Raw genomic sequence first — 57,671 nt, 5'->3', positions numbered from 1 at the left:
TACAAGCGAGCCAACTTCTTCCGTCATCTCCGCGAGCAACGTATTGCGTTGCTTGAGCGTCATTTCACCGTCGGTGACCACGAGACCCAGCAGAATCTTGATGTTGACCTCATGGTCCGAGCAATCGACACCTGCCGAGTTATCGATGGCGTCGGTGTTGATGCGACCGCCGTGCTGGGCGTACTCGATACGTCCGAGCTGCGTCAGTCCGAGGTTGCCCCCCTCGGCCACGACCTTGCAGCGCAGTTCCGCGCCGTTCACGCGCAGCCCGTCGTTCGCGCGGTCGCCCACCTGCGCATGCGTCTCGGTGCTCGCCTTCACATACGTGCCGATACCTCCGTTGTAGAGCAGATCCACGGGCGCGGTCAGCAACGCACGCAGCAAATCGTTCGGCGCCATCTCAGACGCTTCGGTGCCGAGCCACTCACGCATCTCTGGCGACAGTGCAATCGCTTTCGCCGTACGCGGGAAAATGCCGCCGCCCTTGGAGATCAGCTTCGCGTCGTAGTCGGCCCAACTGGAACGCGGCAACTGGAACAGGCGCTCGCGTTCGGCAAATGAGGTCGCGGCATCCGGCGTGGGATCGAGGAAGATGTGACGGTGATCGAACGCTGCCACGAGCCGGATGTGTTTCGAGAGCAACATGCCATTGCCGAACACGTCACCCGACATATCGCCGATGCCCACCACCGTGAAGTCCTGCATCTGCGTATCGACGCCCATCTCGCTGAAGTGCCGCTTGACGGATTCCCACGCGCCACGCGCCGTGATGGCCATCTTCTTGTGGTCGTAACCGACGGAGCCACCCGAGGCGAACGCGTCGCCCAGCCAGAAGCCGTACTCTGCGGAGATGGCGTTCGCATAGTCGGAGAACGTGGCCGTGCCCTTGTCGGCGGCCACCACGAGATACGGATCGTCGCCATCGATACGAACGGTTTGCGGCGGCGGCACGAGTTGCCCGTCGACGTAGTTATCCGTCAGATCCAGCAGCCCGCGCAGGAACGTCTGATAGCACGCCACGCCCTCGGCCAGATACGCATCTCGGTCACCCGGCGACAGCGGCTGCTTGACCACGAAGCCCCCCTTCGACCCCACGGGCACGATGACCGTGTTCTTGACCATTTGCGCCTTCACCAGCCCCAGCACCTCGGTGCGGAAGTCTTCGCGGCGGTCCGACCAGCGCAGGCCGCCGCGTGCGACGCGTCCACCGCGCAGGTGGACGCCCTCTACACGCGGCGAGTACACCCAGATCTCGAACATCGGCTTCGGCTCAGGCAGCCCCGGCACCTTCGACGGGTCGAACTTGAATGACAGGTACGCCTTCTGCGCGCCCCCACCACTTCTGTGACTCCCGTCTTGCGCTGTCTGGAAGTAGTTGGTCCGCAGCGTGGCTTCGAGAACCCCGAGGAATTGACGCAGGATGCGGTCTTCGTCGAGATTGGGGACGTCTTCCAGCGCCGTGTGGATCTGCGTACGCAATTGCTCGGCACGCGACTCGCGGACGTCCGTACTCAACGAAGGGTCGAAGCGCGCGAGGAACAGGCGGACGAGCATGCCCGCAATCGACGGGTTTCCCGTCAGCGCGTTCTCGATATAGGCATTACTGAAGGTCGAGCCGACCTGGCGAATGTACTTTGCGTACGCCCGCAGAATGCGCACCTCGCGCCACGTCAAACCGGCTTGCAGCACGAGACGGTTGAGGTCGTCGTTTTCGACGTCACCGGCCCAGATGCGTGCGAAGGCGTCTTCGAAGCGCACGCGGGCGTGCTCCAGATCGACGTCCGCCCCGTCGAGACTCGTCATGCCGAAGTCGTGCATCCACACGACGCCAGCGTCGGACGGCTCGATCCGGTAAGGCCGCTCGTCATTCACCCGCACGCCGAGGTGTTCGAGCATCGGCAAGCTGCGTGAGAGCGCGATGGGCTCGCCCGCCTGATAGATCTTGAAGCGCAGCGTGCCGGGCGCAGCCTCCAGCGGGCGATACAGTTGCATGGAGAGCGGCGTTGCGTCCGAGCTAGCGGAAGGCGTGGCTTGCGCAGGCGGCGGTGCCGTGTTCAGTAGCGGTTCGATGAGCTCCACGTCGCGCACGGCCACACGCGCAGCGTAATCCTCCCGATACCCTGCAGGGAACGCCAGTGCGTAGCGTCGCAAAGCCCGCGTACCGCGCTCTTCGCCCAGTTGCTCGCGCAGCGCGTCGGAGAGGTCGTCCTGCCAGCGACGCGTGGTCTCGACGATGCGGGCTTCCAGTTCATTGACGTCGACCTCCGGCACATGCCCCGGCTCAGTCCGCACGGTGATCTGAATGCGCGCGAGCATCGACTCGGAGAGTTGCGGCGTGAACTCGACGCCGGTCCCGTGATACGCCGCCAGCAGCAGGTTCTGCACCCGCACGCGCAAATCGGTGTTGAACTTCTCACGTGGCACGAACACGAGGCACGACACGTAACGGTCGAAGCGGTCGCGTCGCACGAAGAGCCGCGTGCGCTGACGTTCCTGCAAACGCAGAATCCCCAGCGCGATGTCGGCGAGTTGCTCGACGTCGATCTGGAACAGTTCGTCGCGCGGATATTGTTCGAGGATGGTCGCGAGCGTCTTGGCCAGATGGCCGTTAGGCAGGAACCCGGCACGACGGATCACTTCGGCGACTTTGCGGCGCACCAGAGGAATTTCGTCGGCGGGCACCATATAGACGGTCGAGGTGTACAGCCCAAGGAAACGCCTTTCGCCGCAGACCTTGCCCTGTGCGTCGAAGCGTTTCACGCCCACGTAATCGAGATAGCCGGGACGGTGAACGCTGGCGCGCGAATTGGCTTTCGTCAGGAAAATGGGGGCGCTGGCCTGCACGATGCCGATGGCGCCGGGCGACAGGCGCGTGACATCGGGCGTGCTGGCGTCGCGGCGCGATTCGCGCAGCACGCCGAGGCCGGTGCCCGGCACGCCTTGCAGGTAGTGCTCGCCGTCGCGCTCGACCAGTTCGTAGTCGCGATAGCCGAGGAAGGTGAAGTGACGCTGTAGCATCCAGTCCAGAAACGCCTGCGCTTCGTCGATCTCTGCGCGCTCCTGCGCCGCCACGCCTTGCTGCGCGGCGCGCTCGGTCAGGGATTCGATGGCCGCATGTGCGGCGGCCTGCATGGCGCGCCAGTCATCTACGGCGGCGCGGACGTCGCCGAGCACGCGTTGCAGCCCGTCGACCAGCGCCTGAATGCGCTCCGGCTCGGAGAACCGGTCGACTTCGATGTGGATATACGATTCGAAGCGGCTGCCGTCGCCCTCCCCCTCCTTGCCTGCCGGGCTGCTGCCGGGTGCGACGCTCAGACGCTTGCCCGCCGCGTCGCGCCGGATGCGATAGACCGGATGGAAGGCCGAATGCAGCGCCAGCCCCTGCCGATTGATCTCCATCGTCACCGAATCGACGAGGAACGGCATGTCGTCGTTGACGATTTCGACGACCGTGTGGCTGCAATGCCAGCCGTGCTGATCGAGCGTGGGGTTGTAGATACGGATGCGCGGTTCGCCGGAGACGAACTTCTGGCCGAGTTGCCAGTGCGCCATCGCCGCGCCATAAAGATCGGCGACACTGCGCGAGACGACATCCTCAGCGTCGGCCAGACCGTAATACTGCTGGACGAAAGGCTCGAAGAGCGCCGCCACTTCGGGCGCACGTTCACGGGCCATCGCGACGACTTCCGCCATGTGCTGGCGGACCTTCTCTTCCGGATTCGCGGGCATGGGCACCTCTGCGGGATTGGACGAGACTTCGACCGGCGAACGAGGGATAAGTCACCGGCCATTCACTGGCTTGTGGACAGGCAAGGCCATGCTACGCCCGGCGGCCCCGGGCTGGCAACGGCGTGATTCCCGAGTTCGGGTATGCTGAGCCGGTCTGCCCGAGCCATCCGATCACCCCGAAGCCAGCACTGCCACCGGTATAATCGCGCATGAACTCAAAAGCCACCGATTCGCGCACTGACAGCGCCCCCGCCACTCCTTTCTCGAGCCTGCCGCTCTCGCCTGCCATGCAGGAGAACCTCGCACGGCTCGGTTACGCCTCGATGACGCCCATCCAGCAGGCGTCGCTCCCCGACATGCTGGCCGGCCACGACATCATCGCGCAGGCCAAGACCGGCAGCGGCAAGACCGCCGCCTTCTCGCTGGGTCTGCTCCAGCGGGTGGACGCCCGAGATTTCGCCGTGCAGGCCGCGGTACTCTGCCCCACGCGCGAGCTCGCCGAGCAAGTCGCCCAGGAAGTACGCCGCATCGCGCGCGCCGAGGACAACATCAAGGTCCTGACGCTGTGCGGCGGCTCGCCGATCCGTCCGCAGGCGGAAAGCCTTGCGCACGGCGCCCACGTGATTGTTGGCACGCCGGGCCGCATCATGGATCACCTCGACCGCGGCACGCTCACGCTCACCGGCATCAAGACGCTGGTGCTCGATGAAGCCGACCGCATGCTCGACATGGGCTTTTTCGACGACATCGCCGCCGTGGCGAAACAAACGCCCGCCTCGCGCCAGACGTTGCTTTTCTCGGCCACGTACCCCGAAGGCATCGGCAAGCTCGCCCAACGCTTTTTGAAGACGCCGCGCGAGATCCGTCTGGAAGAAAAGCACGACGCCAGCAAGATTCGCCAGCGCTTTTATGAAGTGCGCGACGAAGAACGTCTGCACGCCGTGGGGCAGTTGCTCGATCACTTCCGCCCGGTCAGCACGATTGCGTTCTGCAACACCCGCGCACAGTGCAACGACCTGACCGATGTGCTGCGCGCCGAGGGATTCCACGCCCTGACGCTGCACGGCGATCTGGAACAACGCGAACGCGATATGGTTTTGATCCAGTTCGCCAACCGCAGTTGCTCCGTGCTGGTCGCGACCGACGTCGCCGCACGTGGTCTGGACATCGCACAGCTCGAAGCCGTCATCAACGTAGACGTGACGCCGGACCCCGAGGTCTACGTGCACCGAATCGGCCGCACCGGTCGTGCCGACGAGGACGGCTGGGCGTTCAGCCTGGCGACGATGGACGAGATGGGTCGCGTGGGTAACATCGAAGCGGCGATGGGCGGGGAAGTCCAATGGCACAAACTCGCGGAGCTTACGCCGACGGGTAGCGGACATCTGCTGCCGCCAATGGTGACGATCCAGATGCTGGGCGGCAAGAAGGACAAGATCCGTCCGGGCGACGTGCTTGGCGCGCTGACCGGTGAAGCAGGCTTTGCCGCCGCGCAGATCGGCAAGATCAACGTGCTCGAAAACTTCACGTATATTGCCGTAGACCGGGACATCGCCCCGGTGGCGCTGCGCAAGCTGGCCGACGGCCGTGTGAAGGGCCGCAAGGTCAAGGTAAGATTCTTGCAGGATTAATTTTCGGATCCATCCCCTGAGCGCGACGCGCCACGAGGAGATTGCAATGAGGTCGATGCGTACCCTGTTGTGCTTCCCGGCGGCGCGGCGTCTGGCGCTCATCCTGCTGGCGGCCGGTGGACTGACCTGGCTGGCCGCTTGCAGCACCAAGGGCGTTGCGCCCAACCCCACCCTCACCGAAGACACGCTCGACGAGTACGCCCTCGTCATCGTCGGCCTCGACACGCCGCTGCAAAGCACCTGGGGGCCGTGGACCTACTCGGACTTCAATCAGACGGTCAACGGCATCATCGGCGGCAAGATCACTCGCACGCTCAACAGCAATCCGCCCACGCGCGGATACATCGCCATGCGCGTCTCACCGCTCATGCGCAACGAGCGCTTCGGTCCGATGGAGTTCACCCCGGCGGACAACAGCTATCGCTTTCGCTATTGCAAGGGGCGCAAAGTGCCGACGGTGCGGGTCAACCGTGGCGACGTCGTCTACGCGGGCACGCTGATCCTCGACAATCACGACGGCAAGATATGGCTGCGCACCGAGTTCGACATGGCGGGCGCGCGACGCTTCGTGCAGGCCAACTATCCGTCGCTGGCCGACAAGCTCCAGCCCCAACCGTTTACCTATTACGAAGTGAAAAGCGAGCCGAGTTGCCGATGATTGTCAGCGTCAACTCGTCAGCCCTCTTGCGCCGCGTCTGCCGGTGTCAGCACGATCTCGCGCCCTTCGCATAACGCTTCGGCACGCTCGCTGAGTTCGTTGGCGACGTCCGCCAGATGACGCCGCAGCGTATCCGCGAGCACCGACTCCGGTTCATGTGCGGGGCGCAGCATCTCGACAGGAAACTCGATGGCCGGTGCGACGCGATACAAACGCTGCGCCTGCACATGCGCACTCGCTGCCGTGAACTGATCGAGCAGCGCATATCCCAGACCGTGCTCGACGAGCGCCGCCGCGAGCGAATACGTCTGCACCATCACTTCTGCGTCCTGAAGCAGTTCCGTCTGATCCAGACGCTCGTTGATCAGCGCGCCGAGCGGCGTGTCGTCATGCAGCTTGATGAGATCGCGCCCGGCGAGCGCGTCGGCGCTGGCTGGTCCGCGCCGTGAAAGCTTCGGCCACGCGGCGGGCACGGCGAGCACGATGTGCCCCTGCGCCACGGGACGGCTCACGATACCGGCCGCCATTGGCGGCGCAGAAACGATGCCGACATCCACCGACGACGTGAGGATCGCCGTGATGGTCTCGTTCGTGTGATGGGTGATGAGTTCGAAGACGACATCGGGGTGCGCACGCCGCATGCGCTCGATGGCAGCGGGCAACAGGCTCTGCGCGAGACTCGGCGTCACCGCGATGCGCAGGTGGCCCACGCCGTGCTGACGCAGATTGCGCGACGTGGTACGCAGGCGCTCCAGATCGCTGAAGATGCGCTCGACGTCGGGATACAGACGGCGCGCTTCGGCCGTGGGCACGAGGCGGCCTTTCACCCGGTCGAACAGCTTGAAGCCGAGTTGCTGCTCGGCGTGCTGCAACACGCGGGAGACGACCGGTTGCGATACGTTGAGCAATTGCGCCGCGCCGCTGGCCGATCCGGTCAGCACGACTGCGCGAAAGGTCTCGATATGCCGCAATTTCATGCCTGACGTCGTCTCCGTGTCTCGCCCGCCTGCGCAAAGGCGCGGCCGACCCTATAGCCAAAAGACATATGCTGCCTCAAAACCGCATAGGTTAGCGAATTTTCTCCCTCTACACTGCGTAGCAAAGGCTGTGCAGAAGACCTGCCACGAGGCGCTCGCCCCGTGTCGCAATTTTTTCCCGCCTTGCTTTCCATCAGCTTTTCGTCGTTATCTATCGTCATGCACATTGGAGTTATCGGAGCGGGCATCGTCGGCCTCGCCAGCGCGTATCAGCTGCTTCGCGCAGGCCACGAAGTCACAGTGATCGACGCGGCACGCGACGGCGGTCTGGGGACCAGCTTCGCCAACGGCGGTCAACTGAGCTATGGCTATGTGTCGCCCCTCGCCGCCCCCGGTGTGCTCTCGCAACTGCCCTCGTTGCTGTTCTCCAGCACCGGGCCGCTGCGGATCAAGCCGTCGCTCGATCCGGATTTCTGGCGCTGGTCGCTGGCCTTCGTCAAACATTGCAACGCGCAGGCAAACGCCAGCTCGACGCTGCGACTGCTCTCGCTCGGCCTGCATAGCCGCGAGGTGATGCTGGAGTTTCTGGCACAGGAAGCGGGAACGTTCGACTACCGCCTGAGCGGCAAGCTCGTGGTGTATCGCGACGCGAGCAAGCTCGCCGCCGCAGAGCGCTCGCTTGAAATGGCCAATGGCCTGGGCTACACGCAACGGCGCGTCGACGCGGCCACCTGCGTCACGCTGGAACCGGCGTTGAGCAAGATCGCCGGAGAGTTGGCGGGCGGCATCCACACGCCGGGCGAAGGCACCGGCGACTGCCAGATGCTGTGTAAGGAACTGATGCGTCTGATCGGCGCTCATGAACGTGGCGCGCTGCTGTTCGAGCGCGAAGTGACGGGATTCGATGTGCGCGGCAACACCGTTCGGGCCATTCGCACGCGCGCTGGCGACATTCCGGTCGATGCCTGTGTCGTCGCCAACGGTCTGGCCGCCGTGCCGCTGCTGCGCGCCGTGGGCGAGCCGGTGTCGATGTATCCGCTCAAGGGCTACAGCCTGACGTATCGTGGGGCACCGGCCGACGCCCGCCCGCAGGTCTCCGTCACAGACGCAGACAACAAAGTGGTCTACGCGAGCCTTGGCGAGCATCTGCGCGTGGCTGGCATCGCCGATCTGGTGGGCTACGACTACCGCATCGTCAAACATCGTATCGATGCGCTGCGAACGCTCTCGACCGTGTTGTTCCCGTCGTTGCGCGGCACACCCGCGCCGCTGGAATGGACCGGCATGCGCCCGTCCACGCCGCATGGCCGACCGGTGCTCGGACGCGCGGACAAGGTGGGCAATCTGTGGCTGAACGTCGGCCACGGCGCACTGGGTTTCACGTTGTCGATGGGGGCTGCACGCGCCATCGCCGACGCCATCGACGGCAAGCGTCCCGCCGTCGATCTTGCAGGGTTTGCCCGGCTGGCTGCGTGAGCGATGAGGCTGGACCATAGCGTGCCAGCCGGATAACACGTTCGTGCGCCAGTGCGCTGCGGCATCACTCCCACGGGGACCGATGGGGGTAGTTTCGGGTTGTATCTGTGTTTTCGGTGTTTGAGGCTTTTGACATTCCAACGGCGCGGACCACCGTGCCACCACTTCCGATAGGACAAGAGACCATGAAGAAGCTGTTTGCTCCCCTGCTGCTCGTCAGCGCTGCTGCCGCCCTGTTCGCGCACACCGCGAGCGCACAGGAACTCACTGGCACGCTCAAGAAGATCAAGGACACCGGCGTGTTCGCCCTCGGGGTGCGTGAATCGTCGATTCCGTTCTCCTATTCGGACAACGGCGGCAAGACGATCGGCTACTCGCAGGAAATCGCGCTCAAGATCGTTGATGCGGTCAAAAAAGAGCTGAACGCGCCGAACCTGAAGGTCACGGAAACGCCGATCACGTCGCAGAACCGAATCGTGCTGATGCAAAACGGCACGATTGACCTGGAATGCGGTTCGACCACGCACACGTTCGATCGCGCCAAGCAAGTCGGCTTCTCGCACAACATCTTCCTGTACTCGATCAAGATGATCGCCAAGACGGGCTCGGGCATCACCGACCTGAACAGCCTCAAGGGCAAGACCATCGCGACGACGGCCGGCACCACGGCTGACCGCATTCTGTCGGGCCAGAAAGAGAAGATCGGCTTCAACCTGATCCAGACGAAGGAACACTCGGACGGCTTCCTGACCGTCAAGCAAGGCCGTGCGGTGGCGTTCGTCATGGACGAGCCGCTGCTCTACGGTCAGCGTGCAGCGCTGTCGGCAGACGACGCCAAGGGCTACGAAGTGGTCGGCCCGAACCTCCAGTTCGAAAACTACGCCTGCATGATGCGTAAGGACGACCCGGCGTTCACCAAGGTCGTGAACACGGTCATCGCCGATATGGAGAAGTCCGGCGAGATGACGAAGCTGTACGACAAGTGGTTCACGCAGCCGGTGCCGCCGAAGGGTCAGAACATGAACTACCCGATGACGGCTGAAATGCGCGCCATGTTCAAGGATCCGATCACGAAGGCTTACGACTGATCTTGACGGCGTGTACGTTGTGCGGGGACCACGGTCCCCGCACTTCGCGATCCCGTTTTTTGCAGTTCCCGCAGATTCACCACCATCATGAACTCGCACGCCACGCTCGGCATTCTCGGCGGCATGGGCCCCGCCGCCGGTATCGACCTCTGCCGCAAGATCGTCGATCAACATCCGGCCAACCGCGATCAGGATCACATCCCGTTCATCCTGTATTCGGTGCCGCAGATCCCCGACCGGACCGAAGCTCTGTTGCGCGACGGCGCCTCCCCGCTCGACGGCATGCTCGACGGCGTACATGCGCTGGAGCAATCGGGCGTCGGCTGCATCGCCATCGCGTGCAATACCGCCCATGCCTGGCTCGACGCGCTGCGTCATCGCACCCGTTTGCCGGTCCTCGACGTGGTCGAAGCCGTTGCTAGCGAACTGTCCACTTGTGTCGCCCCCGGCTCGCCCATCGGCCTCATGGCGACCGAAGGCACCCATCACGCCAACGTCTACCGGCCTCGGCTCGAAGCGCTGGGTTACCGCTTCGTCTCGGCGAGCGACCCGCTTGCGCACCAGACGCTCGTGAACGAAGGCATCCGGCTCACCAAGGCCGGGGAAATTCGTCGCGGCGGTGAGGCGCTTGCAATGGCGATGGAGCAACTGCTGGCGGCCGGCGCGCAACGCGTGATTCTCGGCTGCACCGAAATCCCGGTGGCGCTTGCCACGTGTGAAACACCGCTCGGACGATTTGGGCTGGACGCGTCCGCAGCACTTGCCCGCGCGTGCATTGCCTGGTCGCTCGCGCATGAAGCGCAGGCGCACGTCTAACCCGTCATCGACGGCGCGCACGCCATCTCCCGATTCTCAAATTTCCGGCACGACTCTCACCCGCCGCGAATTCATGGCACAGCGAAGCACTGCGGGGCTTGTGCGGCTGTTGCGATGTTGCATCGCAATGATAAAAATCCACGATTGCGGTGCCCTCAAGTCGCTCGCGCTTGGGTAGACTGGCGCACGCACGATGATCGTGCCGGGGTTGCACCGGCGGCATGGAGGTGAACCGGGCGGACGATTCGGGTCGTACGTAGACCGAACGCCACCGGCCTTGCAAGAAAAAATCCCGATCATCTTGTAGGAAAAAATCCAACACGGGAATTCGGGCGGAAAGCGGCGTGAAACGGGGGTAAAACGGGGGTTGAAGCCATCAAAATCGCTGGCGTCTTTAGCTATAATGGCCCACAATCCATCGGACACCCGCCGGACCAAGGTCCGGCCATGAGCGCGTTTGCCTGAACGGGGAAGCACATGAGCGGCAGCGCGCTCGACGTGATGCATGTACAGACAACAACAATGAGTTCAGATCGACTCCCAGCCGGTGTGCCTTTGGTCGAACCTTCGACCCTGGCAACGGCAATCGCCGAGGCCAATGCCACGGCGCCGGCCCCGGCATTGTCCCGGGCGCTGGTCGAGCTGACCGGCGGACTATCGGCACACGTAGGTGCCGATGGCCGTTTCCTTTTCATTGCCGAAGCCTCCCTGCGCCTGCTCGAGTACTCGCGTGAGTACATCGACCACGCCACGCTCTTCGAACTGACCGGCATCGAAGACGTTCCCCTGCTTCAGGACGCCTTTTCCGCCGCCCAGACGCTCGGCCCTCAGCAGTGCACCGTGCGTTTGCTGCGCGGTCTGACCGACCGGGTCTGGATGCGTCTGCGCATCGCCCAGTACACGCCCCGTATCGCGGGTGCGAGCGCGTCGTTCCTGGTGCATGGCGAAGACATCACCGCCTTCAAGGAAAACGAAGCACGCCTGTCCGATCTGGCGGTGCGTGACGCGGTGACCGGGCTCGGGAATCGTCAATATATTCAGCAGTGCATCGTAGAGACGATCCAGCATGCGCGCGAAGGCGGTCCGAACTTCGCCGTCGCCCTGCTCGATCTGGATGGCTTCAAAAAGGTCAACGACTCGCTCGGCCACGACGTGGGCGACCAGTTGCTGCGCGACGCGGGCCAACGTCTGATCGCGCAGATTCGCGAGACGGACATGGCCGCGCGCATGGGCGGCGACGAGTTTGTGCTGGTGCTGCCCGGCTGCGACAACGAACAGGCGCTCAGCGGCATCATGAAGCGACTGCTCTCGGCAGTGCAGCAACCGTTCCAGGTCGGCGACCAGCTGCTGCACCTGACGACCAGTATCGGTGTTTCGTTCTACCCGCAACACGGCGATTCGGCCGGTCTGCTCATCAAGCATGCCGACGCCGCCATGTATTGCGCCAAGGATCGCGGTCGCAACGGCCTGTTCGTCTACACGGACGATCTGGGCGACTTGCATCGCAAGGCATTTTCGCTGGAATCGGCGATGTTCGAGGCCATTCACAATGGTGAATTCAGCCTGCATTACCAGCCGATCTGCGACCCGACTTCGCTGAACGTGAAGGGTGTCGAAGCGCTGATGCGCTGGCATCCGGCGCTCGGTCCGGTCTCGCCCGCCGAGTTCATTCCGCTGGCCGAGGCCAACGGTCTGATCAACTTGCTGGGTGGCTGGGCACTGCGCGCCGCGTGCATGCAGCTCGCGCGCTGGGATCGCACCCGGCTCGACGGGATCTACATGTCCGTCAACGTCTCGGCACAACAGTTTCACCATCCGTCTTTCCCGAGCCTCGTGTGGCAGGCCATTGCCGACTCCGGCGTGGAAGGTCATCGCCTCGTGCTCGAAATTACCGAAAGCGTGCTCATGCGCGACCCGGAGCAGGCCAATCTGGTGCTGCGCGAGTTGCAGACGCTGGGCGTGCGCTTCGCCGTCGACGACTTCGGCGCGGGCTATTCGAGTCTGGGCTACCTCAAGCGTTTCCCGCTCTCCGCGCTCAAGATCGACCGCAGCTTCGTCAAAGACATGCCCACGTCACCGAACGACCGTACGATTGTGACGGCAGTCCTGGGACTGGCACGCGAGCTGGGTCTGTCGGCGGTGGCCGAAGGGGTCGAGACGGAAGAACAACGGCAGATGCTGATCGATCGCGGCTGCCATTCCATCCAGGGCTGGCTGGTATCGAAGGCCCTGCCTGCGGGAGAACTGGAGGCGGCCTTTGCGAGCGGGCGTCTCAACGTGGATGCCGGCCACTGACCGGACAACCCCGCTACCATGAGCCTTACCAAAGAAAAAACGCTCGAATTGTTGTGGCAGCGCATGGCCGAGCGCGGCGACTTCCCGTCGCTGCAACGCTCGGTCACGGGCATCGTGTCTGCCATGCAAAGCGAGAACACCAGTACGGCCGACCTCGCGTCGTCCGTGCTCTCGGATTTCGCCCTTACCCAGAAAGTGATTCGTCTGGCCAACTCCGCCATGTATGCGCCGTTCGGCTGCAACGTGACGACGGTCTCGCGCGCGATCATGATTCTGGGCGTCGACACGATCGGCCACCTCGCCCTGAGCCTGAAGCTGCTCGAAGGTTTCGGCGAAGTCGCCGCACGCCGCGACGACATGGCGCGCGAACTGGCGCGCGCCACGCTGGCGGGCGCTTTCGCACGCGACATTACGGCCAAGAACGGGATTCGCGACGGTGAAGAGGCCGTCGTCTGCACGTTGCTGCATCACGTGGCGCGCCTGCTGGTGACGTATTGCTTCCCGAACGAATGGGTCGAGATTCAGGAAATTGCCGCCGAGCGGGGCATTAGCGACAGCGACGCCTGCGAGCAGGTGCTCGGCATCACGTTCCCCGAACTGGCCGAGGCCGCTGCCCGCAAGTGGGGCCTGCCGGAGTCGATTGCGACCAGCATGCGTCCGATCGATCTCGAAGGCGACGCCCCGCTCTCGCACGCCGACTGGCTGTGCGCCGTGGCGAACATGTCCAACGAGATGGTGACCGAGCTCACGCGCGGCGCAGATCCTGAGCGCCTGGCCGAACTCGCCGAGCGTTATGCCGACCGTCTGGCGCTGGACATCAGCGAAGTGGTATCGGTCGGTGAAGAGATGGCGCGCGACACGAGCCATCAGGAATTCATCGCCATCAGCACAGGCGCATCGAATACGCGTCAGCCGCCGGCGGGCAAGCCGCTGGATTCGGCGCGACGGTTGGCCGACGGGCTTTCCGAAGTGCGCGCCGCCACCGGCGAGACCGATGCCGTGGGTCTGCTCAACCTGACGCTCGAAGCGATTCTTCAGTCGCTCGGCTTCGTGAACTGTGCGGCCTTCGTGCGTTCGCCCGCGAGCAAGGTCTTCGAGATGCGCTTCGGCATTGGTCGCGAGGTACAGCCGTTGCTGGGCCTGACCTTCCCCGAAGCGTTCGAGCCGGACGTCTTCCATCTCGCGCTGACCAACGGTCGGGCGATCCTGATCGACAATGCCCGCGAGCCGCGCATCGTACCCCGCATTCCGCTGTGGCACCGTCAGCATTTCTCGAACGTGAAATCGTTCTTCCTGCTGCCGGTTCGCCAGCGTAACCAGACCGTGGCGCTGCTCTACGGCGACTGGGGCGGCGCATTGTGCGCGGGCGGCATCGGGGCGAAGGAAATGGAGTTCCTGCATTACATGGGGGAGGAGATTTCCAGCAAGCTCGAAAGCGTGGCACAGCAAAACACCGCGACCGGCACGAATGCCTCCGATTCGCTCGCTCGCAGACCGTCGGGCACCACCGGGCGCTGACACGCTTCACGACACCGGACAGCCTTACCTACGCCCGCCTGACAATTGTCGGCGGGCGTTTCACTTTCGCGCTCACCTTCGCTTTCCTCCCCCCTTTCCGACGCAGGCCACAGACACCATGACGTCGCCGGGATGATGTCGTCACCGTCTCCGGTGTCTCGGCATTTCATATGTCAGACGCAATCTTTGGTATTGCGAATCCGATATGTGGAGGGACATCGATCCGGTGGTGCCCCGGCGACACAGGACATTTTGCATATGGACGGTCGCCTTCGCGTCGGTTGCATCGTCACCTCTGAGCGCTCGCCGACCCTTGCCGTACAAGGCGTTCACGCGTTCGGACATCGCCGCAAGAACTCAGGCGTACTATGTCGCCAGACCGCAGTTTTTCTCCATGACTGCGCGTCGGTCACTGGTCGTCTGTCGCCCGTCGTGAGACCGGGTGTTTTTTGACACGACTCGCTGCGCCCCGGTAAAAAATTTACGCTCGGTTTCGCCAAGCAAATCAATTCGTACCGTCGGACCAGGAGAAGACATGACGCAATCTGCTGCTGCACCGGTACATCCGGTCGACGAGCGCCTGCCGCTCCCCAAGTTGTTCACGCTGGGATTGCAACACGTGCTGGTGATGTATGCGGGAGCCGTTGCAGTACCGCTGATCATCGGCGGTGCCCTCAAGATGTCGGTCGATCAGATTGCATTTCTCATCAATGCCGACCTGTTTGCGTGCGGTATCGCCACACTGATTCAGACGCTCGGCCTCTGGATCTTCGGTCTGCGCCTGCCGATCATGATGGGGGTGACGTTTACTGCCGTCACACCGATGATCGCCATCGGCACGAATCCCGACCTCGGCTTGCTCGACATTTACGGGGCGACGATTGCCGCCGGGATCATCGGCATACTGATCGCGCCCTACATCGGTAAGTTATTGCGGCTGTTCCCGCCAGTGGTGACAGGCACCGTGATTACGGTGATCGGCATTTCGCTCATGGGCGTGGGCATCAACTGGGCGGCTGGCGGCTTCGGCAATCCGGATTTCGGTAATCCGTTGTATCTGGGCGTGTCGTTTGCGGTGCTGCTCTGCATCCTGTTCATCACGAAATACGTGCGTGGCTTCTTCTCCAACATCGCGGTGCTGCTGGGGATTCTGTTCGGCACGATGGTAGCGATTGCGCTGGGCAAGGTGTCGTTTGCGGGGGTGTCGGAAGCCCCGTGGTTCGGTTTCGTCATGCCGTTCCATTTTGGCGTGCCGCGCTTCGATCCGATCGCCATCGCGACGATGACGCTGGTGATGCTCGTGACGTTCATCGAATCGACCGGCATGTTCCTCGCGGTGGGTGACATCGTGGGGCGTCCGGTCGATCAAAAAACGCTGGTGCGCGGATTGCGTGTGGATGGTCTCGGCACGGTAATCGGCGGCATCTTCAACACGTTCCCGTACACCTCGTTTTCACAGAACGTGGGACTGGTCGGCGTGACGGGTGTGAAGAGTCGCTGGGTATGCGCGATGGGCGGGTTGATTCTGATCGTGCTGGGATTGTTTCCGAAGGTGGCGCACGTGGTGGCGTCGGTGCCGCAATTCGTGCTGGGCGGCGCGGGAATCGTGATGTTCGGCATGGTGACGGCCACGGGCATCAAGATTCTGTCGACGGTGGATCTGTCGAAGAACCGCTACAACCTGTACATCATTGCGATCAGTATCGGTGTGGGGATGATTCCGGTGGCGTCGGACAAGTTCTTCATGAAGCTGCCGCACGCACTCGCCCCGTTCTTCCACAGCGGCATTTTGCTCGCGTCGATCAGCGCGGTCCTGCTTAATGCCCACTTCAACGGTCTGCGCAGCGAAGAGGAAGCGAACGCGCTTGCGCAGGAAGCAGGCAAACAGGCGGATGCTGCGCATTGATGGATGAAAGCGCGATGCAGCCGCACCTCATGCGGCTGCGAGCAACGCGCGGGCGCGGTGCTTGATCGTCTTCAGAACATCGACCATGTTCGCGCGCGCGATTTCAGCGTCGTACTGATTTTGCAGATTGAGCCAGCTCTGCGCATCCACGCCAAAGAACGCCCCTAGACGCAGTGCGGTATCGACGGTGATCGCCCGTTTGCCGAGCACGATCTCATTGATCCGGCGAGGGGGCACATCAATGGCCTTGGCCAGTGCGTATTGCGAGATGCCCATCGGGCCGAGCCACTCTTGCGCGAGAATCTCGCCCGGTGTTGCCAGCGGTACTTGTCGGGTCATGATTGTCCTCCATCGACCTTTCTCGAACTCAGCAGAAATATCGGAACACACCCACCTATGCGGTCGCGCTGCGATCAGTGGTAGTCGACAATTTCGACGTCGGAAGCGGTGCCCGCGTCAAAACGGAAACACAGCCGCCACTGGTCGTTGATCCGGATACTGTACTGTCCCAGACGATTTCCGCGCAGCGCTTCAAGTCTGTTACCCGGGGGCGCGCGTAAGAAACTCAGTGTTGCCGCCGCATGGAGTTGCTGAAGCTTGCGCATAGCGGCCGACTCGACCGCACGCCAGCGCATCACGCGACGCCCGTTGAACAGCAGTGCCGTATCCCTGCATTTGAAATTTTCAATCAAGAAACATAATAACGTATCGCGTTATTAACGCGTGACGTCAATAGTAAAGCGAGGCGCCGGTCACGTCAAATCGAGAAGGCGAGTCCACGCATGGCTGGGGGGCCGAAGACACACCATCCTATCGACATCCGCTTAGTGAAAGTTCCGACTCGAGATCGTGAGTTCGCCGAGCATCGACGAGAGATCGATCAGGCGATGCGCGACCAGATGGGTCACGCGCTCCTCGCGCTGCCATACCCCTTCCACGCCCAATAGGGACGACGCCAGCAACTCCTTGCGCTGCGCCTCCACCAGATCGGGCCAGACGATCACGTTGATGACGCCCGTCTCGTCTTCCAGTGACACGAAGACCGTGCCATTGGCCGTGCCCGGCCGCTGTCGTCCCGTCACGATGCCGACGGTGCGTACACGTCTGCCATGCACGCCCTCGGACTGCAACTCCTTTGCCGTGCGCACCCGCATCTTGTTCAACTTCTCGCGCAACAGCATCAGCGGGTGACGCCGAAGCGTCAGCCCCGTACTCGCGTAATCGGCCACGATGTCCTGCCCCTCGGGCATCGGCGGCAGCGCCACCTGCTCGTCCGTGCTGCCGGGCGCGGCGTCGCGCAAGACGGTTGCGCCCAATAGCGGCGTGGGCGGCTGCCACGCAGCGACCGTCCAGCGTGCCTGACGACGTCCGCCCAACAACGCCGACAGTGCATCTGCCGCAGCCAGCGCATCGAGGTCGCGACGCGATAATGCGGCTCGGGCGGTGAGGTCGTCGATATCGGTAAAGGGTCGTCGACGACGGGCATCTTCGATGGCTTTTGCCCCCTCGGCAGATAGGCCCTTGACCAGCGACAAGCCCAATCGCACCGCCGGACGACGTGCCTCCCCATATCGGGTGATCCTGACTTCAGGACGTGACTCGACATCGCTCACGCACACGTCCACCGCCCGAACTTCGACACGATGCCGACGCGCATCCTGCACCAACTGCGACGCCGAATAAAATCCCATCGGCAAACTATTGAGCAAGCCGCACAGGAACATCTCCGGCGCGTGACACTTGAGCCACGCGCTTGCGTAGGCGAGCAACGCGAAGCTCGCTGCATGACTCTCAGGAAATCCGTACTCGCCAAAGCCTTCGATCTGTCGGCAGATAGCCTCGGCAAACTCACGCGGGTAACCGTTCTTCAGCATGCCGTCGATGATGCGTGTCTGAAATTTTTCGAGGCCGCCCTTGCGCTTCCATGCGGCCATCGAGCGACGCAATTGATCGGCATCGCCCGCCGAAAAATTGGCAGCGATCATCGCGATCTGCATCACTTGCTCCTGAAAGATCGGCACGCCCAGTGTGCGTTCGAGCGCGACCTTGATCTCCTCACGCGGATAGACCACCTCCTCTTTCTTCTGCTTGCGGCGCAGATACGGATGCACCATCCCGCCCTGAATCGGCCCGGGACGCACAATCGCGACTTCGATCACCAAATCGTAGAACGTCTCCGGTTTCAGACGCGGCAGCATGCTCATCTGCGCGCGCGACTCGATCTGGAAAACGCCCACCGTGTCGGCACGACGAATCATGCCGTACGTCGCGGGATCGTCTCGCGGAATATCGGCAAGCCCGATCGGCGCGCCACGCCACTCCCCTAACAGATCGAGCGTACGACGCAATGCGCTCAGCATGCCGAGCGCAAGCACGTCGACCTTGAGCAGCTTGAGGGTCTCGATGTCGTCCTTGTCCCATTGAATGACGTAGCGGTTCTCCATCGCTGCCGGTGCAATCGGCACGAGCCGCGACAGTCGGTCGCGAGCGATCACGAAACCGCCCACGTGCTGCGACAGATGCCTGGGAAAACCGATGAGACGAGCCACCAGATCGGCCCACAACTGCGTCGTCGGCGCGTCAGGCGATAGACCCTGCGCCGCCATGCGCGCGAGTAGGTTCTCTTTTCCGTCCCACCACTGCTGACTCTGCGCCACCTGCTCGACGATCGACAGATCGATGCCCAACGCCCGCCCCGTGTCGCGCACCGCGCTGCGCATGCGGTAACTGATGACCGTCGCAGCCAACGCCGCCCGGTCGTTGCCATACTTTTTGTAGATGTACTGGATGACCTCTTCGCGCCGTTGATGCTCGAAATCCACATCGATGTCCGGCGGTTCGTTGCGCTCCTTCGAGAGAAACCGCCCGAACAGCAACTGCACCTCGTCGGGATTCACGGCCGTGATCTCAAGGCAATAACACACCGCCGAATTGGCTGCCGAACCTCGGCCCTGACAGAGAATGTTCTGACTGCGAGCAAAGCTCACGATGTCGTAGACCGTCAGGAAGTACGGCTCGTACTCGAGGTCGCGGATGAGTGCCAGTTCGTTCTCAATGAGCTTGCGCACCTTCAACGGCAAACCGCCCGGATAACGTCGCTTCGCGCCCGCTTCCACCTCCTGACGCAGGTACGACTCCGGCGTATGCCCCGCAGGCACCAGCTCTTCCGGGTACTCGTAACGCAGACTACGCAAGTCGAAATGACAGCGAGAGGCAATCGTCACCGTCTCGGCCAGTGCGTCTTTCGGATAAAGCCACGCGAGCCGCAGCCTTGTCCGCAGATGCTGCTCCGCATTGGCAGCGAGCGACAACCCACAAGCCTGCACCGGCTTGCCCAGCCCGATGGCCGTGAGCGTATCCTGCAACGGCTTGCGCGAACGCACATGCATGAGCACGTGTCCCGTCGCGACGAGCGGCACGCCACACTCGGCGGAAATGGCGCGCAAACGTGCCAGTTGCGCCTCGTCGTCGGCACGATGGCGGCGCTCCAGCGCCAGCCACACACGCCCCTCGCCAAAGGTCTGCGCCGCCCAGCGAGTCTGCGCCAGCGTACGTGTATCACTCGCGTCGGGATCCGGCACGAGGATGATCAGACAACCTCGCAAACCCAGCAGATGGGCGTGCGCCTTGTCCGGTGCGCTGAAATCCCTTGCGTGCAGGCGATAGCTGCGATTCGGACCTCGCATACGCCCGAGCGTAATCATCTCGGACAGATTGCCGTAGCCCTCGCGATGCTGCGCGAGGGCTACGAGATGCACGGTGCCGAGGGCGTCAAGTTCCGAGGCAGACGACATGTCCACTTCCGGCGTCAATCGAAACTCACTCCCCACGATCAGCGACACCAACGGTGGCTCATGCTTGGCCGACTCCGCCAGCGCCCGAACTACACCGGCCAGCGAACACTCGTCGGTAATCGCCAACGCGGTGTAACCCAGATGCACTGCGCGCGCAATCAACTCTTCCGGATGCGACGCCCCCCGTTGAAACGAGAAGTTCGACAGGCAGTGCAATTCGGCATATGCGGGCAGGCTGTCGTCTTCCTGTCCACGCAGGACAGAGGGTGCCGCATCGGGAGTATCGGCACCGTCGTCGTTGGCGGCCAGCCCTTCGGTCGGCCCTTGCCACGGGAGAAAATCGTCGACATTCATAAGACTGCGTCCCCGTCCGTCTTAACCGAACAGGCCATGCAAATACCAGGCAGCGTCTGCCCCTTTCACGGGACGCTCCCGAAACACCCACAGCAACGCCCCCGTCATGTCCGCCGCGATGAAGTAATCGCGCGTGACCGTGCCCGGCTCCCACCAGCCAGCCTCGATGCGCTCCGGGCCGCTCACCAGTTGCAACGGCCCCTGCCGCCACGGACGCTCCTGCTGCATGCTGAGCCGCTGGGGTGCGTCGAGCAGCCAGGCGGGACGCGGCGGCAGTGCATTCACGGTATCCGGCAGATGACGATTCGACGCAGACGTCGCCCCTGCCTCCGCGCCCATGCCCGCACTCATCCCCGCATTCACGCCATAAGGCACGCTCACGAACGCCGCCTCGGGACGATGATCGCCACGCACCTGCAAACGCCGCACGTGTTCATCTCCCAGACGCGCCGCAACGCGCTCCATCAATTGCACGAAATCCTGCCGCTCGCGCCCCGGCTCGGGCAGCAGCGAACCGCTTTGCGGGACATGCTGCGCCGTCTGCGTGACGTCGAGCCGCAATGTCAACACCGGCGCGACCAGTGGAGAACGCGCCAGCCGTTCCTTGCAGAGCGACAGCAAGTGCGCCGGTGCGGCGCTCGCTTCGGCCAGACGAATATCGAAACGCGTCGGCGCCACGGTCTCCCGGCCAAGTGGCTCGTGTTCGAGAATCAGCGTCAAGGCCTGCGTGGCCAGTTGTCCGGCGGCGAGCCATCCCGTCAGTTGCGCGAGCAGACGACGCAAGCCGAACAGCAAGACTTCGACGTCGTGCGTGAGCGACGGCAATGGCAGCACGGCTTCGAAATGCGGCGGCGCGCGATACCACGCCGGCGCTTCCGGCGCTTCGCCATAGGCGCGTGAAAGCGATGCGGGCAGCGCGGCACCGCAGCGACGTCTCACACCCGCCGACGGCAGCGCACGCAATTCGCCCAACGTCGCGCAACCGATCTGGGCGAGCCAGTCGAGCCACGGCTGCGCTTCGGGCAGCAACGCCACCGGAAGCGGATCGAGTTGCGCCGGTAGCGCCGCCAATGGCGGTGGCAGCAGTGGCTCGGGAGGCCACGATGACGAGGATGACAACGCCGACGACGACAGCGATAGCGCCGCCCCGGACGTCACCGCCGACTTCGTCACCGGCACGATCGAGCGACGCGATGCACGCGACTTCATCGCTGCTTGCATGTCCTGAGACGTCGGCGCATGAGGATCGACGTGCGTCGGCACAGTCTGCGCAGCCCGTGCGAGCAATGCCGCCGCGCTGGCCGTCGCGGCAATCCCCAGCGACGCCCGGTGCCCGAGCGCCCCGGCACTTTCCAGCACCTGTGCCACCAACGACGCCAATCCACCAAACAGACGCAAACTCGGCGCGACGTCGATCAGGACACACTGTGGTGCGGCAATCGCCACGTCGGGACCGAAACGCAACAACGCCAGCGCCAGCGCTTCAAGCGCGAGCGTCTCGGCGGCTTCGTCGCGATCGTGAAACCGCGCCTGTGGCAGTAACGCGAGAACACCGCCGCGACGCATGCCCGGTTGCACACCCGCCGCCTGCGCCGCCTCGCTCGCCTGCCAGACACGCGACTGCGCCAGCACGACCGTCGTGTCGGCTTGCGCGTCGCTCGCCTCCGCCGTCCCTGCCAGCCCGTCAGCCCGTATGCACGACGGGAGTGATGGGAATGACGTGAGCGGCGAGGCGATCTCGAGTGCCAGACAGGGCAGATGCAGGGCGATCCAGCAGGCCATGCGAGACTCCGGAAGCAGAAACAAAAGACACCGTAGACGGCACGGGCGACGGTGCCGGATCGGGCTGGGCATGCAGCGGCGTTTCGTCATCTGCGCCCCTGGTCAGCGATTGCGGCGCACGCGTATAAGGCGCAGGCAACGTCAGCCAGAGCGGTTCGGCACGAGGCGGTCCACGGCGCTTATGAAACTGCACGCCGAGGCGGCTCTCCTCTCCGACGACCAGTCCCAGCCGTAACGGCGCTGCGGACGCGCTCGACACAGCCGCTGGCGGACGCATCACCCAGGTCAGCGTTTCGCCACCACCAGCGGCCACCTGAAGCCGCCGAAGCTGCTCGGGTGTTGCGGCCGGTAGCCAGGTCAGCACCGCCCCGCAGCACGCACTCTTGAGCGCCTGCTCGGCGCACCACAGCATGTCGCGGTCCTCAGGCCTCATACCCTGTCCACCGCCCTGTCCCCCGGCCCCGCGTCGCACCCTGGAGGTGCGCGTCGACCGGGACGCCGGAGACGCTGTATAAGCCGGACGCATCACCACGCTCAGCCACCGCAGATCGATGCCCCACCCCGCCAGCGCCGGGGCATAGGGCAGCATCGGCGGTGCTATCACCATGACCGGCTTTCTTGCCTGCGTCAGATCGCGCAACGCCGGTGCCAGCAAACGCCATTCACCGATACCCGGACGATCGCTCAGCAGTTCCGTCACCGCGCCATGCGGCCACCCCGCGCCGGGCAGCTCGGCGTCGAGCGCGGCGAAACCGGTGGTGTGGCCCGCGCGATGGCAATGCGCCAGCTCACTGGCACGCCATAGCCCGGCAGGCAGAGGGGAGGAAAGCGGGAGGGTCATCATGCGCCCGAATACTGTATGAATGTACAGTATAACAGTTCATTTGCCGTCGACGGCATCTTCATGGCCGCCCTATCACGCCAATCGCGCTTGCGGGCAAACGTCGGCCCGGCTAACGTGAGCGTCATTGCACGCAACCCACTCCTCATGCCGCTCCCGACCACTGCCACCGCTCCCTTCTGCCCCGCCGAGGTCAAAGGCAGCATCGTCATCGACGCGCGTCAGTCGCGCTGGACCAAACTCAAACGCTTCGCCGGCCCCGGGCTGCTCGTCGCCATCGGCTACATGGATCCCGGCAACTGGGCGACGGACATTCAGGCAGGATCGCAATTCGGTTACTCGCTGCTTTGGGTCGTCGCGCTCTCGAGTCTCGCCGCCATCTTTTTGCAGATGCTGGCAGCGCGTCTGGGACTGGTCGCCGGACGCGATCTTGCGCAGGCCAGCTACGAACGCTACGGCCGCACGGGCCGCTTCGTCCAATGGATCACGGCCGAAATTTCCATCATTGCGTGCGATATCGCCGAAGTGCTCGGCTGTGCACTGGCCTTCAAGCTGCTGCTGGGCGTACCCATCGCGTGGGGGATCGTGCTCACCGCGCTCGACACGATGATCGTGCTGGGACTACAGGGCAAAGGCTTCCGTCAGATCGAAGCCATCGTTTTCGGACTGATCGGCACGATGGCCTTCTGCTTCATCGCGCAGGTCGCGATGGTGCCGCCCGACTGGCACGCGGTGGCTGCGGGTCTTGTCCCGGGCGCACCCAGTCACGACCGACGCGACGCCATCGTACTGGCGCTGGGCATCGTCGGCGCGACGATCATGCCGCACAACCTGTACCTGCACTCGTCCGTCGTGCAGACCCGACGGGTCGTCGGCGGCAAGCGCGGCGACGTACGCGACACACTCGCGTTAGTGCGCATCGATACCTGGGTCTCGCTGCTGATCGCCATGTGCGTGAATGCGGCCATTCTGATTCTTGCAGGCTCGGTCTTTCATGCGAGCGGTCAGACCAACGTCACCGATATCGAGCAGGCGTATCAGTTGATTACGCCGATTGCGGGGGGTGCTGCCGCCTTCATGTTCGGTATCGCCTTGCTGGCTTCGGGGCAAAGTTCGACACTAACGGGCACCATCGCCGGGCAAGTCATCATGGACGGCTTCCTGCACATGAAGATTCCGTGCTATCAGCGTCGGCTGATTACGCGCGGACTCGCACTCGTGCCCGCGCTGATCGGGGTACTGTGGCTCGGCGACGGCGCGGTGGGCAAACTGCTCGTGTGGAGTCAGGTGCTGCTCAGTCTGCAACTGCCGTTTGCCATGTGGCCGCTCATTCGCTCGGTCAGCGATGCGCGCGTGATGAACGGCAATACGATCGGACGTCCCACGCAGGTGTTCGCGTGGTGCCTTTTTGCCGTCATCAGTGCGACCAATCTGTTGCTGATCTTCGGGCTGGATTGAGATCGGCCAATTTCGACAGAAATGTCTCCATCCAATAGGAAAACTCACAAACTGCGGCGCAATACCCGATGCGCCGCCGTTTCGTTTTCAGCTTACAAACCGAGGTCGCTCAACCCCGGATGGTCGTCAGGGCGACGCCCTTGCGGCCAGCGAAACAGCCGTTCGCTCTCGGCAATGCGCGAATCGTTGATGCTGGCATGGCGTACGGCCATCAGCCCCTGCGCGTCGAACTCCCAGTTCTCGTTGCCATACGAGCGGAACCAGTTGCCCGAATCGTCCCGCCATTCGTAGGCGAACCGCACGGCGATGCGGTTCTCGGTGAACGCCCACAATTCCTTGATCAGTCGATAGTCGAGTTCGCGCTGCCATTTGCGTGTCAGGAATTCGACGATCTGCTCGCGGCCGCGAGGGAACTCGGCACGGTTTCGCCAGCGGCTGTCGACGGTGTAAGCCAACGCAACCCGCGCCGGATCACGCGAGTTCCAACCATCCTCGGCCATGCGAACTTTCTGAATTGCAGTCTCCCGCGTGAACGGCGGAAACGGCGGACGTGCTTCAATATCTGCCACGGCGATGCTCCTGTCAGAAATGTGAGGGGAACGACTTGCCGAGTGTATCGCCAAGCCACATTCGTCGCTTGGCGCGGGGTACGCAGGATGTAAGTGGGCGTCACAACGCGCCAAAAACGCGTGCTACCATCAGCACCCCTTACCAGCGCTTACTAAAAGCGACAAACAACTTTAAAGAGGTAAGGGCTTCAGATGTCCGCATCGGAACGATGCCACGACGCATCGTCCGGCGGGTGACAACACACTCAGGGGTATCACCGTGCAGAAAAGGAAGTCCAGCATTGCGCTGCTCAGCGCTGCCATGCTCTCTATGGCCGTGCTCGGCGGTTGCGCCACCGAAAGCTCGCGTACCGTGGAAGTCGCCAAGGTCGAGAGTGCCAGCCGTCCGTACGTCGGCGTGCGCACACCGATCGCTGTCGGCAAGTTCGACAACCGTTCCGCGTATATGCGCGGCGTTTTTTCCGATAACGTCGATCGCCTTGGCAGCCAGGCCAAGACAATTCTGATTACCCATCTGCAGCAGACCCAGCGCTTCAACGTGCTCGACCGCGACAACATGGCCGAGATCCGTCAGGAAGCCGACATCAAGAAGACGCAGCAAACGCTCAAGGGCGCCGACTACGTGATTACCGGCGATGTGGTCGAGTTCGGCCGCAAGGAAGTGGGCGACAAGCAACTGTTCGGCATTCTCGGCCGTGGCCGCGAGCAGATCGCTTACGCAAAGGTCAACCTGAACGTGGTCGATATCGCCACGTCGGAGGTCGTCTACTCGAGCGGCGGCGCGGGCGAATTCGCGCTCTCCAATCGCGAAATCATCGGCTTCGGCGGTACTGCGGGTTACGACTCCACGCTCAATGGCAAGGTGCTAGACCTCGCCATGCGCGAAGCCGTCGACAAGCTCGTCGCTGGCATCGAGAGCGGTGCCTGGAAGCCGGGCAAGTAAGCGCACCGACACCCTTTTTTGCAGCATGCCGTAGCGCGTGATTCGTCACGCGCTCGACCTTGCACGTCAGGACATCTATCGTCATGAATCGCACGTTCTCGTCCGGCCGGATCGCCGTTGCAGCCATCGCCGGCAGCGCCATCCTCGCACTCTCCGGCTGCGCCACACCGCCCAAGCCGCTGTACGACTGGGAAGGCTACCAGCCGCAAGTCTACGAATACTTCAAGGGCGAATCGAAGGAAGCCCAGATCATTGCACTGGAGCGCGATCTGGAGAAGATCAAGGCATCCAATCACGCGGCGCCCCCCGGGTATCACGCTCACCTCGGCCTGCTGTACGCGTCGGTCGGCAAGTCCGACAAGATGGTCGAAGAGTTCCAGACCGAAAAGCAACTGTTCCCCGAATCGGCCAGCTACATCGACTTCCTGCTTAAGAACAAGACCCCGGAGGCCAAGCAATGATCGCCCGACTCTGCAAGTGGATGACGGTCGCCGCACTGGCCGCTGTGATGACCGGCTGCGCCGTGCATCAAGCCAAACCGTATGACTACACCGCGTTCAAGGAAAGCAAGCCGAAGTCGATTCTAGTGCTGCCGCCGCTGAACGAGTCGCCGGATATCGACGCGACATACAGCGTGCTCTCGCAAGTGACGGTGCCGCTGGGCGAAGCTGGTTACTACGTGATGCCGGTGACGCTGGTCGACGAGTCGTTCCGTCAGAACGGTCTGACCGTCGCCGGTGACATCCATCAGGTCAGCCCGGCCAAGCTGCGTGAGATCTTCGGTGCGGACGCTGCGCTCTACATCAAGATCAATCAGTACGGCACGAAATACATGGTGCTCGACAGTGCCACCGTCGTAACGGTCTCGGCCGAACTCATCGATCTGCGCAACGGTGCGAAGCTCTGGAGCGGTGCAGCCAGCGCGTCGAACAATGAGGGCAACAACAACAGTGGCGGCGGGCTGATCGGCATGCTGATCACGGCGGCCGTCAAGCAGATCGTCAACAGCGTGTCGAACGCCGGTTACACGGTCGCGGGCACGGCCAATGCGCGACTGCTGTCCGCCGGACGTCCCAACGGCATGCTCTACGGTCCGCGCTCGCCGAAGTACGGCACTGACTGACCGGGAAACTGGGCAGACCTCGCACTGTCACCTATAGTGGTAACGCATGCGGCGGCCGGCATTCCCGGCCGCTCATCGCCCGGACCGATAGCGACACCTCGCCGCAGCGCGGGGACAAAAGTGTCAGACGATGCGCCCGTCAGGTGTGCGCCTCGTCGGCTTGCGTACGTGTCGGCAAGCCCCGTCCGGGAGTCATCATGGTTCACCGCTTCGTTTCTTCCTTCCCTCAGCCCCCTCGCATCACCACCCTTGCCGCGGTCGCAGCCCTTCTCTGGTTGCCCGGACTCGCCGCCGCCGATCCGATGCATCTCTCCGACATCAAAGACGCCAACGGCCAGCAACTCAGTGTCGACGACTTGCGTTCGCTAATGCCCGGCGCTCACATCACTAACGTCGTTCAGAACGGCAGCACACGCAAGTGGGTCAACGAGTCCGGTGGATCGCTCAATGCGACCAGCGACAACAAAGGCAACATCGGATCGGGTGGACGCAGTGTGCAGGTCGCGCATGCGACCGGCACCTGGTCGGTCAACGACAACGGCTCGTACTGCGTGAATCTGGAATGGCGCGCGCTCACCGAGAACTGGTGCCGCTTCATGTTCAAGGTGGGCGACAAATACTACGGCGTCACTTCTCTGGCCAACGGGGCGGCAATCGCAACCGAGTTCAGCATCGAGAAATGATCCGTCCAGCAAGCGGACGAAAAACGCCCCGGGCTGTGAACAGCACCGGGGCGCGACTTCAAGCTGCGTTTTCCGTCGTCAGCGAGGCAGTAAGGCAGTAAGGTCGCCAGGACCGCGACGACTTAGAAGTCTGTCGTCATGGACAGCAGGAACGTGCGCGGTGCTCCCAGCGTCAGGTAGTTGCTCGACGACACGCTCGACCAGTACGCCTTGTTCGTCACGTTGAGCACGCTCAGACGGAACGTCGTCGACTTGCCGTAAATCTGCGTGGCATAGCGAGCGCCCACGTCGAAGCGATCCCATGCCGGAATCGATGCCGTGTTCGCAATATTCGCGTATTCACGGCCCGTGTGAATCCAGCGCGCATTCAACGTCAGGCCCTGCACCCAGGGAATGTCGTATTCCGCACCGAGGTTGTACTGGAACGTCGGCACGCCGACCGGACGATTGCCGTTCGTCGCCGCGCTCGATTGATTGAGCAACGTGCCGTTGATGTACGACACCCCGGCGATCACGCGCACATTCTTGACCGGGCTGCCATACACCGACGCCTCGACGCCGCGATGGCGCTCAAGCCCGTCTGCCACATAGACGTTCGATGCATTCGTATAAGCCGACGGTTTTTCGATCTGGTAGAACGCAATCGATGCACCGAAACGCGCCGTGTCGTACTTCGCCCCGAATTCGATCTGCTTCGAACGATACGGCGGCAACGACTGACCGTAGTTCACGGTCCCCTGCGGCGCCGTCGTCCCTGCGGCGAGACCCTCGCTACGGTTCGCGAACAACGACACGTTCTGCCACGGCTTGACGACGATACCGAACAGCGGCGTGGTGATGGCGTCGTTGTAAGCCAACGATTGCACGCCGGTGTAACCGTAGTTGTTCACGCCGATCGACTGATGACGCACACCGACCGTGGCCAAAACGCGGTCGTTGAAGAAACCCAGCGTGTCCGACGCCGAGACGCTACGCAGCAACGTGAGCGCCGTCGTTTGCGGGTCGTTCAAATTGCCGCCCTGCGACGTCGTCGCCGGATACGCCACCTGCGGCGGATTGACGAAGCTTGTATTGAACGCGGAGGCGAACGTGAACGCAGACTGCGAGTCCAGACGCATTGCCGACGCCCCCGCAGTGAAGAAATGCGACACCGGACCGGTCGTAAAGCGACCGCGCACACCGACTTCACCGGAGAGCGCGTCTTCCTGGTGCGGTGCATTCAGACGCGTCGCCGTCACAGGGCTCGACGCGCCCTTCCACGTCGGATTCGAATACTCACCGTTCTCGTTCGTGTGACGGATACCGCCTGTGACATAGGCCGTCCAGTGCGGCAGGAAATCGTACTCGGCACGCAGAATACCGACACTGTCTTCCAGCGTGGTGTAACTCCACGACTGCGCGTAGTTCGACGTCGCCGCTGGCGGTTGCGGCAGCACGTTGCCCGAGAAGTTGTACAGCGCCCGGCCCGAACCGATGTGCTGCTTCTGATAGAGGAAGTCCGCCGACAGACGCAACTTGTCGCCGCGCCAGTCAAGTGCGACCGATGTCGTCCGCGAGTTCGAATGCTCCCGGTCAACGGCGGTCTCACCGTCACGAATCGCCTGATTCACACGAATGCCGAACTGGCCTTCGCTGCCGAAACGGCGGCCAACGTCGATGTGCGTCCCGAATTCGCCTGAACCGCTGCCGTCGATGGTCACACGGTTAAGCGGGGTGTCGTCTGCCCGCTTCAGTTGCAGATTCACACCGCCACCGATGGACGAACCGCCCGGCGACGCGCCGTTCAGAAATGCGTTCGCCCCCTTGAACAGCTCGACACGTTCGAGCGCTTCGGTCGAAACCAGCTGACGCGGCGTGATGCCATAGAGTCCGTTGAGCGAAATGTCGTCGCCCGCCAAGGTGAAGCCGCGAATCACGAACGTCTGCGCGAAGTTGCCGAAACCGCGCGACATACGGACCGACGGGTCGTTATCGAGCACGTCGGCAAGCGTGCGCGCTTGCTGATCTTCGATCATCTTCGACGTGTACGCGCTCATACTGAACGGCACATCGAGCGTGCTCTGATTGCCGAGCACCCCGAAGCTCATACCGCGTGCCACCTGTCCGCCCACATACGCTGGCTGCGGGTCGTTCGGCGACTTCTCCCGATCTCCCTGCACGGTCACCGTCGGCAATGCAACGGGACTCTGTGCGCCAGCCTGTACTGCTCCTGCTGCATCGCCCGCCTGCGCAGACTGCGCCATGACGTTGCCACCGAAAACGACCGAGCCGAAGGTCAGCGCCGTCGCGACGACAATCGGGCGCAGCGAGGGCCATTGACTTGCGCTGGGCGTGACGATACCGGCGCGAGAGACTCGGGCAAAACGGGAAGAACGGGAAGCGAGCGACATGAGGAACAACTTGTTGGAGTGCGCCCCGGCAACGGACCGATGCCTGGACTGAGAAGAGACTTGCCGGTCGGCGGCGAATCCCTTTCCACAAGAGAGGAAAACTGCGTACGCCAACGGCACCCTCGAGAGCCTCGCCGGGGCACGACGCGACATCTCAATTCGGCGAAAGTTTAATAATAATAGGAATGATTATCAATACTGTTACCAAAAACAACGGATCAGGGGCCCTGCGAATCGGGCGACGGCTTGAGGGCAAATCGGTTGCGAATCAAGCACTCATGCGGATGCGGCTGGCATTTGCGCACAGCGGTGCGAATCCCCTCACTGAACCGTTGAGGAAAACCTGTCAGTTTAGGGAGGGGAGGAAACGGAGGGGCTGGCTACCAACAGCAAGAGATATGCGACGACGCGATGGCGACGCCGTAAACGACAAAGCCCGCCAAAGTGGCGGGCTTGTGTGGCCAATCCCGGAACAGCGGGAATGGCATCCGGACTCACGGTTGGGCGCCGTCGCACGTCATCACACCGATGACGGGAATCGCCCGATAAGACGATCGACTTGCCTGGTTGCGCCAGCAGCGACCGCTCGTCCGGAAGGACTTCAGACTTGCTTAGTAACCGGCGGTTTCGAGCGCGCGGATACGTTGTTCCAGCTCAATGATGTCCTTCGACTCAGCCAGGAATGCTTCACGACGACGGCGCTCAGCAGTTTCAAACCAAGTGTTCACGACTTCAAACAGGGCGGCAAACATGACGTTTCTCCAATTCATTAGTGTGCTGCATCGCAGCAGTGCTTCGCATTATATAGGGTTTTCCCGTTAAGGGTTAGCCCCTATATGGGAAAAACCAACAAATTCTGCTAGAGCATCACCTCGAATGGAGTCAATTCCGAATAATTTATATAAAAATCAATAACATACATAAAAACAACAGTGCCAAAACGACCCGCTGCGGCATGCCGTCGCACTGCCCAATCAAAATTCGAAAGACAAAAAAAGCGCCGCTGCTGCGGCGCGTCATCCTGAAAAATGAGGCTTGCCATGTGACGGATCCGTACCGTCACATGATTGTCGCGACCTCGGCATCCTTACGGCACGTGGCGCGCGACCTGAGCATCACCGTCGCCAACCGCCCCGCCTGTGGGTGCCCCTGTGGTCGAAGTCGTCGGCACGGCGCCCGGCTGTGTCGCGGTGCCGCACGCGGCCGCTGCATTCGTCGCGCAATCGCTCTTTACGCCGAGATTGCCGGGCAGATCCGCCGATGCCAGCCCTTCCAGAATCGGACAGTCAGGGCGGTCGTCGCCATGGCAATGCATCGCGAGATGCGAGAGCGTGTCGCGCATGGCGACCAGTTCGCCGATGCGCTGGTTAAGTTCGTCCACATGGGACTGCGCGAGCGCCTTCACCTGCGCGCTGGAGCGGCCCCGATCCTGCCAGAGCGCCAGCAACTGGCGAATCTGGTCGATGCCGAAACCGAGCCGACGCGCCTGACGAATGAACCGGAGCAGATGCAGATCCTGCTCGCCATATCGTCGGTAACCTGCCTCGGAGCGAGGGCTCGGAGGCATCAGGCCGATACTCTCGTAGTACCGGATCATCTTGGCCGTCACGCCGCTGGCCTGTGCCGCTTGTCCGATGTTCATGGCTACCTCACTGGGGGGAACGAGGGTTGAACGACGGGAGAGATGAACCGTTCATGTCCTTCTCGGTATCCGACGGCACGAGTCGGGCACTGATCGGCGCATGATCGGAAATCCGTGACCAGGGGCGCCCGTGCAAGACTTGCGCCCCTTCGATATGAAAGCCGCGCGCGTAGATGCGGTCAAGTCGCAACAGCGGCAATCCACTCGGAAAACTGCGTGCCGGACGCCCGGCACTGTTCTGAAACACCTCCGTCAACGCCAGCTTCTCAGCCAGCAAACGGTCTGCCTGATTGCTCCAGTCGTTGAAATCGCCCGCGATGATCAGCGGCGCATCCGCAGGAATGGCATCGGCCACCCGCTCCGTCAACATTTCGAACTGACGCCGACGTCCCTGCCCCGCGAGCGACAAATGCACGCAGAGACAATGCAGCGGCTGAGGCAGCCCCGGCACGGCGATTTCGCAATGAAGCATGCCCCGCTTCTCGAAACTATAGGTCGTGATGTCGTGATTGTCCGATTTGACAATCGGATAACGACTCAAAATCGCATTGCCGTGGTGTCCGTGCTCATAGACCACGTTACGTCCGTAAGCATGATCGCGCCACATCGCGCCCGCTAGAAACTCGTGTTGCGGTTGTACCGGCCAGTTGGTGTGACGCACCGCGTGGCGCTGATGCATGCCCTGCACTTCCTGCAGGAAGACGAGATCCGGTGCAAGCCCCTCCAGCCCCGCGCGCAGTTCGTGGACGCGCAAGCGGTTGAACGCGGAAAAGCCCTTGTGGATGTTGTAACTCGCAATATGCAGACTATTCATAGGCGGCAGCATTGACTCCGTGCCGGAAGACAGACGATATCACCTAGATGATGTCGCTTTCGGCGAATTTCAAGTCAGGTGGAAATCCGGGCGACGCATCGGAAGGTAGCTTCCAGGACGTCGCCCCTGATCGTTTCATTATGCGCCGTTCACCTTATGCCCGTGGGAACCCTCTCAAACACCCGCCCGGCGGGCCTCCCCAACGGCATCCGACTTTCCGGCGCTACCTGCCGACGCGGAGGTCGTCTCCTGATCGGCAGGACGCCAGCGGCGCAACAACAGGGCATTACTCACGACGCTAACGCTACTGAGCGCCATCGCCGCCCCGGCAATCACCGGACTGAGCATGCCGAACGCCGCGAGCGGGATCCCCACAACGTTGTACGCAAACGCCCAGAACAGGTTCTGACGGATCTTCGACCATGTGCGACGGGACACATCGATGGCGTCGGCGACCCGCTGCGGATCGCCGCGCATCAGCGTAATACCCGCCGTCTGCATTGCGACGTCCGTGCCCGAGCCCATGGCAATGCCGACATCAGCAGCAGCCAGTGCCGGTGCATCGTTGATCCCGTCGCCGACCATGGCTACGACCGCGCCATCACGTTTGAGTTGCGCGATGACCTCCGCCTTGTGCTCCGGCAGAACATCGGCATGCACCTCGTCGAGCCCCAGCGCTGTGGCAACCGCCTTGGCGCTCCCCGCGTTATCGCCCGTCACCATCACGCAACGCACACCCAGTGCGTGCAGGCGGTCGATGGCCGGACGAGCGGTTGCCTTGAGCGTATCGCCGAACGCGAGCAACCCGAGCAGACGGCCACCGCGAGCGCGCTCGTGCGCAACATCACCCTCGACCTCCCCCATGTCAGCACCGCCGGTCTCGACCAGCCACGAGACAGTCCGTCCCTCGCCTGCCAGCCGCACGGCTTCCGACGCCAGCGCCCCCTGCGAGATACCGAGTTCGTCGAGCAGTCGCGCATTACCCAACTGGAGCGTGTGACGGCCACTTTTTTCCTGAATATCGGCCCGCATGCCGCGTCCCGGCAATGCGGCAATGTCGGAGGCGACCGGCACCGCGGAAGCCAGCCCGGCCTCCTCAGCGGCCGTCGTCACGGCCTTGGCCAGCGGGTGAGAACTTCCCGACTGCACCGCAGCAGACCAGCGCAGCAACGAGTCGGCGCTCGTCCCTTCCGCAGGCAAATGTGCGACGAGGCGGGGCTTACCTTCCGTCAACGTCCCTGTCTTGTCGAACGCCACGACGTTGATCCGGTGCGCCAGTTCCAGCGCCTCGGCGTCCTTGATCAGGATGCCTTGTCGCGCGGCCGCCCCGGTGCCGACCATGATCGCCGCGGGCGTCGCCAGTCCCAATGCACACGGACAAGCGATGACCAAGACCGCGACCGCGTTAAGCAGCGAGGCCTCGAGACCGAGCCCCAGCGCCCAACCGGCGACGACCGTCACAACGGCAATCAACACGACCACCGGAACGAAAACCGCCGCCACCCGATCCACGGCGCGCTGAATCGGCGCCTTGCCCGCCTGCGCGTCCTCGACCATACGAATGATGCGGGCCAACGCGGTGTCGGCCCCGACCGCCGTGGTTTCCACACGCAATGTGCCTGCACCGTTGATCGAACCGCCGACGACCTTGTCGCCATCGGCCTTGTCGATCGGCAGCGGCTCACCGGTCAGCAACGATTCGTCGAGCTGGCTCGCGCCGTCGCGAATCACACCGTCGACCGGCACACGCTCACCGGCGCGCACCACAACCCAGTCGCCCACCTTTACCTGTGCTAGCGGCACCGAGACTTCGCTCGCCGCGCCGTGCGGGTCACGCACGACACGTGCCGTCTCCGGACGCAGCGCCGCCAGCGCCCGAATCGCTTCCACGGTCCGCCGCTTTGCCCGCGCTTCGAGCCACTTGCCCAGCAGCACCAGCGTGATCACCGCCGCCGCCGCTTCGAAATACAGATGCGGCATGCTGCCCACCGGCGCGCGCCACCACTCATACAAGCTCAGGCCGTAAGCCGCAGATGTGCCCAACGCCACCAGCAAATCCATGTTGCCACTACCGGCACGCACCGCCTTGTAACCCGCCCGGTAGAAACGCGCGCCCAGCCAGAACTGCACGGGCGTGGCGAGCAGCCACTGCACCCACGGCGGCGGCATCAGATGCACACCGAACGGCTCGACAAGCATGGGCAGTAACAACGGCAGCGACAACACCGCGGCGACCGCCACCGGCCACCATGCCGGACCGTTCTCCGCCGATGCCGCTTGCGCAGGGTCGGTGACGACCGACGCCTCGTACCCCGCCTTCTCGACGGCAGCGCTCAGTACCGCAACATCGACCACCCCGCGCACGCCACGCACCGCCGCGCGCTCGGTCGCCAGATTCACGTTGGCTTCAACCACGCCCGGCACATTGCGCAACGCCTTCTCCACGCGCCCCGCACATGAGGCGCATGTCATGCCACCAATGGCCAGTTCGAACGATTGCTCCGCAACCTGATACCCGGCGTCGCTGACGGCGGCTTCAACCGCGCCCAGCAGCGCGGCTGGCGCGACGCCTGCCGCCGCCTCCACCGCTGCCGTTTCGGTCGCGAGGTTCACATTGGCGCTCGCCACACCGGGCGTGCGCCGCAAAGCCTTCTCCACCCGCGTCACGCACGATGCGCAGGTCATGCCTTCAATACCGACCGACCAGTTCTGAGTCATTTATAGGCCTCCACGAGGACTGTCATCATGCGTCACAGCTTAGACCTTGCCATGACAGGAAGGTCAAGCACTGTGCCGCAACTTGTCACGCATTCGGATGAAAACAGCAGAACCACACCCGTCACACTTCAACGATAGCGCTGGCGGAACCGGCCATGTTTGGGGGACGTCTGACCCGACACACGATTCGTCCGAAAAAAGCGCTTGAGCTTACCTCCATGGGAAGGTCTATGATCCATTCACCTGATCAGTGTCACCGTCAACCGAATCGTCTTTCAAGGAGAGCAACATGCAAGTCCAAGTCGAAGGTATGAGCTGCGGCCATTGCGTCAAAGCCGTCACCCGTGCGATCACCGAGCTGGATGCCGACGCGAAGGTCAACGTCGATCTGGGTGCTGGCCGCGTAGACGTTCAAAGCGACCTGTCGCCCGCAGAAGTCAGCACCGCCATCACCGATGCCGGTTATACCGTCAAGGGCACCAGCACCTGATTGAGTGACGGCTGAGCTGCGTCCAAGTTTGGCCTGAACTTCGTTCTACGGAAGTTCAACGAACTCAGCCGACGCACTAAGCCGTCTCCATCAGCCCGCATCAAACACGACCACAAGAGGCTCCCCGCGTCTTGTGGTCGATGCGCAATCCCACGCACCCCGCGCGGCCTTCCCTGCAGACCTCTCCCACCCTGTGCTACGCTCTGTCTCGCCGCATACGTAATGGCGCCGCGCAATGCGTAACTACCACGCGATGCAACGCAACGTTCGTACGGCATACACGTCTTCAGGGCGGGGTGAAAGTCCCCACCGGCGGTATGTGACATCGCGCAGTTCGCTGCGTCGTCACGAGCCCGCGAGCGCTTGTCACCGTCGCTTTCGCGACATCGGCAGGGTCAGCAGATCTGGTGCGAAGCCAGAGCCGACGGTCATAGTCCGGATGAGAGAAGATGCGTCGATACCCGCGTGCTATGGGATGCCGTCCCATGGCGACGTCCGTTCGCATGCCCCGAAAACGTTTTTCGCCCGATTGACTTACGCGAGGAGCGTTTCATGTCCACCAGTACCCGCAACACCCAAGCTGTTTCGCACGACACCGCCTCGACCGACGACCTGCATGCCTACCCCGCATTCGTCGACCTGCCGCCGGTGGAAGTCCGTCTGCCCGCTGCACTCGACGCCATGCGCGAAGGCCGCCCCGTCATTCTGATGGACGATCTGGACCGCGAGAACGAAGCCGATCTGATCGTCGCCGCAGAGAAAATCACGCCCGCCACGATGGCCATGCTGATCCGCGAATGCAGCGGCATCGTCTGCCTGTGCCTGCCGGACGAGACGCTGCGCCGCCTCGATCTGCCGCCGATGGTCGAGCAGAACCAGAGCCGTTACGGCACCGCCTTTACGGTGACGATCGAAGCGCGTCAGGGCGTGAGTACCGGCGTTTCCGCCGCCGACCGCGTCACCACGATCCGCGCTGCCATCGCCGACGACGCCCAGCCGTCCGACCTCTCCCGTCCCGGCCACGTGTTCCCGCTGCGCGCGCAGCCGGGTGGCGTGCTCACGCGTCGCGGCCACACGGAGGGCTCCGTCGACCTCGCGATCCTCGCAGGCCTGAAGCCCGCCGCCGTGCTGTGCGAACTGATGAATCCGGATGGCACGATGACGCGCGGCGCCGATATCGAGCGCTTCGCCAAGCAGCACGATCTGCCGATTCTCACCATCGACGAGTTAGCCACCTACCGCCTCAGCCACGCGCAAGCCGCCTGATCGGACGCCGCCCGCTAGTCACAGAAGGCGATAGCCCTGCGGCAACGACGCACCCCGTCGTTGCCGCGTCACTTCTATCGAGCCTTCGACGTCTTCGCCATCTATCGGTCGACGCTTCCCTCTAACGCGAAACGCACATCCGGACGCCGCGACTTCTATAATCGCTGACAAGCCGATTGCCTAGCATCATAAAAGTTACGAGGAAGACGCCATGAGCACCAAACCGGAAGCCGCCGCCGTTCTGGCCCAATGGGAAGCCGATGAAGCCGCCGTGCGTGAGCGCATCACGCGCAATGGTCCGGCGCGTTATGGCGTCGCGACGCCCTCCGACGTGATCGGCCTGACCGGCCAGGAAATCTTCGACGCGATGTTCGACGGCAAGCTGCCGTTGCCGCCGATCAGCGAGACGCTGGGTTTCATCGCCGTGGAAGTTTCCAATGGCCGCGCTGTGTTTCAGGGACGTCCGGCCCTGCCCTATTACAACCCGCTCGGTTCCATCCACGGGGGCTGGTTCGCCACGCTGCTCGACTCGGCCGTTGCGTGCGCGATCCATTCGACGCTCCCCGCCGGACGCAGCTACACCACGCTGGAACTCAAGACGAATATGGTCCGCGCCCTCACGCGCGACGTGCCTGTCGTGCGCGCCGAAGGCAAGGTCATTCAGGTGGGTCGTCAGATCGGCATCTCAGAAGGCCGCATCGTTGGGCCGGACGGCACGCTCTACGCCCACGCCACGACCACCTGCCTGATCTTCGACTTCCCGCCGAAGAAGGCGTAAGAAGCAGGCATAAGTCAGGCATCGCCCCAAAGAAAAAGCCCGCCGAGGCAATCCCCGGCGGGCTTTTTGACTTCATCGCGTGATCGACCGTCACGCCTGCGTCACTGCATCAGTGTGACGACGAACCCCCACCACCATGCTCGCCATCGGGCTGATGTTCGAGCGTCTCCTTGAGCGCGATCTGAAGCTTGGCATGCATGCGCACGAACCAGCTACGCATGATGACCGCGAGCACCAGCGTGCCCGCCACGATCAGCACGATCATCTCGGTGGACGGCAAGATGCTCGCAGAGAGCGCCGCCACCAGCAGAATGACGCCCACCATCGCGGCAATCGGCAGAATCTCGGCGACCACGCGACGCACCTCGAAGGTGTACCGGCCCGTGAGGCTCGGCGGGATCGACAACTCCACCAGTAACAACGACAGCGACTTGAGCTTGCGGTACACCGCGATCAGGAACGGCAGCGACAGCACCAGTGCCCCGCCCCAGACGACCGCACTTTGCAGGCTCGGGTCGGCGACCCACGGCTTCATCAGATCGGCAAGTCGGCGATAAAAGAACGCGCCACCGAGGAAGATCGTCACGACGAGCGCCAGATTGATCGCCACGCTCACGACGATACGACGCACGATGGTGACGAGCGCCGCGCTGTCGCCCGTCAGTTGAATGCTTTGCAGCCACTGTGTGTACTGTCCGAGCACGTAGGACAGACGCCCCGGCATCACGCGGCCCAGCCAGCCGGTGAACGGGTCGGCACCCTTGATCAGATACGGCGTGAGCAGCGTAGTGATGACCGAGACGGCCACCGCAATGGGATAAAGGAAGTCGCTGGTCACCTTCAGCGACAGGCCGAGCGACGCGATGATGAACGAAAACTCACCAATCTGCGACAGACCCATGCCCACGCGCATCGACGTGCGACCGTCCTGCCCGGAGAGGTACGAGCCCAGCCCGCACGACACGATCTTGCCGACCACCACCGCCACCGTGATCACCAGAATCGGCCAAATGTACGTGACCAGCACATGCGGGTCGAGCAACAGGCCGATGGTCACGAAGAAGACCGCACTGAACATATCGCGCAACGGCGCGACCAGCCGTTCGATGGTGTGCAACTCCCGCGCTTCGGCCATGATCGCGCCGATCAGGAACGCGCCGAGCGCCACGCTGTAACCCATCTGAATCACGAGCAGGCAGAAGCCGAAGCACAGGCCCAGCACCACGACCAGCAACATTTCGTCGCTCTTGAACTTCGCCACATAGCCGAGGATGCGCGGCACCAGCAGAATGCCCACGACCAGCGACACGACCATGAACAGCAGCAGCTTGCCCAGCGTGAAGGTGGCTTCACCCGCATCGACCTGACCGCTGATGGCGATGCCCGAGAGCAACGCGATCATGCCGATGGCGAGCACGTCTTCCACGATCAGCACGCCGAAGATCAACTGCGCGAAACGCTCGCGCTTCATGCCGAGTTCGTCGAGCGCCTTGACGATGATGGTGGTCGACGAGACGGCGAGCATTGCGCCGAGGAAGATCGAATCCATCGCCTTCCAGCCGAAAAAGCGGCCGATCTCGTAGCCGATCCAGAGCATCAGCACGATTTCGGTAATCGCCGCGACGAACGCCGTCACGCCCACCCGGGCGAGCTTGCGCAGGCTGAACTCCAGACCCAGCGAGAACATCAGGAACACGACACCGAGTTCGGCAAGGATTCCGATGGTCTTCTCGTCATGTATCAGCGCGAACGGCGGCGTGTACGGCCCGATGATCACGCCCGCCACGATGTAGCCGAGCACGACCGGCTGCCGGAACCGATTGAAGATGACCGTCACGATGCCTGCCAGCAGCATGATGACGGCCAGATCCTGAATGAAGTCGATGGCGTGATGCATCCGATACGTTCTCCCCGCAGCGCGTTGCGCCGATATTGATGTTCTTGACTCCACGTCGGTGACACGCCGCGTCTCCCCCGGGAGGCGCAGCGACAACACGAGACGTGATGCTTGATGAAGGTGGGAAGCCGGCCGTGGGCAGCGTATGAGCTGCTTGCCTGCCGGCTTGATAGACGTTGCGTTCGTTCGCCCGATTCCCTGCAAGTCCGGACGGACTGGCCGTCGAACCCGTTGCCGACGCCCTCGTATCAAAGGGCTCCGGTTCGGACACCGGAACGGAAAAGCCAACGAACATTCGGCCCAAAACGGGCGCCGAATCAATATACGCGATGGCCTGACACGCGCGCAACCCAAGATTGACGGGGGTTTTCATAAAAAATTCCCGTTTTTCGCACCCTCGCACGAAATTTTTTTTCTTGATTTTTGTCTCGCCTCCTTGTGAAATATCACACAAATATCAATTGAATTTCACTGTGTGATTCCCTGGAGTGGTCGACGTATGAGTTCCTGTTTGTCTTTCACGGTGCCCGGTGACGGCGCTGCCCTTCGTATCGATGTCAATGTCGACACCCTGATCATTGCCGGATGGGCCGGACGCGACCAGCACGCGGTCGAGCATCACATCGCCGAACTGGCGGCGCTGGGTGTGCGCCGTCCGTCGACCACGCCGTGCTTCTATCGCTTAGCTCCCGCCCTGCTCGCTCAGGACGACGCCATCGACGTCGTCGGCGAGACGAGCAGCGGCGAAGCCGAGTGCGTGCTGGTCCGTCACGGCGACGAACTGTTCGTGAGCGTCGGCTCGGACCATACCGACCGCGAGGTCGAAGCCTATGGCGTCACCGTCTCCAAGCAGGTCTGCGCCAAGCCCGTGGCCCGCGAGGCATGGCGTTTTGCCGACGTCGCAGCGCACTGGGATCAATTGGAGCTGCGTTCATGGGTAACGCGTGAGGGCGAGCGGCGTCTTTATCAGGAAGGCACGGTCGCGGGTCTGCTCTCGCCGCAGGAGCTGATGGCGAAACTCGGGCCGGACGGCTTGCCCGCAGGCGCGGCAATGTTCTGTGGCACACTCGCTGCCATTGGCGGCGTGGCTGGCGGCGAGCAGTTCGAGATCGAGCTGCACGCCCCAGTCCTCGGCCGCACGATCCGGCACCGCTACGCCACGCAGGCGCTGGCGATTGCCGACTGACTGCCCCCATCCGATGCCCAACGAGACACTTTTCGAGCCCCACCAGACGGAAGTCGCGGGCGACGCCCACCGCATGCCGCCTGAGCCGTCTATGCCTCATGACGGCCGCAGCCTGACCGAGCGCGCCTACGAAGCCATCAAGCACGACATCATCACGTTGCGTCTGCGCCCCGGCGAGACGCTCAACGAAGCGCAATTGATGCAGTCGACGGGACTGGGACGCACGCCCGTGCATCAGGCGATGCACCGTCTGGCACTCGAAGGGTTGTTGGTCATCCTGCCGCGCAAGGGAGCGATGGTCGCGCCCGTCTCGTTGAATGACGCGCTCGAAATCATCGATGTGCGCATGGTCAACGAGACGTACTGTGTCGAGCTGGCCGCCCGCGCGGCAACGCCGGAGGATCTCGCCGCCATCGAGGCCGTGCTGGCCCGCTCGCGTGAGGCCATCGCAGCGCGCGACGTCGCCGCCATGATGCGCATCGACCGCGAGTTCCATCTGGCGATTTCACGCGCATCGCGCAACCAGACGCTTGCCGAGTTGCTGCGCGGCTTGCACGAGCGCTCGCTGCGTTTCTGGTTTCTCGCCCTGTCGACGCCGAGTCATCTGGAAGGCGTCTATGAAGAACATCTCGAACTGTACGAGGCGCTGGCCGCCCATGACGGCGAACGCGCCCGGCGGGCCATTGCCCGTCATATCGAAGAATTCCGCACCCATATTCTGAAAGCGATCTGAACATGAGCCACGACGCCATCGATCTGCAACGCCCCCTGTCCGACCTCGCCGCCGCGCTCGACGCAGGCCGCACCACCAGCCGCGCCCTCACCGAGCAGGCGCTCGCCCGCATCGCCGATCCGGCCGGTCAGGGGAGTGTCGTCTTCACGCAGGTCGACGCTCAAGCCGCCCGCGACGCCGCCGACGGCCTCGATGCCCTGCGCCGCGCAGGCGCCCGCCTGTCGCCGCTGATGGGCATTCCCGTCTCGGTGAAGGATCTGTTCGACGTGGCGGGTCAGGTCACGCGCGCAGGCTCGACGGTGCTCGCCGACGCCGCCCCCGCCACGCACGACGCACTGGCCGTTGCGCGCCTGCGCCAGGCGGGTGCCGTGATCGTCGGTCGTACCAACATGACGGAATTCGCCTTCTCCGGTCTCGGCCTGAATCCGCACTACGGCACGCCGCGCTCGCCGTGGCAGCGTGAGGTCGGCCATATCGCTGGCGGTTCGTCCTCGGGCGCAGCCGCTTCGGTGGCCGATGGCATGGCCGCGGTCGGCCTTGGCACCGATACCGGCGGTTCGATCCGCATTCCGGCCGCGTTCTGTGGTCTGACGGGGTTCAAGCCGACGGCTTCGCGTACGCCGCGCGACGGCGCGCTGCCGCTCTCGACCACGCTCGACTCCGTCGGCCCCATCGGCCACTCGGTCGATTGCTGTGCATGGGTCGATGCCATTTTGTCGGGCAACGTCCCAAATGAAGCACCGGCCGCACCGCGCGACCTGCGTGGCATGCGCTTCGGCGTCTTGACGAATTTCGTGCTCGACGGGGCAGAACCCGCCGCGCTCGCCATCTACGAGCGCGCACTCGCCACGCTCGCCAAGGCAGGTGCAACGCTCGTCGAGTTCAAGTTCGCACCGTTCGACACCCTGCCCGCGATCAATCGCTTCGGTTTCTCGCCCATCGAGGCGTACGCGTGGCATCGCAAGTTGCTGGCAGAGCACGCGGACGGTTACGACCCGCGCGTGCTGGTCCGCATTCGCAAGGGTGAACCGGCAGGCGCGGCCGACTACGTCGATCTGATCAACGCCCGTGCGGCTCTCATCGCAGCGGCGAATCCCGTGTGGCAAAGCTTCGACGCCGTGCTGTGCCCGACCGTGCCGCTCACGCCGCCGTCCATCGCACCGCTTGAAGCCAGTGACGAGACCTTCACCGCCACCAACGCCCTTGTGCTGCGCAACCCGACGGCCATCAACATGATCGATGGCTGCGCCTTCTCGCTGCCGTGCCAGGGTCAGGGCGAGGCCCCCATCGGCCTGATGGTCAGCGGTGCCGCAGGCGACGACGCACGCCTGTTCCCGGTCGCTCGCGCCATCGAGCAGGCCCTGCGCCCGGCCCGCTGAACGCAATCCTCAACTTTCGGACGATTTCGCACAGAAATGCGCGCAAACGTCCGATTTTTCGATGGAAAGTTCCGAAAAATCCCGCAATCTTTCCTCTCACATGCGAATCGGGCTGGGGTTACAATCCCAGCCCAAGTGCCTGCCGCCCGGCGTCATGCGGGGATTAGCGGGATTCGTGGGATTCGTGATGGCCTACCGCCTGAAGTGAAATGAACGCTCAACTCGACCCGGCTTTTCGCCGCGAACGTCTGCTGTATCTCCTGCTCACCGTGGTTTGCCTCGCCTTGCTGGGCGGTGCGCTGTACTTCCAGTACGTGCTTCACGAAGACCCGTGTCCCCTGTGCATTCTGGCGCGCTATGCGCTCGTGCTGATTGCGATCTTCGGGCTGGTCGGCGCGGTCTCGCGCGGCTGGGCAAGCATCAAGGTGGCACGCGTGCTCGCGGCGCTCTCGGCGATTGGCGGGATGGCCGCGTCGGCGTATCTCATCTACGTGCAGGCCAATCCGATGGTGAGCTGCGGCTATGACGTCGTCGAAGGGTTTGTGGACGCGCTGCCGACCTCGCGCCTGTTGCCGCAGGTCTTCCAGGTACAGGGCATGTGCCAGACGATGTACCCGCCGATCCTCGGTCTGACGTTGCCGATGTGGTCGCTCGCCGCATTCGTCGTGATATTCCTTGCACTGGCGCTGCATCGTCCGCGCCGCGCCATCTCGCTGCGCTAACGCGCCCGGCGTCTCTCCCAAACGCGCAACGGCCGTCGGCCCTTCAGGGCGACGGCCGTTGGCTTTTGGGTGGACGGTCGAGCGGCTTGAACGGTCCAGACGGTCCAGACAGTCCTGACGTCAGGGCCGCACCAGCGCCGGTGCAGGCTCTCCTGCGCCGCTGGCCGCGTCGAGTTCGGTGGCCACTTCCGCGATCCGTCGCCGCAGCCACGTCACCTCGGGCGCAGCGTGCGTGCGCTCGTGCCACAGCTGGTAGAAGCGCATCGGCGGGAAGTTGACCGGCGACGGCACCACGCGGATCGGCAGATAGCGCGCGTAATGCTGCGCAAACTGACGCCCCGTCGTGAACACCAGATCGGTGCGCATCAGCACGTACGGGACAAGCCCGAAGTACGGCATCGTCATCTGAATATTGCGACGCAGGCCCTGCTCGGCCAGAAAGCCGTCGATGAAGCTCTGACGCTCGGCCACATACGGCATCGGCGCGAGGTGTGGCAATTCCAGGTAGTGCTTGAGCGAGATGCCCTTGTTGGCCAGCGGATGCTGCGCGCCGAGCATGCAGACCACCTCGTCGTCGAACAGACGCGACATATGCAACTGCGGCGGCGGTTCGAGCCAGTTGCCGATTACCACATCGAGCGAGCCGTTTTCCAGCGCGCCCGCATAGTCGAAACCGGCGTTGATGGGTTGCACGTGCAGACGGGCCGACGGCGCGTCCCGGCGCAGCACTTCGGCGATGTTAGGCAGGAAAACGGCGTCGAGATAGTCCGGCGCACCGAGCCGGAACGCCCGCGTGGTGGTCTGCGGCGCGAACTCCGTGGTCGGGTGCGTAATCCGTTCGATGGCGGCGAGCGCGTCGGTGGCGTAGCCCAGCAGCTCCCGGCCGCGCTCGGTGGCGACCATGCCGCTCTTGCCGCGCACCAGAATGGCGTCGCCCGTAATCTCGCGCAGGCGGCGCAGCGAGTTGCTGATGGCAGGCTGCGACTGGCCGAGCTTGAGCGCGGCGCGCGACACGCTTTGCTCTGTGAGCAGCGTATGGAGTACCCGCAGCAGGTAGGCGTCGATCTGTTCGCGAGGTCTTTGCATGTGCAGGGGCGCTCTGAAGGCGTGTTGAAGACCGGAAAACGGCGGGTTGAGCCGTAGTTTATGACAATGGCGGGTCATCGGGGCGTCCGAATAGCCATCATCATGGCGGCGAAATATTTCCTTGTGCCGCCGGTGCTATCTTCGGCTCATCCCCACGCCGGCCCGTAAAAGACCAATGAAGACCCATGTGGCAACGTCGGCGCGTCCACAATTGCACTGCACTACACTGAGAATCATGGAGACACAAGCCATCCGCTTCTATTACCGCGGCGAGGTGCACGAGGTCACTGGCGAAGCCACGACCCGCACCGTGCTTCAGTACACGCGCGAAGACCTGCACTGCACCGGCACCAAAGAAGGCTGTGCCGAGGGCGATTGCGGCGCTTGCACGGTCGTGATCGGCGAGTTGGCCGACGATGGCAATGTGGCGCTGCGCGCGGTCAACGCCTGCATCCAGTTCCTGCCCACGCTCGACGGCAAAGCGCTCTTCACCGTCGAAGACCTGCGCCACGCCGACGGCACCCTGCACCCGGTGCAGCAGGCGCTGGTGGATTGCCATGCCTCGCAGTGCGGTTTCTGCACGCCGGGCTTCGTGATGTCGCTGTGGGCCATGTATCTGAACCGTCCGGTCGAAGCGGGCTGCCCGAGCCGCCGCGAGATCGACGACGTCCTGTCGGGCAACCTGTGTCGCTGCACGGGCTACCGCCCCATCGTCGACGCCGCCCAGAAGATGTACGACCTGCCGCGTCACGAATTCGACCGCAAGGCGCTCGCCGAGCAGTTGCAGGCGCTGCAACGCGGCGACACGCTCTCGTACGAGCACGACGGTCACGTCTTCCACGCACCGCGCACCCTGGCCGAACTGGGCCGTCTGCGCGCCGCTTATCCGGACGCGCGCATTCTCGCCGGTAGCACCGACGTCGGCCTGTGGGTGACGAAGCAATTCCGAGATCTGAAGCATCTGATCTACATCGGTCAGGTGGCGGAACTGCGCGAGATCTCCGAAGGTCCGAACGGCATCTATATCGGTGCTGGAGCCTTGCTCAACGATGCGTTCGATGCGCTCGTCAACCACTATCCGGATCTGGCCGAACTGCGTCAGCGCTTCGCCTCGTTCCCGATCCGCAATGCCGGGACGCTGGGCGGCAACGTCGCGAACGGCTCGCCTATCGGTGACTCGATGCCCGCGCTGATCGTGCTCGGCACGCGTATCGTGCTGCACCGCGAAGGTGTGGTGCGTGAGATGCCGCTCGAAGATTTCTATATCGCTTATCAGAAGAACGCCCTCGAAACGGGCGAGTTCGTGCAGGGAATTCGAGTGCCGCTGCCCGCATCGGCGCAACGTTTTCGCACGTACAAACTCGCGAAACGCTTCGATCAGGACATCTCCGCCGTGTGCGCCGCGTTTGCGGTCGAACTCGATGGCGACACCGTGCGTTCGGCCCGTATCGCCTTCGGCGGCATGGCAGCGACGCCCAAGCGCGGCAGTGCCATCGAAGCCGCGCTGAATGGCCAGCCGTGGACGGAAGCGACCGTGCGGGCCGCCATGGCCGCCCTGCCGACCGACTATCAGCCGCTTTCGGACATGCGCGCGACGAGCGCTTACCGACTGGCCGGTGCGCAGAATCTGCTGTATCGTTTTTTCCTGGAAACGCGCAATGACGCGCCGCTTGCGGCGCACGAAGTCAACGCGTTCGCCAACGTCTAACCGGAGCCGCCCATGAACACGCAAGTCGAAGGCTTCATAACGCAGACCGCACAGACCGAACCATCAGCCAAACAAGTTGGCCGCTCGCGTCCGCATGAGTCGGCCGAGCTTCACGTGGCTGGCGAAGCTACCTACACCGACGACATTCCCGAGCTGCAAGGCACGCTGCACTGCGCGCTCGGCCCGTCGCCCAAGGCTCACGCCCGCATTCTCTCGCTCGACCTCGACGCCGTGCGTCGCGCACCGGGTGTCATCGCCGTGCTCACCGCCGCCGACATTCCCGGCGTGAACGACTGCGGCCCGGTCATCCACGACGATCCGATCCTCGCAGACGGTGTCGTCCAGTACATCGGCCAGCCGATGTTCGCTGTGGTCGCCAAGTCGCACGACGCCGCCCGTCGCGCCGCACGACTGGCCAAGGGCGAATACGAAGACCTGCCCGCCATCCTCACGCCGCAGGCCGCCAAAGCTGCTGGCGCGGGTGTGCTCCCCCCGATGCAACTGCGTCGCGGCGACGCCGATGCCGCCCTGCAAGCCTCGCCCAACCGCATCAGTGGCACGTTCGAATGCAACGGGCAGGAGCAGTTCTATCTCGAAGGGCAGATCTCTTACGCCATCCCCAAAGAAAACGACGGCATCCACATCTATTGCTCGACGCAGCACCCGAGCGAGATGCAGGCGCTCGTCTCCCACGCGCTGGGCTGGCATAGCCATCAGGTGCACGTCGAGTGCCGACGCATGGGCGGCGGCTTCGGTGGCAAGGAATCGCAATCGGGCCTGTTCGCCTGCGTGGCGGCGCTGTGCGCGTCGCGTCTGAAGCGGCCCGTCAAGCTGCGTCTGGATCGTGACGACGACTTCATGATGACGGGCAAGCGTCACGGCTTCTACTTCGAGTACGACGTCGGCTTCGACGACGACGGCCGCATCACCGGCGCGAAGGTCGACATGACGCTGCGCGCAGGCTTCTCGGCCGACCTGTCTGGTCCGGTCGCCACGCGCGCCATCTGCCACTTCGACAACGCCTACTTCGTGCCGGACGCCGATCTGCGCGCCCTGTGCGGCAAGACGAACACACAGTCGAACACCGCCTTCCGGGGCTTCGGCGGCCCGCAAGGCGCGCTCATCATGGAAGTGGTGCAGGACGCCATCGCGCGACGTCTGGGCAAAGATGCCCTCGACGTGCGCCGCGTGAACTTCTATGGCAAGACGGAGCGCAACACCACGCCGTACGGACAACTCGTCAAGGACAACATCATCCACGAGCTGGTCGCCGAGCTGGAACAGACGAGCGACTATCGTGCGCGTCGCGACGCCGTGCAGGCGTTCAACCGCACGAGTCCGGTACTGCGCAAGGGTCTGGCGCTCACCCCGCTCAAGTTCGGCATCTCGTTTAACGTGCAGGCCTTCAATCAGGCTGGTGCACTCGTGCACGTCTACCGCGACGGCTCGATGCTCGTGAACCACGGCGGCACAGAAATGGGTCAGGGCCTGAACACCAAGGTCGCGCAGGTCGTAGCGCACGAGTTGGGCGTCGACCTCTCGCACGTGCGTGTCACGGCAACCGACACGACCAAGGTCGCGAACACATCGGCCACTGCCGCATCGACCGGTGCGGACCTGAACGGCAAAGCCGCGCAGAACGCTGCGTGGCAAATCCGTCAGCGTCTGGCGGAATTCGCGGCACAGAAGTACGGCTGCGCAGTCGACGAAGTGACGTTCGCCAACGATGTCGTCAGCGCGAACGGGAATCACATCCCCTTCCCCGATCTCGTGGAAGCCGCCTACTGGGCGCGCGTGCAACTCTGGTCGGACGGCTTCTACGCCACGCCGGGTCTGTCGTGGGACGCCAAGACGATGAACGGCAACCCGTTCTTCTACTTCGCGTACGGCGCGGCGGTCTCGGAGGTCATTCTCGACACGCTCACCGGCGAGTGGCGTCTGCTGCGCGCCGACGTGCTGCACGACGCCGGTAAGTCGATCAACCCGGCGCTCGACATCGGACAAGTCGAAGGCGCGTTCATTCAGGGTATGGGCTGGCTGACGACGGAAGAACTGTGGTGGAACAAGGACGGCAAGCTCATGACGCACGCCCCCTCCACCTACAAGATCCCCGGCATCAGCGACTGCCCGACGGACTTCCGCGTGAACCTGTTCGAGAACGCCAACGTGATGGACTCGATCCACCGCTCCAAAGCGGTCGGCGAACCGCCGCTGCTGCTGCCGTTCTCGGTCTTCAATGCGTTGCGCGACGCCGTGGCCAGCGTGAACGACTATCGCGACGAACCGGTGCTGAACGCCCCGGCTACGTCCGAAGCGCTGCTCATGGCGATCACCGAGTTGCGCACGCGGAGCGCCGCCTGATGCATCGCTGGGTCGACGCCGCCCACAAACTGCTCGTACGCGGTGAAGCCGCGGTATTGGTCACGATCGCGCGCGTAGAAGGGTCTGCGCCGCGCGAGGCGGGTACCCATCTGCTCGTCACGCGCGAGCACGTATGGGAGACCATCGGCGGCGGCCATCTCGAATGGCGGGCGATGGACGTCGCCCGTCAGTTGCTGCGTCAGTACGGACAGCAAGGCGCGCGTCACGTCGAGCGCTTCGCCCTTGGCCCGAGCCTCGGGCAGTGCTGCGGCGGTGCCGTCACCCTCGCCTTCGAAGTGCTCACGCTGGGCGATCTGGCTTGGGTGAGCGCGTTGCACAAGCGTCTGGCGGCCGGTGAGGCGAGCCTGCGCAGCGTCGCCTTCGGTGCGCCCGGCGCGGACGCCGCCGCCAGCCAGCGTCAGGGCGGTCCGGTCATGCTGACTGAACTCGACGCTGATGAACCCCTCGCCCACCCGCACACCCTCACCCGCGACGCCGACGACGCCGCCTGCTCCTTCTGGCAAGGCAGCGACGGCTGGCTGTGGCTAAGCGAGCGCCTCGCGCCGAGCGACTTCCACATCGTGCTGTTCGGTGCGGGACACGTCGGGCAAGCCATCGTGCAGGTGCTCGCCACGCTGCCGTGCCGCGTCACGTGGGCCGACGAGCGCACCGAAACGTTCCCTGAGACGGTGCCGCCGAATACCGTCGTCGAATCCACGAACACCCCCGAGGCCGTCGTCACCGAAGCGCCGCCGGGTGCGTTCTTCCTCGTGATGACGCACAACCATGCGCTCGACCAGCGTCTGTGCGAAGAAATCTTCAAACGCGACGACTTCGCCTATTTCGGACTGATCGGGTCGATGACCAAGCGCCGCCAGTTCGAGCATCGTCTGCGCGACCGGGGCGTGCCGCCCGAGCGCTTCGAGCAGATGATCTGCCCCATCGGCGTGGCGGGCATCTCCGGCAAAGCGCCCGCGACGATTGCGATTGCCGTGACCGCACAACTGCTGCGCGTGCGTGAACAACAGATGCGTCAGAGTGCACCGGCTGGCGTGCAGGACAGCGGCATTCCTGCCTGAGGCGCGGCCCGTCTCCCCCGGACACCGGATCGAGCGCCCGACGAGCCAATGCACGACAAGCGCTTGCGACGGTAAAATCCCGCCCATCTCCCCCCAAAAAAGACACGCCATGCCCCTCACGCCCGAACTCGCCAAGACCCTTTGCGCCATGCCCAAGGCGGAGTTGCATCTGCACATCGAGGGCACGCTGGAGCCCGAACTGATCTTCCGGCTTGCAGAGCGAAATCAGGTGACGCTGCCGTATCCGAGCGTCGAAGCCCTGCGCGACGCCTACGCCTTCACCGATCTCCAGTCCTTTCTGGACATCTACTACGCGGGCGCGAGCGTGCTGCTCACCGAAGACGATTTCTACGACATGACGCGCGCCTACATGGAGCGCGCCGCCGCCGACAACATCCGTCACACGGAAATCTTCTTCGACCCGCAAACGCATACGTCGCGCGGTGTGTCGATGGCCACCGTCGTGAACGGCATCGAACGCGCGCTGGCTGAAGCCGAAGCACAGCAAGGCATCACGAGCCGTCTGATTCTGTGCTTCCTGCGCCACCTACCCGAGGAAGACGCGCTGCAAACGCTCGAAACGGCGCTGCCGTATTTCAACAGCCACGGCCATCGTCTCGTGGGTGTGGGGCTCGACTCGTCGGAACAGGGTCACCCGCCCAACAAGTTCGCGCGAGTCTTCGAGCGCTGCCGTGCGCTCGGCCTGCGGATCGTGGCGCACGCTGGTGAAGAAGGTCCGCCCGCGTACATTCACGAAGCGCTGGACATGCTGCGTGTGGAGCGCGTCGATCACGGCGTGCGCGCCATCGAAGACGAGGCGCTGCTCGATCGTCTGGCCCGCGAGAAGATCGCGCTGACGGTGTGCCCGCTCTCGAACGTGCGTCTCAAAGTGTTCGATCACATGGGACAGCACACGCTGCATCAACTGCTCAAACGCGGGCTGGCTGTGACGATCAACTCGGACGATCCCGCTTACTTCGGCGGCTATCTCAACGAGAACTTCCTCGCGACGTTCGACGCGCTCGACATGACCCTCGACGACGCTTACACGATGGCAAGGAACAGCTTCGAAGCATCGTTCATCGACGACAAAGAGAAGCAGCGTCTGGTCGGCGAACTGGAGCGATTCCGCGCTGCGCAGACGGTCTGATCGTCCGTTCATCGCTCGTTAGCTTCGCCTGACGTCAAACGCCCGAATCATTCGGGCGTTTTTTATGTCTGCGCGACGGAAATCGACGTGGGAATGCATCGTCACATTACCTCCCGATGATGTCGAACATTCCCCATAAGGAATATTTTCAACGGGACCCGATGCTATTTTTCGAGCGTGCCCTGATACACGTCGCAAGGTGCCCCCACACCGCGCAACGCCGGGCGCTCATCACATAGAAAATATCGGAGACAACACCCCATGGACTCATCGCTCAGCCCCCCGGCGAGTAATGCAGCAGCTGCAACGCTGGATGCAGCACCGGACGCAGCTCACGACAACACGCGCGTGGCGGGCGCGCAGCCGACGTCGACACTCGACCGCTATTTCGGTATCACCGCGCTCGGCTCCACGTTCCGCACCGAAGTGATAGCGGGTATCACGACTTTCCTCGCGGCGATGTACATCATCGTCGTGAACCCGGCCATTCTGTCGAAGACGGGCATGGCCTTCCCCGCAGCACTCACCGCAACCGTGCTCATCAGCTTCTTCGGCAGCTGTGCGATGGGTCTCTACGCGCGCAACCCGGTGCTGGTTGCGCCGGGCATGGGCCTGAACGCCCTGTTCGCCTTCACGATGGTGCACGGCGTGGGCATGCCCTGGCAGACGGCGCTGGGCTGCGTATTCTGGTCAGGCATTCTGTTCGCGCTGCTCGCCGCGCTGAACGTGCGACGCTTCGTCGTCGAAGCCATTCCCGCGAACCTGCGCTACGCGATCTCGTGCGGCATCGGTCTGTTCATCACGGTGATCGGGCTGGTCAACGCGAAGCTCGTGGTCAGCGACCCGGTCACGGTCGTGCGTCTGGCACACCTGTCACCGCCGACCGTCACGTTCCTCATCGGCCTCGCGCTCACGACCGTGCTCGTCGCACGCCGCGTGAACGGCGCGCTGATGATCGGTATCGTCGTCACCACCCTGATGGCCGTGCCCATCGGCCGCCTCTGGGGCGACGGCAGCGGCTATTTCCCCAAGGAAATCGCGACGGCCACGCTGGTGAACTTCCAGGGCTTCTTCGCCGCACCGGACTTCTCGGGCATCGGCCAGCTCGATTTGCTGGGCGCGCTGAAAGTGGCGTATATGCCCTTCATCTTCGTGATGCTCTTCACCGCGTTCTTTGATACCCTCTCGACCTTCATGAGCATTGCCGAAGCAGGCAACATGAAGGATCGCGACGGCAATCCGCGCAATATGCGTCAGGCGATGATCGTCGACTCGTTCTCGGTGCTGATCTCCGGCCCGCTCGGCACCAGCCCGGCAAACGCCTACATCGAATCGGCGGCGGGTATTGCACAGGGCGGCCGCACCGGCCTGACCGCTGTCGTCTGCGCGCTGCTGTTCCTGCCGTTCCTGTTCCTGTCGCCGATGCTCTCGCTCGTGCCCGCCATCGCCACGGCCCCGGCGCTGATTCTCGTCGGTGTGTTTATGATGGAATCTGTGGCGCGCATCGAATGGCATCGCATGGACGAAGCCATCCCGAGTTTCATCGCGCTCGTGATGATTCCGATTTCGTATTCGATTACCGACGGCATCGCCTACAGTTTCCTTGCCTTCGTCGTCCTCAAGCTGTTCACGGGACGCATCAAGGAAATCAAGCCTGCGATGTGGATCGTCGCCGCGCTCGCAGTGCTGCTGCTCACGCAAATGTAACGACACAAGGACCCCGCTAATGTCCACCACAAACACGACGCCGCAGGCCCTGCGCGCCGTCCGCGCGCAACTGGTCTACTTCACGCACGACCCGGCGCGCGCCTATCTCGACGGCACGCCGGGCACGATCCACCACACCGACGGGATCGTCGCGTTCGAGAACGGCCGCATCACGGCCGTCGGCGACTACGCCAAGGTCGCGCCGACGCTGCCCGCCGGTACGCCCATCGAGGATCTGCGCAACAAGGTCGTCACACCGGGCTTCATCGACACGCACATCCACTATCCGCAGACGGATATGATCGCGTCGCCCGCGCCGGGGCTGCTGCCCTGGCTCGAGAAGTACACGTTCCCGACCGAGCGCCGTTTCGAGAATCCGGAATATGCGGCAGATGTCGCGCAGTTCTTTCTCGACGAACTGCTGCGCGGCGGCACCACGAGCGCATTGGTGTACTGCACGGTACACCCCGGTTCGGCCGACGCGTTCTTCAAGGAAAGCGATTCGCGCAACCTGCGCATGATCGCGGGCAAGGTGATGATGGATCGCAATTGCCCCGAGTTCCTGCGCGACACGGCCGAGACCGGCGCACGCGACAGTGAAGCGCTGATTCAACGCTGGCACAACAAGGGGCGTCAGTTGTATGCGCTCACGCCACGCTTTGCACCGACCTCGACCGAGGCGCAGCTCGGCGTGTGCGGCGAACTCGCCGAACAGTATCAGGACGTGTTCATCCAGAGCCACGTTGCCGAGAACACCGACGAAGTCGAATGGGTGCGCTCGCTGTTCCCGGGACATCGCAGCTATCTCGACGTCTACGACCACTACAAGCTGCTGCGCAAGCGCGCCGTGTACGGTCACTGCATCTGGCTCGACGAGCACGATCGCCGCCGTATGTTCGAGACGGGGACGGTGGCCGCGCATTGCCCGACGTCCAACCAGTTCCTCGGCAGCGGCCTGTTCGATTTCGCCGCCGCAGAAGCCACGCGCATGCCGGTCACGCTCGCGACCGACGTGGGCGGCGGCTCCACGTTCTCGATGCTGCAGACGATGAACGAAGCGCACAAGGTCGCGCGCCTGTCGGGGTATCACCTCTCGGCCGAACGCATGTTCTACCTCGCGACCGAAGGCGCTGCGCACGCGCTGGATCTGCACGGCACCATCGGCACGCTCGCCGTGGGCGCCGAGGCCGACTTCGTGGTGCTCGATCCGAAGGCGACGCCGTTGCTCGCACGTCGTACGGCGCTGGCGGAGTCGCTCGAAGAGTTGCTGTTTGCGTTCGCGATGCTCGGCGACGATCGCGCGATTGCCACGACGTATGCCGCTGGCAAGCCGGTCCATCGCCGCGTGGCCGCCTGACGTACTGATCACAGTCGTTGCACCGATCCGGTCTGTTGGCGCATGCCGCAGACCTGATGTCTTACGCGAGGGCGTAGGCGTCGTCGCTCTGGCGGCGCACGCGCCCTCGCGGTCGCCGACCGTGCGCAAGGGGCAAACGGTCGGGGATCTCCTTGGGCAGCCTTCGGCTGCCCTTTTTTGCATTGCGTCGCCGGTTACCGCGATGTCACGGAAACGTCGCTTGCGCGATAGCCCTGCGCCGATGCTATAATCCGCCTCGATTCATTGGGGAGTAGCCGCCCTGTCATAGACACCAGTCTTCGGCGGGGGCGTACGTCAACAGACTTGGCCGGTTCCGGCTATGGCGTGCGCAGCCCTCGGGCCTGGCGAGACCGATGACGATGCTTCCGCCATCCGGGCCGGGACGCGTTGTCATTGGCTCGCATGTACACGGCCCGGCGGAGAAAAATAAGGTGTCCCCATTCCTCGTATCGACCGGTGTGGTCGCGCTTGCCGAAATCGGCGATAAAACCCAGTTGTTGTCTCTTGTGCTCGCTGCGCGCTTCAAAAAGCCCGTACCGATCATTCTCGGCATTTTCGTCGCCACGCTGATCAACCACGCGTTTGCCGGTGCTGTGGGCGAATGGCTGTCTACGGCCATCAGTCCCGCCATCATGAAATGGGCCGTCGTGGCCTCCTTCATCGGCATGGCGATCTGGATTCTCGTGCCCGACAAGCTCGACGACGAAGAGGCCAACACGCGTCGCAAGTTCGGCGTGTTCCTCTCGACTGTCGTCACGTTCTTCATCGCCGAAATGGGCGACAAGACGCAGATCGCAACGGTCATGCTCGCCGCGCGCTATCAGGACTTCTTCGGTGTGGTGGCGGGCACGACCCTCGGCATGATGCTCGCGAACGTCCCTGCCGTGCTCGTCGGCCATAAGTTCTCGGGACGCTTGCCGACCCGCGCCGTGCATGCCGTGGCGGCCGTGATCTTCCTCGTGCTGGGCGTGATCACGCTGATGCAGTAATCGCACGGGTACACGGGTAAACGAAAAAGACCGGCCTGGGATCGGCCGGTCTTCTTTGCATCCGTCACAACATCACTGTCCGACTTTCTGCTGGACGTTGACGGTCTGTCCGCTCGGGAACGGCAGTTGCTTGAGCGCCGCGTCGATCAGGAACGGCATGGCGGAGGCCATTGACGTTCCGGCATCGCTCGTCTCGGCCTGCACGCGATACACCTCCTTGCCCGTCGGACGGTCCGTGAAGCGCAGTTGCAAGCCCGCGAGGCCATACGGGTAATCGCGCTGGATGTACGCCGGTGGCGCGCCGTACGGATAACCGTACCAGCCCCACGGACGCCCCCACGGTCCCCACGGACCGGGTGCGAACATCGGGTCGTAGGCCGGTTCCGTCACGCGCATCACCTGCTGCGTAATGCCGTAGGACATGCCGATCAGATAATGCGCGCTCGACGGGCTTTGCTCACTGAAACCGTCACCTGCCAGGCGGTTACGCAGCCACTGCTCGTACGTCGCATGTTCCTGATTGTTCTGCTGCTCGGCGGTGCGCGTGAGCGCATACGTCCGCGGCCCCTCAAAGCCCGGCGAAGTGCCGAACGCCGTGACCTGGCTGGTCACTGTGCTGGCGCATCCGGCCAGCAACACGCTGGCGACGGCCAACGTCGCCATTCCCCATCGTTTCCACATGATTCAGTACTCCCGATTCCGAAACCTGCTGTGAACGCCTCAGTACCGCTGCGTCTCATCAGCCATATTGGTCATTATGTTGCGACGATTTAAGCATAGGACGGCATCTCGCGCACATCCGAATCGTTTGACGGTTGCGTTGAACGAAAATTCAGCAAATTAGCGGCTCGGACGCTAAGCGCGCGCCACTCCGTTACAATTTGTGAATCCTTGGCCGTCCGCACATTACCGTCCATGCTCAGAACCGACCTCGCAGGTGTCATCCAACGTTCCGAATATACGCCCCCGGCGTATCTGATCGACACCGTTCAACTTGACTTCGACCTCGCCCCCGACGTAACCACCGTCACCAGCCGATTGCGCATCCACCGCAATCCGGCCGGTCCTGGCGGCGACCTCGAACTGGTGGGCCAGGGTCTGCAACTGGTCAGCCTCGAAATCGACGGCAAGCCGTGGTCCGGCTACCGCACCGGCGAAGAAACGCTCACCGTCGTTGCACCGCCCGAAACGTTCGAACTCACGCTGGTCACCCGCTGTCGTCCGCAAGAGAACACGTCGCTCATGGGACTGTACGTCTCCGGCGGCAACTTCTTCACGCAATGCGAAGCCGAGGGCTTCCGCAAGATCACTTACTTCCTCGACCGTCCCGATGTGATGGCGACGTACACCGTGACGCTGCGCGCCGACCGCGAGGTGTATCCGGTGCTGCTTGCCAACGGCAATCTGATCGACAAGGGCGATCTGCCGGACGGACGCCATTTCGCCGTCTGGGACGACCCGTTCAAGAAGCCGAGCTATCTGTTCGCGCTGGTCGCCGGACGTCTGGTTTGCCGTGAGGAACGCATCGTCGCTGGCGACGGCCGCGAGAAGCTCCTTCAGGTCTGGGTGCAGCCGCAGGATCTGGACAAGACCGAACACGCCATGCATTCGCTCGTCAACTCGATCCGCTGGGACGAGGAGCGCTTCGGCCGTGTACTTGATCTCGATCGCTTCATGATCGTCGCCGTGAGCGACTTCAACATGGGCGCAATGGAGAACAAGGGCCTCAACATCTTCAACACGAAGTATGTGCTGGCGGATGCTGCAACGGCGACGGACGACGACTTCGGCAACATCGAAGCGGTCGTGGGCCATGAGTACTTCCACAACTGGACCGGCAACCGCGTGACCTGCCGCGACTGGTTCCAGTTGAGCCTCAAGGAAGGCCTGACGGTGTTCCGCGATCAGGAATTCTCCGCCGACATGATGGGCTCCGAGTCGGGCCGTGCCGTGAAGCGCATCGACGACGTACGCGTGCTGCGTCAGGCGCAGTTCCCGGAAGACGCCGGTCCGATGGCGCACCCGGTACGCCCTGAGAGCTACGTCGAAATCAACAACTTCTATACGGTCACCGTCTACGAGAAAGGCGCCGAAGTCGTGCGCATGTATCAGACGTTGCTCGGCCGTGACGGCTTCCGTCGCGGCATGGATCTGTACTTCGAGCGTCACGACGGTCAGGCCGTCACGTGCGACGACTTCCGCGCCGCGATGGCCGATGCCAACCAGCGCGACCTTACGCAATTCGGCCGCTGGTACAGCCAGGCTGGAACGCCGCGTGTGACGGTCGATGCCGTCTACGACGAAGCCGCTCGCACCTACACCCTCACGCTCACGCAACGCTGCCCGAAGGTCGGCGTCGAGTTGCAAGACGAAACGCTCGTCAAGCAGCCCTTCCACATTCCGTTCGCCGTGGGTCTGCTCGATCGAGACGGGCGCGACATGGTGCTGCGCCTCGATGGCGAAGCCGCCGACGCACCTGCGTCCACCACGCGCGTGCTCGACTTCACGCACGAGCGTCAGAGCTTCACGTTCGTCGACGTCGCCCACACGCCGATGC

The 57,671-nt window shown here is 63.3% G+C and carries 44 protein-coding genes, 1 pseudogene and 2 riboswitches (2 of these 47 cut by a window edge); of the genes and pseudogenes, 28 read left to right on the top strand and 17 right to left on the bottom strand.

Features of this window, described 5'->3' with window-relative positions; genetic code table 11:
* Positions 1–3,729, bottom strand: the 5' portion of a protein-coding gene (locus tag ACIQWO_RS13635; protein ID WP_402824573.1) for an NAD-glutamate dehydrogenase. Its footprint begins 1,239 nt before the window's first position; the window shows 3,729 of its 4,968 coding nt (coding positions 1–3,729); the start codon lies at positions 3,727–3,729; the stop codon falls past the left edge of the window.
* 209 nt (positions 3,730–3,938) lie between these two features.
* On the opposite strand from ACIQWO_RS13635, the gene dbpA reads away from it, so the two are divergent.
* Positions 3,939–5,360, top strand: a complete 1,422-nt coding sequence (dbpA, locus tag ACIQWO_RS13630) for an ATP-dependent RNA helicase DbpA (protein WP_402824570.1) — start codon at positions 3,939–3,941, stop codon at positions 5,358–5,360.
* A 46-nt stretch (positions 5,361–5,406) separates the two neighbouring features.
* Positions 5,407–6,018, top strand: a complete 612-nt coding sequence (locus ACIQWO_RS13625) for a hypothetical protein (RefSeq protein WP_150666490.1) — start codon at positions 5,407–5,409, stop codon at positions 6,016–6,018.
* A 17-nt stretch (positions 6,019–6,035) separates the two neighbouring features.
* Here ACIQWO_RS13625 and ACIQWO_RS13620 read toward each other — a convergent pair whose 3' ends face one another.
* Positions 6,036–6,995 carry a LysR family transcriptional regulator gene (locus ACIQWO_RS13620; protein ID WP_150577003.1) on the bottom strand — a complete coding sequence of 320 codons (960 nt, stop codon included), beginning with the start codon at positions 6,993–6,995 and terminating at the stop codon, positions 6,036–6,038.
* A 219-nt stretch (positions 6,996–7,214) separates the two neighbouring features.
* On the opposite strand from ACIQWO_RS13620, the gene ACIQWO_RS13615 reads away from it, so the two are divergent.
* The 6 genes from ACIQWO_RS13615 to ACIQWO_RS13590 all read left to right on the top strand — a co-directional run bounded on the left by ACIQWO_RS13615 (position 7,215) and on the right by ACIQWO_RS13590 (position 16,094).
* Complete coding sequence (locus ACIQWO_RS13615; RefSeq protein ID WP_402824565.1) at positions 7,215–8,471, top strand: D-amino acid dehydrogenase; 1,257 nt, start codon at positions 7,215–7,217, stop codon at positions 8,469–8,471.
* Between the two features lie 185 nt (positions 8,472–8,656).
* On the top strand, positions 8,657–9,559 hold the full coding sequence (locus ACIQWO_RS13610; protein ID WP_402824562.1) for a transporter substrate-binding domain-containing protein: 903 nt from the start codon (positions 8,657–8,659) through the stop codon (positions 9,557–9,559).
* An 87-nt stretch (positions 9,560–9,646) separates the two neighbouring features.
* Positions 9,647–10,375, top strand: coding sequence for an aspartate/glutamate racemase family protein (locus ACIQWO_RS13605; RefSeq protein WP_402824559.1), 729 nt, complete (start codon positions 9,647–9,649; stop codon positions 10,373–10,375).
* 555 nt (positions 10,376–10,930) lie between these two features.
* Entirely contained in the window at positions 10,931–12,670 is a 1,740-nt protein-coding gene (locus tag ACIQWO_RS13600) for a putative bifunctional diguanylate cyclase/phosphodiesterase (RefSeq protein WP_402824556.1), read from the top strand.
* 18 nt (positions 12,671–12,688) lie between these two features.
* Complete coding sequence (locus ACIQWO_RS13595) at positions 12,689–14,188, top strand: HDOD domain-containing protein (RefSeq protein WP_402824553.1); 1,500 nt, start codon at positions 12,689–12,691, stop codon at positions 14,186–14,188.
* Between the two features lie 535 nt (positions 14,189–14,723).
* The gene (locus tag ACIQWO_RS13590) at positions 14,724–16,094 is read left to right on the top strand and encodes a nucleobase:cation symporter-2 family protein (RefSeq protein ID WP_039397060.1); all 1,371 of its coding nucleotides are present in this window, start codon (positions 14,724–14,726) and stop codon (positions 16,092–16,094) included.
* A gap of 27 nt (positions 16,095–16,121) precedes the next feature.
* Here the strand turns inward: ACIQWO_RS13590 and ACIQWO_RS13585 are convergent, their stop codons facing one another.
* The 5 genes from ACIQWO_RS13585 to ACIQWO_RS13565 all read right to left on the bottom strand — a co-directional run bounded on the left by ACIQWO_RS13585 (position 16,122) and on the right by ACIQWO_RS13565 (position 22,868).
* On the bottom strand, positions 16,122–16,433 hold the full coding sequence (locus tag ACIQWO_RS13585; protein WP_039397058.1) for a HigA family addiction module antitoxin: 312 nt from the start codon (positions 16,431–16,433) through the stop codon (positions 16,122–16,124).
* A 74-nt stretch (positions 16,434–16,507) separates the two neighbouring features.
* Positions 16,508–16,786: a type II toxin-antitoxin system RelE/ParE family toxin gene (locus tag ACIQWO_RS13580; protein ID WP_402824548.1), complete on the bottom strand. Its 279-nt coding sequence runs from the start codon at positions 16,784–16,786 to the stop codon at positions 16,508–16,510.
* A gap of 132 nt (positions 16,787–16,918) precedes the next feature.
* Positions 16,919–20,242, bottom strand: coding sequence for an error-prone DNA polymerase (locus tag ACIQWO_RS13575; protein ID WP_402824545.1), 3,324 nt, complete (start codon positions 20,240–20,242; stop codon positions 16,919–16,921).
* Positions 20,243–20,263: 21 nt separating this feature from the next.
* A complete protein-coding gene (locus ACIQWO_RS13570) occupies positions 20,264–22,024 on the bottom strand; it encodes a Y-family DNA polymerase (RefSeq protein ID WP_402824542.1) in 1,761 nt (586 codons plus the stop codon).
* Positions 21,927–22,868 (bottom strand): damage-inducible protein, encoded by a 942-nt coding sequence (locus ACIQWO_RS13565; protein WP_402824539.1) that lies wholly within the window; start codon positions 22,866–22,868, stop codon positions 21,927–21,929. The genes ACIQWO_RS13570 and ACIQWO_RS13565 overlap by 98 nt, the downstream gene beginning before the upstream one ends.
* Positions 22,869–23,012: 144 nt before the next feature.
* Between ACIQWO_RS13565 and ACIQWO_RS13560 the strand changes: the two genes are divergently transcribed.
* The gene (locus ACIQWO_RS13560) at positions 23,013–24,323 is read left to right on the top strand and encodes an Nramp family divalent metal transporter (protein WP_402825363.1); all 1,311 of its coding nucleotides are present in this window, start codon (positions 23,013–23,015) and stop codon (positions 24,321–24,323) included.
* 92 nt (positions 24,324–24,415) lie between these two features.
* Here ACIQWO_RS13560 and ACIQWO_RS13555 read toward each other — a convergent pair whose 3' ends face one another.
* The gene (locus tag ACIQWO_RS13555; RefSeq protein WP_402824536.1) at positions 24,416–24,892 is read right to left on the bottom strand and encodes a DUF1348 family protein; all 477 of its coding nucleotides are present in this window, start codon (positions 24,890–24,892) and stop codon (positions 24,416–24,418) included.
* A 301-nt stretch (positions 24,893–25,193) separates the two neighbouring features.
* Here ACIQWO_RS13555 and ACIQWO_RS13550 point away from each other — a divergent pair, with 301 nt between their 5' ends.
* From ACIQWO_RS13550 to ACIQWO_RS13535, 4 genes are all read left to right on the top strand, one after another.
* Positions 25,194–25,835, top strand: a complete 642-nt coding sequence (locus ACIQWO_RS13550; protein ID WP_402825360.1) for a CsgG/HfaB family protein — start codon at positions 25,194–25,196, stop codon at positions 25,833–25,835.
* A gap of 83 nt (positions 25,836–25,918) precedes the next feature.
* The gene (locus ACIQWO_RS13545) at positions 25,919–26,296 is read left to right on the top strand and encodes a DUF4810 domain-containing protein (RefSeq protein WP_402824533.1); all 378 of its coding nucleotides are present in this window, start codon (positions 25,919–25,921) and stop codon (positions 26,294–26,296) included.
* Positions 26,293–26,958, top strand: a complete 666-nt coding sequence (locus ACIQWO_RS13540; RefSeq protein ID WP_402824530.1) for a DUF799 domain-containing protein — start codon at positions 26,293–26,295, stop codon at positions 26,956–26,958. Before ACIQWO_RS13545 ends, ACIQWO_RS13540 begins: the two co-directional genes overlap by 4 nt.
* A gap of 197 nt (positions 26,959–27,155) precedes the next feature.
* On the top strand, positions 27,156–27,641 hold the full coding sequence (locus ACIQWO_RS13535; protein ID WP_402824527.1) for a DUF995 domain-containing protein: 486 nt from the start codon (positions 27,156–27,158) through the stop codon (positions 27,639–27,641).
* 122 nt (positions 27,642–27,763) lie between these two features.
* On the opposite strand, the gene ACIQWO_RS13530 is transcribed toward ACIQWO_RS13535, so the two are convergent.
* The 6 genes and pseudogenes from ACIQWO_RS13530 to ACIQWO_RS13505 all read right to left on the bottom strand — a co-directional run bounded on the left by ACIQWO_RS13530 (position 27,764) and on the right by ACIQWO_RS13505 (position 35,205).
* A complete protein-coding gene (locus ACIQWO_RS13530) occupies positions 27,764–30,031 on the bottom strand; it encodes a TonB-dependent receptor (protein WP_402824524.1) in 2,268 nt (755 codons plus the stop codon).
* Between the two features lie 611 nt (positions 30,032–30,642).
* Positions 30,643–30,783, bottom strand: a complete 141-nt coding sequence (locus ACIQWO_RS13525; protein WP_072617503.1) for a DUF3563 family protein — start codon at positions 30,781–30,783, stop codon at positions 30,643–30,645.
* A 107-nt stretch (positions 30,784–30,890) separates the two neighbouring features.
* The gene (locus tag ACIQWO_RS13520; RefSeq protein WP_402824521.1) at positions 30,891–31,073 is read right to left on the bottom strand and encodes a hypothetical protein; all 183 of its coding nucleotides are present in this window, start codon (positions 31,071–31,073) and stop codon (positions 30,891–30,893) included.
* A 210-nt stretch (positions 31,074–31,283) separates the two neighbouring features.
* Positions 31,284–31,673: pseudogene (gene cueR / locus ACIQWO_RS13515) on the bottom strand (Cu(I)-responsive transcriptional regulator); the annotation flags it as partial.
* Between the two features lie 7 nt (positions 31,674–31,680).
* The gene (locus ACIQWO_RS13510) at positions 31,681–32,487 is read right to left on the bottom strand and encodes an endonuclease/exonuclease/phosphatase family protein (RefSeq protein ID WP_402824518.1); all 807 of its coding nucleotides are present in this window, start codon (positions 32,485–32,487) and stop codon (positions 31,681–31,683) included.
* Between the two features lie 174 nt (positions 32,488–32,661).
* Positions 32,662–35,205, bottom strand: coding sequence for a heavy metal translocating P-type ATPase (locus ACIQWO_RS13505; RefSeq protein ID WP_402824515.1), 2,544 nt, complete (start codon positions 35,203–35,205; stop codon positions 32,662–32,664).
* Positions 35,206–35,494: 289 nt separating this feature from the next.
* On the opposite strand from ACIQWO_RS13505, the gene ACIQWO_RS13500 reads away from it, so the two are divergent.
* The 3 genes from ACIQWO_RS13500 (at position 35,495) to ACIQWO_RS13490 (ending at position 37,739) form a co-directional block, all read left to right on the top strand.
* The gene (locus ACIQWO_RS13500; protein ID WP_402824511.1) at positions 35,495–35,695 is read left to right on the top strand and encodes a heavy-metal-associated domain-containing protein; all 201 of its coding nucleotides are present in this window, start codon (positions 35,495–35,497) and stop codon (positions 35,693–35,695) included.
* A 278-nt stretch (positions 35,696–35,973) separates the two neighbouring features.
* A riboswitch (FMN riboswitch) is annotated at positions 35,974–36,150 on the top strand.
* 97 nt (positions 36,151–36,247) lie between these two features.
* Positions 36,248–36,961, top strand: coding sequence for a 3,4-dihydroxy-2-butanone-4-phosphate synthase (ribB, locus tag ACIQWO_RS13495; RefSeq protein WP_402824508.1), 714 nt, complete (start codon positions 36,248–36,250; stop codon positions 36,959–36,961).
* A gap of 211 nt (positions 36,962–37,172) precedes the next feature.
* Positions 37,173–37,739 (top strand): hotdog fold thioesterase, encoded by a 567-nt coding sequence (locus tag ACIQWO_RS13490; protein WP_402824505.1) that lies wholly within the window; start codon positions 37,173–37,175, stop codon positions 37,737–37,739.
* Positions 37,740–37,848: 109 nt separating this feature from the next.
* Here ACIQWO_RS13490 and ACIQWO_RS13485 read toward each other — a convergent pair whose 3' ends face one another.
* Positions 37,849–39,636, bottom strand: coding sequence for a cation:proton antiporter (locus tag ACIQWO_RS13485; protein ID WP_402824502.1), 1,788 nt, complete (start codon positions 39,634–39,636; stop codon positions 37,849–37,851).
* A gap of 499 nt (positions 39,637–40,135) precedes the next feature.
* On the opposite strand from ACIQWO_RS13485, the gene ACIQWO_RS13480 reads away from it, so the two are divergent.
* The 4 genes from ACIQWO_RS13480 (at position 40,136) to ACIQWO_RS13465 (ending at position 43,656) form a co-directional block, all read left to right on the top strand.
* Positions 40,136–40,822, top strand: a complete 687-nt coding sequence (locus ACIQWO_RS13480; protein ID WP_402824499.1) for a DUF2848 domain-containing protein — start codon at positions 40,136–40,138, stop codon at positions 40,820–40,822.
* Between the two features lie 91 nt (positions 40,823–40,913).
* Positions 40,914–41,555: a GntR family transcriptional regulator gene (locus ACIQWO_RS13475; protein ID WP_402824496.1), complete on the top strand. Its 642-nt coding sequence runs from the start codon at positions 40,914–40,916 to the stop codon at positions 41,553–41,555.
* Positions 41,556–41,557: 2 nt separating this feature from the next.
* The gene (locus tag ACIQWO_RS13470) at positions 41,558–42,934 is read left to right on the top strand and encodes an amidase (RefSeq protein WP_402824493.1); all 1,377 of its coding nucleotides are present in this window, start codon (positions 41,558–41,560) and stop codon (positions 42,932–42,934) included.
* Between the two features lie 209 nt (positions 42,935–43,143).
* Complete coding sequence (locus ACIQWO_RS13465; RefSeq protein WP_402824489.1) at positions 43,144–43,656, top strand: disulfide bond formation protein B; 513 nt, start codon at positions 43,144–43,146, stop codon at positions 43,654–43,656.
* Between the two features lie 120 nt (positions 43,657–43,776).
* Here the strand turns inward: ACIQWO_RS13465 and ACIQWO_RS13460 are convergent, their stop codons facing one another.
* Positions 43,777–44,742: a LysR substrate-binding domain-containing protein gene (locus tag ACIQWO_RS13460; RefSeq protein ID WP_402824486.1), complete on the bottom strand. Its 966-nt coding sequence runs from the start codon at positions 44,740–44,742 to the stop codon at positions 43,777–43,779.
* A gap of 235 nt (positions 44,743–44,977) precedes the next feature.
* On the opposite strand from ACIQWO_RS13460, the gene xdhA reads away from it, so the two are divergent.
* From xdhA to ACIQWO_RS13425, 7 genes are all read left to right on the top strand, one after another.
* Positions 44,978–46,450, top strand: coding sequence for a xanthine dehydrogenase small subunit (gene xdhA / locus ACIQWO_RS13455; RefSeq protein ID WP_402824484.1), 1,473 nt, complete (start codon positions 44,978–44,980; stop codon positions 46,448–46,450).
* Between the two features lie 12 nt (positions 46,451–46,462).
* Positions 46,463–48,811, top strand: a complete 2,349-nt coding sequence (xdhB, locus tag ACIQWO_RS13450) for a xanthine dehydrogenase molybdopterin binding subunit (RefSeq protein ID WP_402824481.1) — start codon at positions 46,463–46,465, stop codon at positions 48,809–48,811.
* A complete protein-coding gene (gene xdhC, locus ACIQWO_RS13445; protein WP_402824478.1) occupies positions 48,811–49,890 on the top strand; it encodes a xanthine dehydrogenase accessory protein XdhC in 1,080 nt (359 codons plus the stop codon). The genes xdhB and xdhC overlap by 1 nt, the downstream gene beginning before the upstream one ends.
* Positions 49,891–49,999: 109 nt before the next feature.
* Complete coding sequence (locus tag ACIQWO_RS13440) at positions 50,000–51,040, top strand: adenosine deaminase (protein ID WP_402824475.1); 1,041 nt, start codon at positions 50,000–50,002, stop codon at positions 51,038–51,040.
* A 261-nt stretch (positions 51,041–51,301) separates the two neighbouring features.
* Complete coding sequence (locus ACIQWO_RS13435) at positions 51,302–52,747, top strand: NCS2 family permease (protein ID WP_402824473.1); 1,446 nt, start codon at positions 51,302–51,304, stop codon at positions 52,745–52,747.
* A 19-nt stretch (positions 52,748–52,766) separates the two neighbouring features.
* Positions 52,767–54,104 carry a guanine deaminase gene (gene guaD, locus ACIQWO_RS13430; RefSeq protein WP_402824471.1) on the top strand — a complete coding sequence of 446 codons (1,338 nt, stop codon included), beginning with the start codon at positions 52,767–52,769 and terminating at the stop codon, positions 54,102–54,104.
* A 254-nt stretch (positions 54,105–54,358) separates the two neighbouring features.
* Positions 54,359–54,542, top strand: a riboswitch (yybP-ykoY riboswitch).
* Between the two features lie 14 nt (positions 54,543–54,556).
* Positions 54,557–55,114, top strand: a complete 558-nt coding sequence (locus tag ACIQWO_RS13425; protein WP_246179639.1) for a TMEM165/GDT1 family protein — start codon at positions 54,557–54,559, stop codon at positions 55,112–55,114.
* A 72-nt stretch (positions 55,115–55,186) separates the two neighbouring features.
* On the opposite strand, the gene ACIQWO_RS13420 is transcribed toward ACIQWO_RS13425, so the two are convergent.
* On the bottom strand, positions 55,187–55,795 hold the full coding sequence (locus ACIQWO_RS13420) for a DUF4136 domain-containing protein (protein ID WP_150577032.1): 609 nt from the start codon (positions 55,793–55,795) through the stop codon (positions 55,187–55,189).
* A gap of 234 nt (positions 55,796–56,029) precedes the next feature.
* Between ACIQWO_RS13420 and pepN the strand changes: the two genes are divergently transcribed.
* A protein-coding gene (gene pepN, locus ACIQWO_RS13415) for an aminopeptidase N (protein ID WP_402824467.1) crosses the window boundary here: on the top strand, positions 56,030–57,671 show its 5' portion. Its footprint extends 1,070 nt past the window's final position; the window shows 1,642 of its 2,712 coding nt (coding positions 1–1,642); it begins with the start codon at positions 56,030–56,032; its stop codon lies beyond the right edge, outside the window.

Source organism: Pandoraea sp. NPDC090278 (assembly GCF_044772185.1).
In the GTDB taxonomy this organism is placed as follows: Bacteria; Pseudomonadota; Gammaproteobacteria; order Burkholderiales; family Burkholderiaceae; genus Pandoraea.
This window is presented reverse-complemented; position numbering and strand designations above follow the sequence as displayed.

Excerpts from the sequence above, each read along its gene's own strand:
- dbpA (WP_402824570.1), top strand. The coding sequence starts at position 3,939 with ATGAACTCAAAAGCCACCGATTCGCGCACTGACAGCGCCCCCGCCACT.
- ACIQWO_RS13625 (WP_150666490.1), top strand. The coding sequence starts at position 5,407 with ATGAGGTCGATGCGTACCCTGTTGTGCTTCCCGGCGGCGCGGCGTCTG.
- ACIQWO_RS13620 (WP_150577003.1), bottom strand. The coding sequence starts at position 6,995 with ATGAAATTGCGGCATATCGAGACCTTTCGCGCAGTCGTGCTGACCGGA.
- ACIQWO_RS13615 (WP_402824565.1), top strand. The coding sequence starts at position 7,215 with ATGCACATTGGAGTTATCGGAGCGGGCATCGTCGGCCTCGCCAGCGCG.
- ACIQWO_RS13610 (WP_402824562.1), top strand. The coding sequence starts at position 8,657 with ATGAAGAAGCTGTTTGCTCCCCTGCTGCTCGTCAGCGCTGCTGCCGCC.
- ACIQWO_RS13605 (WP_402824559.1), top strand. The coding sequence starts at position 9,647 with ATGAACTCGCACGCCACGCTCGGCATTCTCGGCGGCATGGGCCCCGCC.
- ACIQWO_RS13595 (WP_402824553.1), top strand. The coding sequence starts at position 12,689 with ATGAGCCTTACCAAAGAAAAAACGCTCGAATTGTTGTGGCAGCGCATG.
- ACIQWO_RS13590 (WP_039397060.1), top strand. The coding sequence starts at position 14,724 with ATGACGCAATCTGCTGCTGCACCGGTACATCCGGTCGACGAGCGCCTG.
- ACIQWO_RS13585 (WP_039397058.1), bottom strand. The coding sequence starts at position 16,433 with ATGACCCGACAAGTACCGCTGGCAACACCGGGCGAGATTCTCGCGCAA.
- ACIQWO_RS13575 (WP_402824545.1), bottom strand. The coding sequence starts at position 20,242 with ATGAATGTCGACGATTTTCTCCCGTGGCAAGGGCCGACCGAAGGGCTG.
- ACIQWO_RS13570 (WP_402824542.1), bottom strand. The coding sequence starts at position 22,024 with ATGGCCTGCTGGATCGCCCTGCATCTGCCCTGTCTGGCACTCGAGATC.
- ACIQWO_RS13565 (WP_402824539.1), bottom strand. The coding sequence starts at position 22,868 with ATGATGACCCTCCCGCTTTCCTCCCCTCTGCCTGCCGGGCTATGGCGT.
- ACIQWO_RS13560 (WP_402825363.1), top strand. The coding sequence starts at position 23,013 with ATGCCGCTCCCGACCACTGCCACCGCTCCCTTCTGCCCCGCCGAGGTC.
- ACIQWO_RS13550 (WP_402825360.1), top strand. The coding sequence starts at position 25,194 with ATGCTCTCTATGGCCGTGCTCGGCGGTTGCGCCACCGAAAGCTCGCGT.
- ACIQWO_RS13545 (WP_402824533.1), top strand. The coding sequence starts at position 25,919 with ATGAATCGCACGTTCTCGTCCGGCCGGATCGCCGTTGCAGCCATCGCC.
- ACIQWO_RS13540 (WP_402824530.1), top strand. The coding sequence starts at position 26,293 with ATGATCGCCCGACTCTGCAAGTGGATGACGGTCGCCGCACTGGCCGCT.
- ACIQWO_RS13535 (WP_402824527.1), top strand. The coding sequence starts at position 27,156 with ATGGTTCACCGCTTCGTTTCTTCCTTCCCTCAGCCCCCTCGCATCACC.
- ACIQWO_RS13530 (WP_402824524.1), bottom strand. The coding sequence starts at position 30,031 with ATGTCGCTCGCTTCCCGTTCTTCCCGTTTTGCCCGAGTCTCTCGCGCC.
- ACIQWO_RS13525 (WP_072617503.1), bottom strand. The coding sequence starts at position 30,783 with ATGTTTGCCGCCCTGTTTGAAGTCGTGAACACTTGGTTTGAAACTGCT.
- ACIQWO_RS13520 (WP_402824521.1), bottom strand. The coding sequence starts at position 31,073 with ATGGCAAGCCTCATTTTTCAGGATGACGCGCCGCAGCAGCGGCGCTTT.
- ACIQWO_RS13510 (WP_402824518.1), bottom strand. The coding sequence starts at position 32,487 with ATGAATAGTCTGCATATTGCGAGTTACAACATCCACAAGGGCTTTTCC.
- ACIQWO_RS13505 (WP_402824515.1), bottom strand. The coding sequence starts at position 35,205 with ATGACTCAGAACTGGTCGGTCGGTATTGAAGGCATGACCTGCGCATCG.
- ACIQWO_RS13500 (WP_402824511.1), top strand. The coding sequence starts at position 35,495 with ATGCAAGTCCAAGTCGAAGGTATGAGCTGCGGCCATTGCGTCAAAGCC.
- ribB (WP_402824508.1), top strand. The coding sequence starts at position 36,248 with ATGTCCACCAGTACCCGCAACACCCAAGCTGTTTCGCACGACACCGCC.
- ACIQWO_RS13490 (WP_402824505.1), top strand. The coding sequence starts at position 37,173 with ATGAGCACCAAACCGGAAGCCGCCGCCGTTCTGGCCCAATGGGAAGCC.
- ACIQWO_RS13485 (WP_402824502.1), bottom strand. The coding sequence starts at position 39,636 with ATGCATCACGCCATCGACTTCATTCAGGATCTGGCCGTCATCATGCTG.
- ACIQWO_RS13480 (WP_402824499.1), top strand. The coding sequence starts at position 40,136 with ATGAGTTCCTGTTTGTCTTTCACGGTGCCCGGTGACGGCGCTGCCCTT.
- ACIQWO_RS13475 (WP_402824496.1), top strand. The coding sequence starts at position 40,914 with ATGCCTCATGACGGCCGCAGCCTGACCGAGCGCGCCTACGAAGCCATC.
- ACIQWO_RS13470 (WP_402824493.1), top strand. The coding sequence starts at position 41,558 with ATGAGCCACGACGCCATCGATCTGCAACGCCCCCTGTCCGACCTCGCC.
- ACIQWO_RS13465 (WP_402824489.1), top strand. The coding sequence starts at position 43,144 with ATGAACGCTCAACTCGACCCGGCTTTTCGCCGCGAACGTCTGCTGTAT.
- ACIQWO_RS13460 (WP_402824486.1), bottom strand. The coding sequence starts at position 44,742 with ATGCAAAGACCTCGCGAACAGATCGACGCCTACCTGCTGCGGGTACTC.
- xdhA (WP_402824484.1), top strand. The coding sequence starts at position 44,978 with ATGGAGACACAAGCCATCCGCTTCTATTACCGCGGCGAGGTGCACGAG.
- xdhB (WP_402824481.1), top strand. The coding sequence starts at position 46,463 with ATGAACACGCAAGTCGAAGGCTTCATAACGCAGACCGCACAGACCGAA.
- xdhC (WP_402824478.1), top strand. The coding sequence starts at position 48,811 with ATGCATCGCTGGGTCGACGCCGCCCACAAACTGCTCGTACGCGGTGAA.
- ACIQWO_RS13440 (WP_402824475.1), top strand. The coding sequence starts at position 50,000 with ATGCCCCTCACGCCCGAACTCGCCAAGACCCTTTGCGCCATGCCCAAG.
- ACIQWO_RS13435 (WP_402824473.1), top strand. The coding sequence starts at position 51,302 with ATGGACTCATCGCTCAGCCCCCCGGCGAGTAATGCAGCAGCTGCAACG.
- guaD (WP_402824471.1), top strand. The coding sequence starts at position 52,767 with ATGTCCACCACAAACACGACGCCGCAGGCCCTGCGCGCCGTCCGCGCG.
- ACIQWO_RS13420 (WP_150577032.1), bottom strand. The coding sequence starts at position 55,795 with ATGTGGAAACGATGGGGAATGGCGACGTTGGCCGTCGCCAGCGTGTTG.